Below are 55,985 nucleotides of genomic sequence, written 5' to 3' on the forward strand. Positions count from 1 at the left end.
CCGCATCGGCGGTATCCACCGCCACCGTCACCTCGGCGCCGCTGGCGCGATGCGCGGCGACCATGGCCGCGTAGTCCATTTCATAGACATGGTCGCCCGCAAGCACGACGACATGGCGCGCGCCGCTCGCCTCGATCTCGGCCAGGTTCGCGGTCACGGCGGCAGCGGTGCCGGTATAACCTTCGCGCGTGCCGGTGACGGCGCAGCCTTCGCGGATGTCGAGCTTGGCGAAGGACGGCGACCAGCGCGAGGTCAGGTGCTGGGCCAGCGTCTCGGGGCGATACTGCGTGGCGACGATCATCTGCGTCAGACCCGAGCGCAGGGCGTTGGCCATGGTGAAATCGACGATCCGGCGGTTGCCGGCGAAGGGCAGGGCAGGCTTGCATTCCCGGGCGGTCAGTTCGTGCAGACGGGAGCCCTGACCTCCCGCCAGCAGGACGGTGAACGTATCCGAGAGGTCGGGGGTGTCGGCAGCGGGCATTGGGGACCTCTTGTCTTGGGTATTCCGAAGTTTGTCGTGGTTAATCACGGTGCATCGGAAACATGGCGGAAGCCCTGCGGTTCCGGGATGTTGCACAGAATTTTTCTCGAGCCGGTTGCGCTGGGTCCGGGCCCTGTCGTCGCGGAAATGACCGATCCTCGGGAACCCGGGCCCTCGCCCCGCCGTTGTGTTGCCGAGTGGGAAGACAGCCCGCCAATTTTGCTTTCAAGGAGTATCCTTATGAAATCCCTTATGCTTTCGACTGCCATTCTCGCGGCTTCGGCTTTTGTTGCCTCCGCTCAAGACACTGCCGCCCCCGCCACGACCGCTCCGGCGGAAGCCACCACCGCCGCGCCGACCGACACCGTGCTGTTCCGCTCGGACGCCGACCCGATGGAGATCCGTGCTTCGGATTTCATCGGCATGCGTCTTTATTCGTCGGAAGCCGAAGTCGATGCCGACGCCTATCAGGGCGTGCAGGAGGGCTGGGAAGACATCGGCGAAGTCAATGACGTGATCCTGACCCGCGAAGGCGCGGCCGAGGCCGTTCTCGTCGACATCGGCGGCTTCCTCGGCATGGGCGAGCGTCAGGTCGCCGTGGACATGAGCGCGATCCGCTTCGTTGCCGACGACGCGACCGCCGAGGACATGGACGACTTCTTCCTCGTAATGAACGCCTCGCAGACCGATCTGGAAGCCGCTCCGGAATATGCCAACCCGGCCGCCATGCCGGCGGAAGGCACCGCGACCGCGCCGGCCGGCACTGTCGCGACCCCGACCGAAGGCGCGATGGCGACCGACGGTGCGATGGCCACCGATGGCGCGATGGCGACCGATGGTGCCATGACCACCGACTCGATGACCCGCGAGGGCTACGTTGCCTATGACACCGCGACCCTGACGGCGGAAAACCTGCAGGACGCCACGGTCTACGACTCGACCGACGCTTCGATCGGCAACGTGAGCGAGCTGGTGTTGTCGGCTGAGGGTCAGATCACCAATGCGATCGTCGATGTGGGCGGCTTCCTCGGGATCGGCGCCAAGCCGGTGTCGCTGACGCTCGACCAGATGCAGATCCTGCAGGAAGACGGTGGCGACGACCTGCGTGTCTACGTCCCGATGACCAAGGAGCAGCTCGAAGGTCTGCCGACCTACGAAGGCTGAACACGTCTCTGAGAGAACAGGCGGACCCGCAGCAATTGCGGGTCCGTTTTTGCGTTTTGTCGGGAACCCCACACAGGTCGGGGCGTTGGCGCGCAGTGAATGCGAAGGATATGCGACGGATGGAGGCGGATGTGACGAGGGCTTCGGCGGCAGGCGGTCTTGCCTCGCACCCGACCAAGGCTGCGGCAGCTTCCGCTCCCGGCCTCTCCGCCGAGGGTGCGCCGCGCGGTCAGCGCCGTCCGCCACCCCAGGCCCGCACCAGAGCAGCGGCGGCATCCGCGAGATGACGCCGATGGTCCATCGCCAGCCTCTCGGTCTGCGCGCCGATCCGGGACAGGTCCTGCAGCAGCGCATGGACATGCCGCTGCGAGGCCGCCTCGGTCTGCATCGACGGGCGCAGCACGAATTGCGAGCCGAGATAGTGCGAAGGCCCCGGACCCGACCCTATCGGATGCAGGAAAAGCAGGTTGGAAAATTCGCCGCCGTCCTGCCGGAAGTTGCGCAGCACCACCTGCACCTCCTTGCCGCTGGCCATCGCCTCGCGGATCTCTGCCCGTTGTTCGGCGTTGTCGCCGGCATGCTGCAGAAACCGGCAGTTCCGTCCGACGACGTCGCTCTCGGCGTAGCCAGTCATTTCGAGAAATTTAGGATTGGTGAGAACCAGCGGCTGATCGGGCTGTACAATGTCGGACAGGGTTAGGGCAATGCCGGACCGATCGAAAACGCCACGGATCTTCTCAAACTGACGATGATCCATTCTTTCCTTCATCTCTGATCTTGCTGTTTTATGGCACATAGGGTCCAAGCGGCCCATCTTCCAGACGAAAGTAGACCCTATGCCGAAATCCGCCCCATCCGCATTGCAGGCCGAAGAGCGTGCCCTGATCCTGCTCGGGGTCGGCGCGTCGGCTGGCGGGCTGGAGGCGTTTCAGGGGTTGCTGGGCACGCTGCGTGCCACCGACGATTTCGCGCTGATCCTTGTCCAGCACCTCGATCCCGAGCATGAAAGCCTGTTGCCCGAGCTTCTGTCGAAGCGCACGCGGCTGCCGGTGCAGGCGATCACCGACGGGATGGAGGTGAAGGCAGGCAACGTCTATCTGATCCCGCCGGCCTATGAGCTGACCATCGAGGGCGCGCGGCTGCGGCTGGTGCCTTTCGAGAGCCCGCGCGGCCTGCGCCGCCCGATCGACAGCTTCTTCGAGGCGCTGGCGCGCGAGCATGGCGCCAATGCGGCCGGGGTGATCCTGTCGGGCACCGGCAGCGACGGCAGCAACGGGGTCCGGGCGATCAAGGAGGCGGGCGGGCTCGTCTTCGCACAGGAGCCCAAGGACGCGAAATACGACGGCATGCCGCGGGCTGCCATCGCCACGGGGGCGGTGGACATGGTGCTGCCCGCGACCGAGATGATCACGGTGCTGCGCGATTTCCACGACCGCGCCATGGGCATCGCCCCGGCCATCGAGAGCGATGCCGAGTTCATCGAGAAGGTGATGCGCCATGTCCGCTACCGGACGGGGCATGACTTTGCCGGCTACAAGAACGGCACGCTCCTGCGGCGGATCACGCTGCGCATGTCGGTGCTGGGTCTCACCCATCCCGGCGACTACTTGCGCGAGCTGGTGCAGAACCGCACCGAGGCCGACCGGCTGTTCCGCGATCTGCTGATCAACGTCACCAGCTTCTTCCGCGATCCGCAGGCCTTCGAGGCGCTGCGCCAGCAAGCCATTCCCCTTATGCTGGAGGGCAAGACCCGCAACGACGAGATCCGCGTCTGGGTGCCGGGCTGCTCCACCGGGCAGGAGGCCTATACGGTGGCGATGATCATCGCCCACGAGATGCACCGGATGGACGTGCGCCCGCGGCTTTCCGTCTTCGGCACTGACATCGACGAGGAAGCGCTGGCCGTGGCGCGGCGCGGGCATTACCCGAACTCCATAGCCACCGAAGTGCCGCAGGAATATCTGGAACGCTACTTCACCCCGACGCGCAACGGCTTCGAAATCCGCGGCGACCTGCGCGACACGGTGCGGTTCTCGACGCAGAGTCTGGTGAAGGATCCGCCCTTCTCCAAGCTCGACCTCGTCACCTGCCGCAACCTGCTGATCTATTTCGACCACGGCCTGCAGGAGCTGGCGCATCGTGTGTTCCAATATGCGCTGCGGCCCGGTGGCTATCTGATGATGGGGCCGTCCGAGTCGGCCCGCACCGATGGCGAGCCCCTGATCGACGTGGCGCCGGAACACCGGATCTACCGGCGCAACTCCGCCCCGGCCCGGCCGCTGGACCTGCCGCGCAGCTTCCGCGCCCTGAGCAACGCCGTCACGGCGCCGATGCCCGACAACCGCGAGGATGACGTCTTCGGCCTGCCCGCCGCGGTGGCCGAGGCGATGGTAACCCGGCACATCCCGCCCTATCTGATCCTCGACGCCCACGACCAGGTGACCCGCGTCGGCGCGGGGGCCGAGCAGTTCGTGAAGCTGTCCTCCGGGGCCACCACGCTCGGCGTGCGCGGCCTGATCCTGCCGGCGCTGGAACCGGCGCTGAAGCGGCTGCTGACAGGCGTCGCGCTGAACAAGGGCCAGTTCCGTCAGGCGCAGGTCGACGCTGTGGCAGACGGCTTGCCCGAGAACCTTCTTCTGGGTGCCGAGGTGCTACCGGACGGCTCGCGGCTCGTGACCTTCTCGACTCCCGGCGTGCCGGTCGAGCCGGCGGCGCGGATCGTGCTTGACGAGAGCTATGTCAGCCAACTCGAGGACGAGCTGGAAGACGCGCGCCGGATGGTGCGGACCACGGTGGAGGAACTCGAGACCTCGAATGAGGAGCTGAAGAGCTCCAACGAGGAAATGATGTCGATGAACGAGGAGCTTCAGTCGGCGAACGAGGAGCTTTCGACCACCAACGAGGAATTGCAGACCAAGCTGGCGGAGCTGGCCGAGGTGAACTCGGACCTCGCCAACTTCATGGAATCGACGCAGATCGCCACGATCTTTCTCGACCGCGACCTGCGCCTGCGCACCTTCACCCCCGAGGCGATGTCCTGGTTCCGCTTCGTCGATCAGGACCGAGGCCGCCCGATCACCGACATCGGCGCCCGGCTTGAGATGGCGACCATCGCCGAGGCGAGCCGCCGCGTCGCCCATACCGGGGCGGCGGAAGAGGTGAACATGGTCTCGAGCGACGGCGCCGCAGAGGTGATCGTGCGCTTCGCGCCCTACCGCTCGGAACAGGGCGATCTGGGGGGCGTGGTCTTCTCGGTCTTCGACGTGACCACGGTGACCCGCTATGCCCGCGCCGCCGAGACCGCCAGTTCCGAGGCCAAGGCCAATGCCGAGGAGGTCGAGGAGCTGTATCTGAGCAGCCCGGGCGCGATGGGGCTGGTGGATCGCAACTTCCGCTTCCTGCGCGCCAACCCCAAGCTCGCCCAGATCAGCGGCTTCGATTCCACCGAGATCATCGGGCGCAACATCGCCGAGGTGCTGCCCGACCTCTCCACCGTCGTGCTTGGCTCGATCCGCAAGGTCTTCGAGACCGGCGAGCCGGTGCTGCGCTCGGTGTTGCGCGGCGCCTCGGGCACCGATCCCGAGACCCAGCGGGTCTGGGAGGTGGATTGGTATCCGCTGCACCGTGACGGCACGGTGCGGGCCGTCGGCTTCAACGTGACTGAGGTCACGCGGCTGCTGGAGTTGCAGGCCGATCTCCGGCGCATCATGCGCGAGCTGCAGCACCGGGTGAAGAACATGCTCTCCAACGTCATCGCGCTGGTGAACCGCGCGCGGCGCGAGGAGGGCGACCCGCAGGTGGTGCTGGACACGCTGGCGCAGCGCATCGGCGCGCTGGCCAATACTCACAACCTGCTGACCGCCGAGAACTGGGCGACGACCTCGCTGCGCGACATCCTCGGGCTGGAGCTCATCAACGTCTACGGCCCCGAGCGGGTGGCGTTGCGCGGCCCCGAGATGCGGCTGAATGCGCGGGCGACGCTGAGCCTCGGCATGGTTATTCACGAACTGGCCACCAACGCGTCCAAATACGGCGCCTTCTCCCGGCCCGAGGGCCGGGTGTCGGTGCGCTGGTCTCGGGTGGATGACGGCGAGGGCGAGCAGTTCGTCCTGCGCTGGGATGAAAGCGGCGGGCCGCCGGTGTCGGCGCCATCAAGACAGGGGTTCGGCTCCAAGCTGATGCTGTCGATGGTGCACGGGACGCTCGGCGGCGAGATCACGCCGGACTGGGAACCGGGGGGGCTACGTCTGGTTGTCTCCCTACCGTGGAATGCAGCAACCGAAGTGGATTATGACAGTGACCTGGACCCCCTCCGACATGCGGATCCTCTACCTTGAGGACGAAGCCATCATCGCGATGGAGACCGTCGAGGTTCTGAAGGACATGGGGTTCACCGACATCGACATGGCCTATTCCCTGCCGATGGCGGAGAAGTTCGTGGCCGAGACGCTGCCGGCCATCGCCCTGCTCGATGTGAACCTGAGCCATGGTCGCACCTCTTTCGAGCTGGGGCAGAAGCTGCTGAACGAAGGCGTTCCGGTGGTCTTCGCCACCGGCTATGCCAGCGCCACGCTGCCCGCCGATCCGCGCGCCACGGTGATCGAGAAGCCGGTCACGCCGGTGATGCTGGAGCGGGCGCTGGAAGCCGCGGCGGGACAGCCGGTGGAGCGGTCGGAACTCTGAGGGCAGTGGGGCGTTCCTCTCCTGTGCCCGAGGCAGTCCAGCCCCGGACCGTCGAGGAGAACGACATGCCCTTTGCCATCCTTGCCGTCGCCGTCACCGCGTCCCTGGTCACCGTCATGCTGTCGGCGCGCCGCCCGACCCCCGTGCGGGTGACCGCCGGACGCCGCTGATGGACCGGCTCAGCATCATTCTTACGATGATCACCGGCGCCATGATCACCGGGACGCTGGTCGTGGTGTTCTTCACCATGGGCTATTACGGCTGGGGTCCGGTGATCATCGCAGTGGTTGTCGGTCTGGTCGGCGCCTGGCCCTCGGCCTGGGGCGTCTCGCGCCGGATCAAGCGCAAGGACCCCTCGTGGGACGAGACCCGCGCCGAGCAGGTGCCTTCGGTCATTCCGCGCCCCGGCTCGCCCGAGGTCTGAGCCCTAGAGGCTCTCGATTGCCGTCCTCAGATCGGCGCGGAACCGCTCGCGCTCGGCCTGCTTCGCCTCATCGGGCAGGCGCAGGATGTAGGACGGATGCACGGTGACAAAGACCCGCGTCCCGTCCGGTGCCGTCTCGAACTGCCCGCGCCGCTTCAAGAGATCCGAGCCGGACCCCGTCACCGACAAGCAGGCCGTGGCCCCCATGGCGACGATCAGCTTCGGCTTGACCCGCTCGCGCTCAAGATCCAGCCACCAGCGGCAGGCGGTGACCTCGCCGCCGTTCGGTTTCTGGTGAATGCGCCGCTTGCCGCGCAGCGTGAACTTGAAGTGCTTCACCGCATTGGTGATGTAGGTCCGCGCGCGGTCGAGCCCGGCCTTCTCGGCTTCCTCGTCGAAAAGCTGCCCGGCAGGCCCGACGAAGGGCCGCCCCATCAGATCCTCCCGGTCACCCGGCTGCTCGCCGACGATCATCAGCGCCGCATCGGGCGGGCCCTCGCCGAAGACGACCTGCGTCGCGGGGCCATGGAGCGGGCAGCGGGTGCAGGCCTCGGCCTGCTGGTGCAGCTCCTCCAACGAGCCCGCCGCCGCCTGTTCCGGCTGTGGCAGCATCCGCGCCACCGCCTCGCGCCGTTTCGGCGGCTCGGTGGGCATCCTGGCCTGCATCTCGGCGGCCCTTCCCTGCGCGCCCCGGATCAGCCCGGGGATCAGATCGGCCTCGGGTAGGTTCTTCCAGTATTTCTTCGGCATCTCGGATTGCATCGCCTTCACCATCAGCCGGGCCGGGTTGAAGATGTTGGTGTAATAGGTCCGCCACAGCGCCTCGGTCGCATCCTCGGGCGGGCGGCTCTCGGCTTCGGTCTCGGTGAAGCTGAGCGCGCCGTCGATGAAATGCGCGGTGACCTCGGGCGTGGCGATCACCCAGTCCATGTCGCCAAAGCGCTTGGCGAAGAAGGGCGTGCCCGCCTCGACGATGTGATGCTCCGGCTCGAACCAGGCGCCGAAGGCGCGGCGGCCCTCCTGCGGCGGCAGTTCGCGGAAGCGGACGAAGGCGTGCATCTTGTGGATGTCGCGCCGCACCGATTTCTCCTGCTCGAGGATCTTGCGCATCGCCGGGTCGGCCCGGTCGCCCCAGCGCAGCCGCCCCTCGGAAAGCGCCAGCAGCACCGCATAGCCGCGCGCGAAGCGTTCGGGGTCCGAGTGGCAGAGCGCGGTCTGCAGCCCCGAGACCGCCTCGCGCGGCAGGTGGATCTCGCGGGTGGGGCCGTCCAGCGGGGCAGGGGGGGCGGCGAAAAGATCGGCCTCGCCGTCGCCCACCCGCCATGTCACCGTCTCGGCGGGCACGCGATGCTGGGCCAGTTCGCGCGCCTCCTTCCGCCAGGCGGCGACCGTGCCGAGCCGGGGCAGCACGACCGCGCGCATCAGAACAGGCTCAACTGCTCGGGCGGCTTGACGAAACGCGACCGCAGCGCCGCGTCATCGGTCAGCCCGCGTGGCGACCAGCCGGGGGCGGAGATGAAGGCCTTCGCATGTTTCATCACCGCCCCCATCGTCACCAGATGCTCGTAGCGCACCGCGCCGTGGCGACGGGCGTCGAGGATGCGGGAGACGGTCTTGGTGCCGAAGCCCGGCACCCGCAACAGCATCTCGCGGCTGGCCCGGTTCACATCGACCGGGAAGGATTCGCGGTGCTGCAGCGCCCAGGCCGTCTTGGGATCGACCTCCAGATCGAGCATTCCGTCGCCGGCGATCTCGCCCACCTCGAAGCCGTAGAAGCGCAGCAGCCAGTCGGCCTGATAGAGCCGATGCTCGCGCAGGAGCGGCGGGCGGATCAGCGGCAGCATCTTGGAGGCGTCGGGGATCGGCGAGAAGGCGGAGTAATAGACCCGGCTCAACCCGTAATTGCCGTAAAGGTTGCTGGCATTGCCGAGGATCGCCGCATCGTCCGCCCCGTCGGCGCCGACGATCATCTGGGTCGACTGGCCCGCCGGGGCGAATTTCGCCTTGCGCCTGCCGGTATGCGTCACCTCGCGCGAGGCCTCGCGCTGCACCCGCACATCGGCCATCGCCTTGCGGATGCCGCGCGCCGATTTCTCCGGCGCAAGCTGGGTCATCCCGGCCTCGGTCGGCAGCTCCACGTTGATCGACAGGCGGTCGGCGTAGAGCCCTGCCTGCTCGATCAGTTCGGGGGCGGCGTCGGGGATGGTCTTGAGGTGGATGTAGCCGCGGAAATTCTCGCGCTCGCGCAGGGTCTTTGCGATGCGCACCATGTCGGCCATCGTGTCATCCGGCGAGCGGATGATGCCGGAGGAGAGGAACAGCCCCTCGATGTAGTTGCGGCGATAGAACTCCACGGTCAGACTGACGACCTCATCGACCGAGAAGCGCGCGCGCTCGACCTGCGAGGAGACGCGGTTGATGCAATAGGCGCAGTCGTAGATGCAGAAATTGGTCATCAGGATCTTGAGCAGGCTGATGCAGCGCCCGTCCGGGGCATAGGCGTGGCAGATCCCGGTGCCGCCGGAGGAGCCGAGCCCCTTGCCGTCGCGGGAATCCCGGCGTTGCCCGCCACTCGACGCGCAGGAGGCGTCGTATTTGGCTGCATCGGAGAGGATCGCCAGCTTCTGGGAAAGGTCTCGCTTCATAAGTTCTTAATATGTTACGATTTTCGCCGTTTCAAGCACAGACAGTGAACATCGGCGTGATGCCGCGGCTCAGGCGGCTTCGGGCAAGATCGTTTCACCGATCAGCCGCATCAGATCGCCGAAATAGCCCTCGCTGCGGGCGGGCTGCGTCGGGTCGGAGGTGATGACCACCGTCATCTCGCGCCCCGGCACGAGGCAGATGATCTGCCCGCCATAGCCGCGCGCCAGCGCGATGCTCTCGCCGCCCGCCTCGCCAACGAACCAGCCGTAACCGTAGCCCAGCCCCGAGAAGGGCGAGCGGGTCAGCGGCTGCAGCGAGCGGCGCACCCAGTCAGCGCTGAGCACCCGCGTGCCGTCGATCGTGCCGCCCTGCCGGTACATCTCGCCAAAGCGCAGCATGGCGAGGGGCGACAGCGCCATCTCGTTGCCGCCGAGGTAGAAGCCCTGAGGGTCGCGGGTCCAGGGCGGGATCTCGACGTTCAGCGGGTTGCCGATCCAGTCGCGGGCGAGTTCCAGCAGCGTGGCGTCGGCAGCCTCCGCCAGCGCCGCGCCGAGGATGTGGAAGCTGCCGGTGGAATAGAGCATCCGCCCGCCCGGTTCGGCGACGAAGGGACGGGTCAGCGCGTAATCGACCCAGTTCCCGCTGGAGACCCAGGCGCCATAATTGCCGCCCGAGGTCCGCTCAAGCCCGGCCTGCATGGTCACGAGGTTCTCCAGCGTCAGCGCGCCCACACGCGGGTCGGCATCGTCCGGGATCAGGCCGGGGGCGACATCGGCCAGCGTGGCCTGCAGCCCCGGCACCACCTGCCGGTCGATGGCGGCGCCGGTCAGGGCCGCGACGATGGTCTTGGAAACGGATTTCACATTCACCGCCCGCTCCACCGCCGGGCCGCGCAGCGCCTCCGACAGCTGGATCTCGCCGCCGCGGGCGATGACGATGGCATGGAGCTGCGACAGGCTCTCTGCGGCGCGCAGTGTGGCGGCAAACCGGGTCTGGGCTTTCAGCGGAAAGGGCAGGGCAAGCGGCAGGGCGAGCGCCGGAACCCCGGCGAGAAAGGCGCGTCTGGCAAGCGGCACGGTGAACTCCTTGTCGAATTGAGAAGGAACTGCGGCTCGGGGCCGAGGGTTCAACGCGAACCCGGATCACGTTTGCGAAATCTGCCCCCGATGCTGCAGAGCAGCTTGAAAGGTAAGCATGCTTATATTATGTCTCACCCATGACCGACGCACCCAAACCTCTCGGCCTGCTGATGCATGATGCCGCCCGCGCGATCCGCAAGCGTTTCGAACAGCGCACCTGTGATCTTGGCCTGTCCTCGGCGCAGTGGCGCCTGCTCGCGCATCTGTCGCGCGAGGGTCGCGCCACACAGGCCCGGCTTGCCGATCTGCTGGAGATCGAGCCGATCAGCGTCTCGCGGCTCCTCGACCGGATGGAGCAGGGCGGCTGGGTGCGGCGCGAGCCCGATCCCTCCGACCGCCGGGTGCGGATCATCGTGCCGACCGAGCAGACCAACGCCGTCTACGCCAAGATCAAGGCGACGGCGGACGAGGTCTATGCCGAGGCCCTCGCCGGCGTCTCGCCGGAGCATTGCAAGATTCTGACGGATACGCTGCACGCGATCCTCTCCAACCTCTCCTCCGACGCCGAATCCGCGGCGTATTGTCCGAAAGCTGTGAAATGAACGCCTCTTCCTCCCAGCCGCTCACCGCAACGCCGGTGACGCCCGCCGCCCCTGCCGACGCCAAGCCGGAGAAGCCCGCCCGCCGCCCCCTGCGCTGGCTCTTGATGCTGGCCTTGCCGCTGGCGATGGTCGTCGGCGGGACGGCCTACTGGCTGACCGGCGGGCGCTACGAGACGACCGAGAACGCCAATCTGCGGCAGGCTGTCGTCTCGGTCGCCTCCGACCTTGGCGGGCGGGTGGTCTCGGTGAACATCGGCGACAATCAAGTGGTCAAGGCGGGCGATCTTCTGTTCAGCATCGATCCGGAGCCCTACCGGCTGGCGCTGGCGCAGGCCGATGCGGCCGTGGCGGGGGCGCGCCTGCAGGTCGAGCAGCTGCGTGTCGCCTATGCGCAGGCGCAGGCCAGTGCCCTGCTGGCCGCCGACGACGCCACCTATCAGGCCTCCGAGCTGGAGCGGCAGCGGGCGCTGTCGACCAAGGGCGTGTCCTCGGGCACCGCGCTGGACGATGCGCAGCACGAGGCGCAGCGTGCCCGCGAGCTGAGAAGCGTGGCCGAACAGCAGGTGGCCAGTGCCTTGGCCGCGCTCGGCAACGACCCTGAGATCGCGACCGACAGCCATCCCACCGTCATGGCCGCCGTCGCCGCGCGCGATGAGGCCGCCTACAAACTGGGGCTCACCGAGGTGCGCGCCCCCGCCGATGGCGTGGTCTATCAGGCCGCCAGCTTCAAGCCGGGCCAGATGGTCGGCGCCGGAACGCGGCTGTTTGCGCTGGTCGAGACCGGCGATCTCTGGATCGACGCCAACTTCAAGGAAACCCAGCTCGCGGGCATCCGCGTCGGCCAGAGCGCCGAGGTGGTCTTCGACCTCTATCCCGACCAGCCGATCGAGGCGGTGGTCGAGGCCGTGGGCGCGGGCACCGGCGCCGAGTTCTCGCTTCTGCCGGCGCAGAACGCCACAGGCAACTGGGTGAAGGTGACCCAGCGTGTGCCCGTCCGGCTGCGGCTGACCGAGCCGCCGATGGACGGCCTCGCCTCGGGGCTCAGCGCCGAGGTGTCGGTCGATACCGGGCGCAGCCGCAGCCTCGGCTTTGCCTCGCACGCCGCCGACCTCGACTGAGAAGGCCCAAGCCATGACCGCCGAAACCCAACCCGAGGTGAAGCACCGCGGGCTGATCACGCTTTCGATCATGCTCGCCACCATCATGCAGGTGCTCGACACCACCATCGCCAACGTGGCCTTGCCCTCGATGACCGGCGACCTCGGCGCGTCGCAGGACACGATCAACTGGGTCCTGACCTCCTATATCGTCGCGGCGGCGATCATGACGCCGGTGACCGGCTGGCTGGCCGACCGGATCGGCAAGCGCGAGCTGTTCCTCGTCTCGATCATCGGCTTCGTCATCTCCTCCATGGCCTGCGGTCTGGCGTGGAGCCTGCCCTCCATGGTGGCCTTCCGGCTGCTGCAGGGCGTGTTCGGCGCGGCCATCGTGCCGCTGTCGCAGACCTTCCTCCTCGACATCAACCCGCGCGAGAAGGCGGGGCAGGCGATGGCGCTCTGGGGCGCCGGGATCATGGTCGGTCCGATCATCGGCCCGACGCTGGGCGGCTGGCTGACCGAAAGCTACAACTGGCGCTGGGTGTTCTTCATCAACCTGCCGGTGGGGATCATCGCGCTTCTGGGCTGCACTGCGTGGCTGCCGCGCGCCGCGCGCCGCATCCGCCGCTTCGACTTCTTCGGCTTCGCCATGCTGTCGCTCGGCATCGGCTCGCTGCAGCTGATGCTGGACCGCGGCGCCGAGGTGGACTGGTTCTCGGCCTTCGAGATCTGGGTCTACCTGTTCCTGACCCTCACCGGCTTCTGGGTCTTCGTCATCCACATCCTCGGGGCCGACAAGCCCTTCCTCGAGCCGCGCATGTTCGCAGATCGCAACTTCGCGACCGGGCTCGTGTTCATCTTCGTCATCGGCATCATCCTTCTGGCCAGCCTCGCGCTGCTGCCGCCGATGCTGTCGCGGATCTACGGCTACCCCGTCATCACCACCGGCCTCGTCATGGCGCCGCGCGGGGTCGGCACGATGATCTCGATGCTGATCGTCGGTCAGCTGGTGCGCCGCGTCGATGCCCGGCTGCTGGTGACGCTCGGCCTGTCGCTGACGGCGGTCTCGCTCTACCTGATGACCGGCTTCACGCCGCAGATGGACAGCAGCCTGATCATCTGGTCCGGCGTCATCCAGGGGCTCGGGCTCGGCCTCGTCTTCGTGCCGCTTTCCACCGTGGCTTTTGCCACCATCGACACGCAGCTGCGCGCCGATGCAACCAGCCTCTTCAGCCTCGTGCGCAACATCGGCTCCTCCATCGGCATCTCGATGGTGACGGTGATGCTGACGCGGAACACGCAGGTGAACCATTCCGAGCTGAGCAGCTTCATCTCGCCCTACAACCCGATCGTGGGGCAGGTCTCGCCCGAGGCGCTGCAGGGCTCGCCCGCGGCGCTGAGCCAGCTCGACGGCATGGTGAACATCCAGGCGCTGATGATCAGCTATGTGGACGATTTCCACCTGATGATGCTGATCACCCTCGCCGCCATCCCGCTGGCGCTTTTGCTGCGCAAGCCCGGCGGCGGGTCGGCCCCGGTCGCGGTCCACGCCGACTGAGCCCGGACGGGCGTCGCCGCGGCGGCGCCCGGCACCTCGACCGGGTGACCCAGCGTCTTGCTCCCGTTACACAACCCAACCGCGACTGCGACAACCCGCGGTTGCCGAAAACGCCCGCGTAGCCTTGAGTTCGCGTCAACTGCCCGATAAGATGGCAGAAAACATATGCTTGCGAGTGTCAGGATTGTTTGCCGTTTTCTGGCGTTACGTAAGATATCGAGAAAAATGCCCTTCAAGAGAAACCTGGAAACGATCCTCGGCGCGCTTTCGCAAGCGCCGATCGTCTATGGCTATGTCGCCCCCGATCTCAGCGTCGAGTTCCACAATGACCTCGGTGCGGAATGGTTCGGCGACAAGACCGGCAATTTCGTCGGCGAAAAGCTGACCGACATCGTCGCGCCGGAAATCCTTGCCACCACCATGCCGCGGCTGAAACTGGCGCTTTCGGGCACGCCGGTCTCCTATCACCGCGATTTCACCTTTTACGGAAAACCCGGATCTTCCGTCGCCAATTACATCCCGCAATTCGATGAGCTTGGCAAGGTCAGCGGTATCCATATCTTCATCTGGGACACGACCGAAGAAACCCGGTCGAAGGCCGAGGCTGCCATCGCCAACGAAATGTTTGCCAAGGCCTTCAATTCGACGGCTGTCGGCATGGCTATCGTCAACCTCTCCGGAAAATTCATCGAGGTGAATGACGCCCTCTGCCGCATGCTCGGTTATTCGGCTACGGAACTGAAGCATTTTTCCTTCCACGATATAACCCACCCCGAGGATCTGGCCGAGGGTGTGGAGAGGCTGCGGGGCGTGGTCGAGGGGCGCGACGAGTCCTACACCATCGAGAAGCGTTACATCCGCAAGGATGGTGCCATTGCCCATGGCATCCTGTCGGTCTCCGCCGTCAGGGGGCCGGATGGCGCAATCTCGCATTATGTTTCACAGATCCAGGATATTTCCGAGCGGCACAGCGTCGAGGAGAAACTGCATCGCGAACATGAATTGTCGCGCGTGACACTGGAATCCATCGGCGATGCGGTGATCACCTTCGACAACGTCGGTCTCGTGACCTTCCTCAATCCGGCAGCGGAGCGTCTGACCGGCTGGGCCTTGGCCGAGGCCAGAGGGCGCCATGCCAATACCGTCTTCGATGTGGTCGATGCGCAGGGGCGCCCGGTTGAAAGTCCGGTGCTGCGGGCTTTGGAAACCGGGGCGGTGGTTCTGCTCGAAACGAGCTGCTCGCTGAAAACCCGCACGGGCGAGCTGATCGCGGTGGAGGATTCCGCCGCACCGATCCGCGATGCCAATGGTGACGTGATCGGCGCGGTGCTGGTTTTCCATGATGTCTCGGTGCAGCGGGCCATGGCGACCCGGCTGGAGTATCTCGCATATTTCGACGCGATGACCGGGCTCGCCAATCGCGTGCTGTTCCGCGACCGGGTCGGCGTGGCCATCGCCAGCGCCAAATCGCGCGGCGAGCATATGGCCGTGCTGTTCTGCGATCTCGACCGTTTCAAGTCCGTCAATGACTTGCACGGTCACCACGCAGGCGACGAGGTGCTGCGCGAGGTCTCCAACCGTCTGACTGCCGCCCTGACCGCCGACTCGACGATCTGCCGCTGGGCGGGCGACGAATTCGCGATCCTCATTCCGCACATCGAAAGCGCCAATGCCGCCTCGGAACTGGCGGACGAAATCGTGCAGGCTTGTTCCGAGCCGATCTGGATTCCCTCGACCAATGGTTCCGTCAATATCGGCGCCAGCGTCGGCATCAGCATCTTCCCCGAAGATGGCGTCGAATTGTCGGAGCTGATCGGCGCTGCCGATGCGGCGCTTTACGAGGCGAAACGGGCGGGGCGCAACGGCTATCGCTTCCATCAGAGCGCCTTCAACCAGCAGGCAAAGGATCGGGCGCGGCGGGAAAGCCGGCTGCGGTCGGCCATTCGCGACAAGGCCTTCATCCTGCATTACCAGCCGCGCATTTCCTATACCGACGGCCGGATGCGCGGTGTCGAGGCGCTGGTGCGGATGGTGACGGATGAAGGATTGGTCTTTCCGGATCAATTCATCGACCTTGCCGAAAACAATGGGTTGATGGACGATCTGACGCTGATCGTGTTCCGCATGGCTTGCCGTCAGGCGGTGGAATGGCGGGCCTCACCGCATATGGCCGATGCGGTCATCTCGATCAATCTCTCGCCCTCGAGCCTGAAACGCGCGAATATCTCCTCCGAACTCGGTCTCATCCTGCGCTGCCATGGGCTCGACGCCGCCCAATTCGAGCTGGAGATCACCGAAGGCGTGTTGATTGAATCCAGCGATACCATCCGCCAGCAGATCCTGTTGCTGCATGACATGGGCTTCTCCATCTCGCTCGACGATTTCGGCACCGGTTTCTCCAACCTCGGCTATTTGCGCAGTCTCCCAATCCATAAACTCAAGATCGACCGCAGCTTCATTTCCGCGCCCTCCTTCGACGCCGAGATCGTCAAGGCGATCATCGGGCTGGGCAAGGCGATGGGCAAGATCGTCGTGGCGGAGGGCGTGGAGACCGCGCATCAGGAAATCGCGCTGCTCGATCTGGACTGCGACGAGGGGCAGGGATACTTTTACGGCTGCCCGGTTCCTCCGGAAGAGCTGGAAGACCGGCAATACAGCCTGCCGATCACCCGGCCGCCGCTGCGTGTCGCCTCTGCCATCATTGGTTAATTAAGGCAGAGTGGTGCAGCAAATCGGTTGGCCCGTCATTGCGCGCCGGTCGCATAAAGATGCAGCACCCGCTCCTCGCCGATTCCCCCCAGCGCGGTGAAGTCGCCCCGCTGGAAATCGCTGAGTCGCAGATGCGGGAAGGCGAAGTACTTCGGCGGAACGCGGCCCTGAGTCGCAGCGAAGATCACCCGGTCCATCCCGGCAAAGCGGAAAGCGGCGAGGCACATCTCGCAGGGCTGCAGGGTGGAGATCAGCACGCAGCCCGCAAGATCGGTGCGCCCCAGCGCTGCGGCGGCGCGGGTGATGGCCACCATCTCGGCATGCTGGGTCGGATCGCATTGCAGATGGACCTCGTTCTCGCCGGTGGCGACGATCCTGCCGTCCAGCAGCACGGCGGCGGCGATGCCCGACTTGCCGCTCTGCTCCGCCGCCTTCAGCGCACGGTCGATCGCGTCATCAAGCGCGGCCTGCTCGGCGGGAGAGAGGCTAGGGGTGTCCGGTCTGGTCATCGGGGCGCATCCTGTCGGGCTCGGTCCATCGGCCCGAGAGAATAGCCCTGCGCCGCGCCGCGTCGAGGCGCGGCGCAGGGAAAGCCGCTCAGAGGATGAAATCGCGGAAGCTCAGGCTGTCGGTATCGGCGACGAGGATCTCGAAATCGGCCCTGGTGTCGCCGTTCACGTCACCGCGCAGCAGCAGGTCGCCGCCCTTGTCGACCGTCCAGACCGCATGGGCCTTCGCCGTCGTGCCGGAGAAGCCGAAGGCCTGATCGCCGCCCTTGGCGCTGTTGGCGTCGATGGCGGCGAGGTGGATGTCGTCCACTCCGGTCAGGAAATCGTGGATCGTGTCATGCGCCTTGCCGACCTTGCTGTCGCCGGCCTGCTGGAAGACGAACACATCCCGCGTGTGCATGTCGCCGCCCCGAAGCGCATCACGCCCTGCACCGCCGATCAGCCGGTCGGCACCCGTCCCGCCGTCGAGGCTGTCATTGCCCGCGCCGCCCGAAAGCACATCCGCTCCCGCGCCGCCCGCCAACTCATCCCTGCCGCCTTGGCCAAGGAGCCGGTCGTTCTGGTTCTCGCCAAAGATCCGGTCGGCGCCGCTGCCGCCCCAGACCCGGTCCTTGCCGTCGCCGCCGAGGATGCGGTCGCCGCCGCCATTGCTCTCGATCCGGTCGGCGCCGGCGTAGCCGTCGAGGATGTCGCGGTCGGCGGAACCCTGAAGGCGATCTGCGCCCGAGAAGACGTAGCGGTAGAGGGCGGTTGCATCGCCGCCGTCGATCAGGTTGACCGTGGTATAGGCGTCGCGGTTGATGCCGGTGATTTCGGCCAGTTCGATCCCGTTTTCCTCGACGGTGTAGGCGCGCATCTGCCCGTAGACATAGCCTTGGCTGTCAAAGGTGAACGACCCGTGGTAGGTCGCCGTCACATCGCCCGCGACAATCACGATCCGGGAGGAAGTGACTTCCTCGAGAGCCCCATAGAGAAAGTCCGGGTTCTCCATGTCGATGGGAATGTTGGTCCATAGTGATGCCATGCGGTCTGCCCCCCTACCTGCGCGATTCTCGTCCCGAGAAATTTACGTGCAAGTCATGGCATGGCTTCACAGGACTGTGAGCAGCAAATCGACCGGGAGCGGCGAATTTGTCCCCGGCCCAGCCAGCCTCACCCCGCCGCCGTCACCCGGCGCAGGAAGCTGCGGGTGCGATCGTCCTTCGGGTTGTCGAAAAGCTGCGCCGGCGGGCCCTGTTCCACGATGCGCCCGCCCTCCATGAAGATCACCCGGTCGGCGATCTCGCGGGCGAACTGCATCTCATGCGTCACGATCAGCATGGTCTGCCGCCGCTCCGCCACCCTCCGCATCAGGTCCAGCACCTCGCCCACCCATTCCGGGTCGAGCGCCGAGGTCGGCTCGTCGAACAGCATCAGCGCCGCGTCCAGCGCCATCGCCCGGCCGATGCCGACGCGCTGCTGCTGGCCGCCCGAGAGCGCCGCGGGATAGCTGTCGGCCTTGTCGGAGAGCCCGGTCTCGGCGAGGATCGCATCGGCCCGCGCCTCGGCCTCGGCGCGGGGTTTGCGCTGCACGGTGATCAGCGCCTCGGTGATGTTCTGCCGCGCGGTCTTGTTGGCGAAGAGCGCATAGTTCTGGAAGACGAAGGCGGTGCAGCGGCGCAGCGCAAGGATCTGCGCGGGCTTCGCCGTCGCCGCATCCACCGTCAGATCGCCGATGCGGATCACGCCCGCGTCGGGCCGGTCGAGGTAGTTCAGGCAGCGCAGCAGCGTCGACTTGCCGGTGCCGGAGGGGCCGATGATGGCCACCCGCTCGCCCGCCGCGATGTCGAGGTCGATGCCGTCGAGCACGGTGTTGCTGCCGAAGCGCTTGGTCAGTCCGCGGATGCTGATCATCGGGCGAAGGCCTTGTTCAGGCGGCTTTCCAGCCGCTTCTGCAGGAAGGACAGGGTCTCGACGATGATCCAATAGATCACCGCGACCACGAGGAAGGCCTCGAAATAGAGGAAGCTGCCGGCGGCCTCCTTCTGCGTCGCGCCCATCATCTCGGTGACGCCGAGGGTGAAGGCGAGCGAGGTGCTCTTGATCATGTCGATGAAGTAGTTGACCAGCGTTGGCGCCGCCACCCGCGCCGCCTGCGGCAACACGATGCGCCGCATCGATTGCCCGCGGGTCATGCCCACCGCCTGCGAGGCCTCCCATTGGCTGCGGTCCACCCCGAGGATCGCCGCGCGGATGCTCTCGGCCATATAGGCCGAGAAATGCAGCGTCAGCCCGATGATCGCCGCGGTGACACCGTTGATCCCGGTAAGGAAGGGCATCACCTGCGGCAGGCCGTAGTAGAACAGGAACAGCTGCACCAAGAGCGGCGTGCCGCGGAAGAAGCTGATGAAGAGCTGTACCAGCTGGTCCAGCACCGGTACGCGGATCACCCGCTCCACCGCCATCAGGCAGGCGAGGATCAGCGCGCAGAGCATGGCGGCCAGCGCCATGCCCAGTGTCAGCGGCACGTAGCCGAGGATGACGGGCACCAGACCCAGCATGTAGTCGAGGTCGAGCGCCCGCATCGGATCAGCTCGCCGGGGCGGTCACGTCGAGACCGAGCCATTTCTCCGAGATCGCCTTCAGCGTGCCGTCGGCCTTCAGCTCGGTCAGCGCGGCGTCGAGCTTGTCGCGCAGCGCCTGACCTTCGGCATCGTTGCGGAAGGGCAGGGCGTTGCGGATCTCGCTGAAGGGCTCGCCGGCCAGCGCCAGCGGCAGCGGGCTTTCCTTGATGACCTGCGCCGAGGAGACGCGGTCCATCACGAAGGCGTCGACCCGGCCGAGCGCCGTGTCCTGCTCGATGTTGCTCTCATAGGTGCGGATGTCGATCTCGTCCGCGAAGGGCAGTTCGCGCAGCAGCTGTTCGAAGTTGGAGCCGAGGTTCACCGCCACGCTGCGGCCCTTCAGGCTGTCGACGCCGGTAATCTCGGTCTCGTTGCCATTCTTCACCACGACCTGCGCGCCGTCATAGACATAGGGCTGGCTGAAGGCGAACTTCGCCTCGCGCTCGGGGGTGATGGTGATCTGGTTGGCGACGGTGTCGATCCGTCCGGCCTCCAGCGCGCCGATCAGGCCCGAGAAGGACATGGTGGAGAATTCCACCGTGTCGCCGGTCTTTTCGGCAAGGGCGTTCATCAGATCGACCTCGAAGCCCTGCAGCTGGTCCTGACGGACGAAGGTGAAGGGGAAATAGCCGCCGGACATGCCGACGCGGATCGTCTCGGCGGCGGCGGGGAGGGCGACGGCCCCGGCCAGCACGGCCGCGAGCGAAAGGGATCTGAACATCTGATACTCCTGTTTCCAGACTGCATGACATGCCCGCAGCGGCTTCGGTCTTCAAGCCGGATGCTCAAACAAGAACGGACAGTCTCTGCAGGCGGCGCTGCGCCGCACAGACGTCCGGCTCCGGGGGTGAAGCAGGACCGCCGTGCCATGGTTCCCACGCATCGCGGAACAACGGTCCGGAAATCCTTCGTGAGGGGGCCTCCGGCATGACGATGTCCCGCCCGGGAACCTCCGTCCCGCGCCGCGGTTGGGAGGCAGGCTCCCCTCCATGGCCGGATTTTCCGACGACGAGCCGCAGGAGCCAGCCATGACCCGCGAACGCCTGACGACCTATTGGGAGAGTGCCAGCACCAGCTTCTGGTTCGTGCCCTCGGTGATGATCCTCGTCGCCGCCGGTCTCGCCTGGGTGGCAGGCGGGCTCGATCAGCGGGTGGCCGACGACAGCACGCTGCCCTTCCTCTACCGCGGCGCACCGGGGACGGCGCGCGATCTGCTGGCGACGCTGCTCACCTCGATGATGACCATGACCAGCCTGATCTTCTCGATCACCATGGTCGTGCTCAGCCTCGCCTCGAGCCAGTTCGGCCCGCGGCTGATCCGCATCTTCATGGCCAGCAAGCAGACGCAGTTTGTTCTAGGCTGCTTCGTGATGACGATCATCTACTGCCTCCTGATGTCGGCCATGCTCGGCCCCCTCAGCGGCGAGGCGGTCCGCCCCCTGCCCAGCGTCACCCTGGCCCTCGCGCTGGTCGCCCTCAGTGTCTGCCTGCTCGGCCTCTTCCAGCACTCGCTTGCCCGCTCGATCATGTCCGAGACCGTGGTGCATCCGGTGGGCGGAGAGCTGGACCGGCTGATCCACAGCTTCACCCCCCTGCGCGCCCCGCCGGATGAAAAGCCCGACCGCCTGCTGCCAGAGGCCTTCGCCGAAGCTGCCTTCCGCTTCGGCCCCGGCAAGGCAGGCTACATCCGCGCCATCGCCTTCGACCGGCTGATCGAGGTGGCGCAGGACGCCGACTGCTTCGTCGGGCTCGACTTCCGCGCCGGCGACTTCGTGGTGGAGGACGGAAAGGGCATCGGCATCCTGTCGTCCCGGCCGGTAACCGAGGCGCTATGCCGCGCGGTCCGCGAGGCGGTTGTCATCGGCGCGCACCGGACCCCCGTGCAGGATGTGGAATTCTCGATCCGGCATCTGGTGGAGGTGGCGCTGCGGGCGATGTCGCCCTCCCTGAACGATCCCTATACGGCCATCGCCGTCATCGACCAGCTCTCGGCCTCGCTCTCGCTGCTTCTGAACCGCGAGCTTCCGCCGGGCGTGTTCCGCGACGCCGGGGGCCGCGTGCGGGTGATCTGCCCCCGCCCGACCCATGCCAGCGTGATCGGCGCGGCCTTCGACCAGATCCGGCAGAACGGGGCGCAGAAACCCTTCATCGTCATCCATCTGCTCGAGGCCGTCGAGCGCATCGCCCCGCATGTGCGGTTGGCGGCGCATCTCGACGTGCTGGAGCGGCAGGTGGCGCTGATCCTCGACGAGGTGCCGCAGGAAAGCACCCGTGCGGCCGACCGGCAGGTGATCGCGCGTCGCGCCGAGGCTGCGCGCACGGCGCTGCAGGAGCGTCGGCAGCAGCCGCTGATGGAGGGGGAGGGGCCCGTGACGGGCGGCGCATGAAAAAATGCGCTGCCACGGAGCGTCCGTGGCAGCGCAAGTTTGTCAAGGGAGTGCTGCCCGAACCTCCGGCAGACGGAAGGGTTCCCGTGAAAGCGACGGCGCCGCGGAACAAGCCGCGGGCCAGCAGGTTCTCGCTGCAGGTGGTACGAGGGAGTGTGGTGCATGGGACCGAAGGACAAGGGGCTTTTCGTGCTTCTCCTCTTCGCGCTCAGCGCCACATCGGCGGCCCTCGTCGTGACCCTCTGGCCCTGACCTTCGATCGCCCGGAACATCGTGCCCGCTGGCAGGTTCGCCCCGCGTGATCGGCCCGCCGCCCGGCGGCGGTGCAGGCCCCGACACGACGCGATCCCGACACAAGGCGAGGAGCCGACATGACCCGCGACATCCAGATCATCCGCGGCAGGGCCTGACCATGGTCCAGCTGCGCCTTCCGCCGAACAGCCGCATCGTCAAGGGCAAGGTCTGGCCCAAGCCCGAGGGCACCCGGCTGCGCACCTTCCGCATCTATCGCTGGAGCCCGGATGACGACGAGAACCCGCGCGTCGATGTCTATCACGTCGATCTCGACCGCTGCGGGCCGATGGTCCTCGACGCGCTCATCAAGATCAAGAACGAGATCGACCCGACGCTCGCCTTCCGCCGCTCCTGCCGCGAGGGGATCTGCGGCTCCTGCTCGATGAACATCGACGGGATCAATACGCTGGCCTGCATCTACGGCCTCGACCAGATCGAGGGCGACGTGAAGATCTACCCCTTGCCGCACATGCCGGTGATCCGAGACCTCGTGCCGGACCTGTCGCAGTTCTACGGCCAGCACGCCCTCGTCCAGCCTTGGCTGCAGACCAAGACCACCGAGCCCGCCGAGGAGTGGCGGCAATCCATCGAGGACCGCGAAAAGCTCGACGGGCTCTACGAGTGCATCCTCTGCGCCTGCTGCTCCACCGCCTGCCCGAGCTACTGGTGGAACAGCGACCGCTTCCTCGGCCCCGCCGCGCTGATCCACGCGCATCGCTGGCTGTCGGATTCACGCGACGAGGCGACGGGCGAGCGGCTCGACATCCTCGAAGACCCGTTCCGGCTCTACCGCTGTCACACGATCATGAACTGCGCCAAGACCTGCCCCAAGGGGCTCAACCCCGCCAAGGCCATCGCAGAAATCAAGCAGATGATGGTGGAACGCGTGATCTAGGGCAGGGGCCTCGCCTTCGCGCGGAGCCCGCCCCGACGCCGTTCCCCGCGCCAGAAGGAAAGCCCATGAGCCTGCCCGCCCCACCCTCGCGGACCACCCGATGAGCGGCGCCCCCGGCACGCCGGACTCCGCGCCACTCGACTGCGTCATCGTCGGCGGTGGACCCGCGGGGCTCACCGCGGCGATCTACCTCGCCCGCTTCCGGCGGCGGGTGGCGCTGATCGATGCCGGCAACAGCCGCGCCGCGCTGATCCCGCGCTCGCACAACCATCCGGGCTATCCCTCGGGCATCGAGGGCCCCTCGCTTCTGGCGCAGATGCGCGAGCAGGCCGGGCGCTTCGGCGTGATTCCGGTCGCGGAAGAGCTGACCGGGGCCGACCGCCTGCCGGACGGTCGCCTGCGCCTGCGGGCCGGTGCGGCGGTGCTCGAGACCACCTCGCTCCTGCTCGCGACCGGGGTCAGCGATCATGTGCCGCCGGTCGCCGACCCGCTGCACCATGTCCGCGAGGGGTTGATCCGGCAATGTCCGGTCTGCGGTTGCGATCATCGGCGCGGGCGCCTGCGCGGCGGGCGAGGCGCTGTTCCTGCGCCATTACACCGCCGATCTGGTGCTCCTGACGCTGGGCCAGCCGCTGGATCTGAGCGAGGCCGTGCTGCGCCGTCTCGGCGAGGCCGGCATCGACATCGTCGAGGCGCCGCTCGAGGCGATGACCTTCCGCGACGAGGCGGTGCAGGTGCAGCTTGCCGGGCAGCCCGAACGCGATTTCGCCGCCGTCTACTCCGGCCTTGGCAACGCGCCACGCAGCACCCTCGCCAAGGCGCTGGGCGTCGATCTGGCCAGCGACGGGCGCATCGTCACCGACGCGCATCAGCTGACCTCGGTCCCGGGCATCTATGCGGCGGGCGACGTGGTGACCGGGCTGAACCAGATCGCCGTCGCCATGGCACAGGGCGAGATCGCCGCGACCGCGATCCACAACGCCCTGCGCCAGAGCGAGGGCCGCTGCCTGCCCGCCTAGAGGTGGTGTGAGCCTTCCCGCGCAACGACAGTCTGCGGGCGGTCGGGCATGCAAAAAGGGGCTCGGATCGAGCCCCTTTTCGTCATCCGGCAGACGAGTTACTGGACGATCTGAACGATGCGGCGGTCGGCAGGGTTCACGATGACCGGCACGCCGTTGACATAGGCGTAGGAATATTCGGTTTCCGGAACTTCCTGCAGCACGACCACATCGGGAACGCCCGCACCGACCACGAGATCGCCTTCGAGATAGACCGGTTCCACCGGGTTGGTGGTGACATAGGTGGTGACCGTCTCACCCGGATCGAGAGCTGCGCCGCCGGTCACACCGACCGCCGCGCCGATCAGCGCGCCGACCGGGCCCCCGATCGCAGCACCGGCGAGAGCACCCGCGCCACCGCCGGCGAGGGCCGAGTTGCCGGTCGTGTCCGTGGTCTGGGTAACGGTCGTGGTCTGGGCCGAAACGGCGCTGGCAATAAGAATGGCGGTTGCCGTCGCAGCGGCAGTCATGTTGAAACGCATGAAAAATCTCCGAGTTCTAAATAAACCTGCATATCGCGCAGTGCCTTGAAAACGCGGAAAGACGGCGCGGGTTCCCTCGGGGAAAAGCGGAAGGTGGGCCCGACCCGCGCGGCGCTTGTCCCCACCGATGCGGGTGTGGCGCCGACGTGGTGAGCCGGGCCCATAACCTGCGGGCCATCTCAGCATGACGATGGTCTGATTTCTGTAGAGTTGGTGGGCGACCCTGGAATCGAACCAGGCACGAGTCGCCTCGGCGGAGTTACAGTCCGCTGCCGCACCTTGCAGCACGTCGCCCACTGGGCGGCTGATTAGCCGAGGGCCAAGGGAGGGTCAAGGCGGAATCGTCGCGCAACTGTCACGCGGCCTTTCCGCTTGCGCCGCCCCGGCGGCGGCCTCATTCTGCCGCGCGAAACGGGAGACCCTGATGACGACGCGCACGACCAAACCGAGCTGGGTGATCGACAAGGAGCGGCAGAAGCGCAGCTCCGCCAACGAGACGGTCTGGCTCTTCGGCCTGCATGCCGTGCGCGACGCGTTGGTCAATCCGGCCCGGCAGAAGCTGCGGCTGGTGCTGACCAAGAACGCCGCCGACAAGCTGGGCGAGGCCATCGCCGAGGCAGGGCTGGAGCCCGAGATCGTCGATCCGCGCAAGTTCGACGTGCCGATCGACGAGGGCTCGGTGCACCAGGGTGCCGCGCTGGAGGTGAAGCCGCTGAACTGGGGCTCGCTGCAGGATATCGCCGCCTCCGGCCCCGGCGCGCCGCTGGTGGTGCTGCTCGACCGGGTCACCGATCCGCACAACGTCGGCGCGGTGCTGCGCTCGGCCGAGGTCTTCGGCGCCCGCGCGGTGATCGCGCCGCAGCGCCATTCCGCACCGGAAACCGGCGCTTTGGCCAAGACCGCGTCCGGCGCGCTGGAACGCCAGCCCTATCTGCGGGTGGTGAACCTCGCCGACGCGATGGAAGACCTCAAGGCCATGGGCTATGTGCTGCTGGGCCTCGACGGCGAGGCAGAGGTGACGCTGGGCGAGGCGCTGGCCGAGGCGGGCTCGCGACCCATCGGGCTGGTGATGGGCGCCGAGGGGCCGGGGCTGCGCGACAAGACGCGCGACACCTGCGACCGGCTGGTGCGCATTCCGGCCTCGGGCGAATTCGGCTCGCTCAATGTCTCGAACGCGGCGGCTGTGGCACTCTATGCCACCACGACTCGCTGATCTTCACAGAATCGCGACCGAGGCTTTTCTTTGTCCCTGTGGCCCCCATGTTACAGGAAGAGCGGGGCCGGAACCCCCGTTCTACCTTCACTGTCCCTCGTTCCGCCACTGGCGCCCGACCTTCATGGTTCGGGCGCTTTTTTCTGCCCGGAGGCTCCCATGACCGATGCCGAGATCAGCCAGATCCTGACCGAGACCCGCACCATCGCCGTGGTCGGCTGGTCGCCCAACCCGTCCCGCCCGAGCCACCGCGTCGCGGCCTATCTCAAGGACCGCGGCTACCGGGTGATCCCGGTGAACCCGGGCCATGCGGGAGAGACGGCCCTGGGCGAGACGGTCGCGCCGGATCTCGCGGCACTGGCGGGGGAGGGGGTGGAGATGGTCGACGTCTTCCGCCGCTCCGAAGCGGTGCCCGAGGTGGTGGAGGCGGCGCTTGCGGCGCTGCCGGGGCTGAAGGTGGTTTGGATGCAGCTCGGTGTCACCAGCGATGCGGCGGCGGCGATGGCCGAAGCCAAGGACATTCAGGTGGTGCAGGATCGCTGCCCGGCGATCGAGATCCCGCGGCTGGGTCTCTGAGACCCAAAATCCTTCAGAAGGATTTTGGGAAAAGTTTTCTGAAAACTTTTCCCGCCCCTCACCCCCGGGCGGCTTTCTCGGCAATCCCCGAGGTGCCCTCGCGCCGCTCCAGCTCCATGAGCACCTCGGCCAGCGTCACGTCGCGCGCGGCGAGCATGACGAGCAGGTGATAGAGCACGTCCGCCGCTTCCGCGGTCAGCTTCGCCCGGTCGCCCTTCACCGCCTCGATGATCGCCTCGACGGCCTCTTCCCCGAACTTCTCGGCGCATTTCTCCGGCCCCTTGGCCAGAAGCTTCGCCGTCCACGAGCTTTCCGGGTCGGCGCCCCGGCGCGCCTCGACCGTGGCCGCCAGCCGCTCCAGCGCGCTCATGGCAGCCTCACGGCGATGCCGGCCGCGGCCATGTGTGCTTTGGCCTCGGCGATGGTGAATTCGCCGAAATGGAAGATCGAGGCCGCAAGCACCGCCGAGGCGCCGCCTTCGGTGACGCCTTCGACCAGATGGTCGAGCGTGCCGACGCCGCCCGAGGCGATCACCGGGATCGACACCGCGTCGGAGATGGCGCGGGTGAGCGGCAGGTTGAAACCGGCGCGGGTGCCGTCGCGGTCCATCGAGGTCAGCAGGATCTCGCCCGCGCCCTTCGACGCCACCAGCCGGGCGAAGTCCACCGCGTCGATGCCGGTCGGCTTGCGCCCGCCATGGGTGAAGATCTCCCATTTGCCGGGGCTCACGGTCTTGGCGTCGATGGCGACGACGATGCACTGGCTGCCGAAGCGGTCGGCGGCCTCGGCCACCACATCGGGGTTGGCGACGGCGGCCGAGTTGAACGAGACCTTGTCGGCTCCCGCCAGAAGCAGCGCCCGCACGTCCTCGGGCGTGCGCACCCCGCCGCCCACCGTCAGCGGCATGAAGCAGTGCTCGGCGGTGCGGGTGACGAGATCGTACATCGTGCCGCGATTCTCATGCGTGGCATGGATGTCGAGAAAGCAGAGCTCGTCCGCCCCTGCCGCGTCATAGGCGCGGGCCGCCTCCACCGGGTCGCCCGCGTCGCGCAGGTCGACGAAATTGACGCCCTTGACCACCCGGCCATCGGCCACGTCGAGACAGGGGATGATGCGGGTCTTCAGCATGGCCGGGCTCCTTTGCCCCGTGGTAGCGCGCGGGGTCGGGGGAGGGAAGGGGGCTGCCGCCCCCTCGCCGCTGCGCGGCTCACCCCTGCGGATATTTGAGGACAGAAAATTCAGGCTTTCAGGGCGGCGAGCGCCTCGGCCAGATCGATCGCCCCGTCGTAGAGCGCCCGGCCCGAGATCGCGCCGGCGATCACGCCGGTATCGCGCAGCGCGGTGAGGTCGGCCATCGAGGAGACCCCGCCGGAGGCGATCACCGGGATCGAGACCGCACGGGCCAGCGCCTCGGTCGCCTCGATGTTGGGCCCGCCCATCGCGCCGTCGCGGTCGATGTCGGTGTAGATGATCGCGGCCACCCCGGCGTCCTCGAAGGAGCGGGCGAGATCGGTGACCATCACCTCGGTCTCCTCGGCCCAGCCGCGGGTGGCGACGCGGCCCTTGCGCGCGTCGATCCCCACCGCGACCTGCCCGGGAAAGGCCCGCGCCGCCTGCCGCACCAGGTCGGGCTCCTCCACCGCCACGGTTCCGAGGATCACCCGGGCGAGGCCCTTTTCCAGCCAGCCCTCGATGGTCCAGAGATCACGGATGCCGCCGCCGAGCTGCACCGGCACCGTGACCCGGGAAAGGATCGCCTCGACCGCTTCGGCATTCACCGGCTGGCCGGCAAAAGCGCCGTTCAGATCGACCAGATGCAGCCATTCGCAGCCCGCCGCTTGGAACTTCGCCGCCTGTGCCGCCGGATCGTCTCCGAACACCGTCGCCGCCTCCATCTCGCCGCGCAGCAGGCGGACGCATTGGCCGTCCTTCAGGTCGATGGCGGGATACAGGATCATGGCGCTCTCCTCGCTGGGGTCGGGCGGTGTTTCGCATGCAGCGGGGGGCTTGCCAAGAGCCGGCCTGCCCGGCCCCCCCCCCTGGTCTACGCATCCGTGACGGAACCCCCGGGCGGGCGGCCCGGTTGACAGCTGGCAACTTCAGGAGATCACCGATGACCCATGTCACCGCCGAGGATGGCACGAAACTCTACGTCCGCGACTGGGGACAGGGGCGACCCGTCGTCCTAATTCATGGCTGGCCGCTCAGCGGCGACAGCTGGGAATGCCAGTCGGTGCGGCTGGCCGAGGCGGGCTTCCGCGTCATCGCCTATGACCGGCGCGGCTTCGGGCGGTCGGACCAGCCCTTCACCGGCTACGACTACGACACGATGGCCGACGATCTGGCCGCGATCATCACCGCGCTCGGGCTCGACGACGCGGCGCTGGTCGGATTCTCGATGGGCGGCGGCGAGGTCGCGCGCTACATGTCGCGGCACGGCGGCAAGGGCATCACCCGCGCCGCGCTGATCTCCTCGGTGGTGCCGATGGTGCAGCAGGGCGACCGCGAGGTGGGCGCGCCGCTGAAGGTGCTCGAGGGCATCAAGGACGGCCTGCGCAAGGACCGGCCGGAGTTCCTCGGCAGCTTCTTCAAGACCTTCTACGGCAACGGCCTTCTGAGCGGGGTCAGCGAGGGGGTGCTGCACTGGTCCCTGATGATGGCGATGCAGGCCTCGCCCAAGGCGACGCTCGACTGCGTCGATGCCTTCGGCAAGACCGATTTCCGCCCCGACTGCGCGGCCTTCGGCGTGCCGACGCTGGTGATCCATGGCACGAAGGACGAGACCGTGCCGATCGAGGCCACCGCGCGTGAGGCGGCGCGGCTGATCCCCAATGCCAGGCTCGTCGAATACGAGGGTGCGCCGCACGGGCTCACGGCCACCCATGCCGACCGGCTGTTCGAGGACCTGCGCGACTTTCTGCGCTAGGGCTTCCAGCGGAGGAAGTTGGCGATCAGCCTCAGGCCGGTCGCCTGACTTTTCTCCGGGTGGAACTGGGTGCCCACCATCGTGTCGCGCCCGATGATCGCGGTGATCTCGCTGCCATAGTCGGCATGGGCCAGACGCTCGGCGGGATCGGCGACGCGGAAGTGGTAGGAGTGGACGAAATAGGCGTGATCGCCGGTTTCGATCCCCTCCAGCACCGGATGGGCGTGGTCGATCACCAGATCGTTCCAGCCCATATGCGGCACCTTCAGCAGGGGATCGGCGGGGGCGATGCGCTCCACCTCGCCGCCGATCCAGCCGAAGCCCGCCGTTTCTTCATATTCCAGCCCGCGTGTCGCCATCATCTGCATGCCGACGCAGATGCCGAGGAAGGGCCGCGCCCGGGTGGTCACGGCCTCCTCGATCGCCTCCGACAGCCCGCCATAGGCGCCGAGCGCCCGGCGGCAGGCCGGAAAGGCGCCATCGCCCGGCAGCACGATCCGGTCGGCGCGGGCGACATCCTCGGGCCTGTCCGACACCAGCACCGTGCCGCCGCCGACCTCCGCCGCCATGCGCTGGAAGGCCTTCTCGGCGGAGTGCAGGTTGCCGCTGTCGTAGTCGACGAGAACCGTCAGCATCAGAGCATGCCCTTGGTCGAGGGGATGGCGTCGGCGCGGCGCGGATCGGGCTCCACCGCTTCGCGCAGGGCGCGGGCGACGGCCTTGAAGGCGGCCTCGGCGATGTGGTGGCTGTTGATCCCGTGGATCATGTCGACATGCAGGGTGATGCCGCCATGGGTCGAGAGCGCCTGGAAGAACTCGCGCACCAGCTCGGTGTCGAAGCTGCCGATCTTGGCGCTGGGGAAGGTCACGTTCCACACGAGGTAGGGCCGCCCCGAGAGGTCGAGCGCGCAGCGCACCTGCGCATCGTCCATCGCCAGATGGCAGGCGCCGTAGCGGCGGATGCCGCGCTTGTCGCCAAGCGCCTTGGTCAGCGCCTGACCCAGCGCGATGCCGCTGTCCTCGACCGTGTGGTGGTCGTCGACATGCAGATCGCCCTTGGCGCGCAGCGTCATGTCGATCAGCGAATGGCGCGAGAGCTGGTCCATCATGTGATCGAAGAAACCGACGCCGGTCTGAATGTCATAAGCGCCGGTGCCATCCAGATCGACGCTCAGCGTCACGTCGGTCTCGGCGGTCTTGCGGGTGATGTCGGCCTTGCGCATCGCGGGCTCCTCGTGATCCGCGCGACTTATAGGACGGTGGGCAGGCAGAGGGAAGGGTCAGGCCGCCCGGCGATGCGGGCCGAAGGCGGCGGCCAGCGCCAGACAGAGGCCGGAGAGCGTGGCGATCATCCCCGCCGCCGAAAGCGAGTTGGGCAGGCCGAACCACATCGGCCCGTAACCCGCCAGCACATATCCCCCCACCGCCGACAGGAGGGCGAGGCCGAGGCTCAGCGCCACCTGCAGCGGCAGCCGGTCGGTCAGCAGCCGCGCCGCGGCGGGCGGGCAGATCAGCATGGCGATGGTGAGGATCGAGCCCACCGCGGTGAAGGCCGCAACGCAGGCCATCGCCGCCGCCGCCACCAGCCCCAGCGAGATCGCCTGCACCGGCAGACCCAGCGTCCGGGCGAAGCCCTCGTCGAAGGTGGCGAGCACGAGGGGCCGCCAGAAGATGAAACCGGCGATGGCGATCAGCGCGAAGACCGCAGCCATCCGCCCCAGCTCCGGCGGCAAGCCCGCCAGCGCCACCGGATCGACCAGCGACTCCCAGCCCGTCGCATCGAGCCAGATCAGGCTCTCGAGATTGCCGTAGAGCGCGTGCTCCACATCCAGATGCACCGCCCCCGCACCGGAGCCTTCCAGCAGCAGCACACCCAGCGCGAACATCGTGGTGAAGGTGACGCCCATCGCCGCGCCCGGCTCCACCCCGGCCAGCCGGCGGATGCCCTCGATCATCAGCACCGAGACCATCGCCGCCGCCCCGGCGCCCAGCATCATCGCCCAGGTCGAGGCGCTGCCGGTGAAGAGGAAGGCGACCACGATCCCCGGCAGCACGACATGGCTGATCGCATCGCCGAGCATCGCCTGCCGTCGCAGCATCAGGAAGTTGCCGGGCAGGGCGCAGGCCATGGCGGCGAAGCAGCCGATCAGGATCGGCGTCAGCGAGAGGATGACGAAATCGGCTTCCATCACGCGGCCCTCATCCTGCGGCGCAAGGCCCGCGTCTGCAGCAGCCGCACGACCAGCCCGCGGCGCGGCGCGAAGAGCGCCGAGAGGACGAAGCCCGCGAAGGCCAGCACCACGATCACCGGCCCGGTCGGCACCCCCGGCACCGCCGCCGAGACCGCGGCGCCGAGATAGCCCGACGCCCCGCCGATAGCGCCCGCGACCAGCGCCATCACCCCCACCCGGTCGGTCCACATCCGCGCCGCCACCGCAGGCGTGATCAGCAGCGCCACGATCAGGATCAGCCCGACCACGCGCAGCCCGATCAGCACCACGCCCAGCGTCAGCACCATCAGCGCCAGATCGTAGAGCCGGGGCCGGAGCCCCATCACCGTGGCATAGCCCGGATCGAAGGCCACCATGGTCAGCGGCCGCCGCATCAGCCCGACCAGCGCCAGCGCCACCGCGCCGCCGCCCGCGATCAGCAGCGCATCGGCCCGCAGCATTCCGGCGGTGGAGCCGAGCAGGAAGCTTTCCAGCCCCGCCTGATGCCCGGTGTTCAGCCCTTGGATCAGCGTCAGGATCACGATGCCGAGGCCATAGAACACCGACAGCACCGCGCCGATCGCCGCATCCTCCGGCAGGCGGGTGTGGCGCGTCAGCAGTTGCAGCGCCCCGAGCCCGAGCAGCGCCGAGAGCCCTGCGCCGAGCAGCAGCCCCGCGAGCAGCCGCCCGTCGCCCCCCAGCGCCACCATCGCCAGAAAGGCGAGGCCGACGCCCGGCAGCGTGGCATGGGCGATGGCATCCGAGACCAGCGCGCGCTTCCTGAGGAAGAGGAAAGCCCCCACCACCCCGGCGGCAAAGCCCAGCGTCAACGCAGCCAGCGTCACCAGCGTGGCGTTCGGCCCGGCCCGCAGCAGAAGCGCCTCGAGCATCATTGCGCCGCGAGCCCCGGATCCATCGGCAGCGTGCCGCCATAGGTCCGGCCCAGCGCCTCACGGGTGAAGGCGGTGGCCACGGGGCCCTCGGCGATGGCGGTGCGGTTCAACAGCAGCACCCGGTCGAAATAGGCGGGCACGGTGGAGAGGTCGTGATGCACCGCGACCACCGTCGCCCCGTCATCGCGCAGGCCCTGCAGGACCGAGACGATGGCGCTTTCGGTGGCCGCATCGACCCCGGCGAAAGGCTCGTCGAGCAGGAACAACTCCGCCCCCTGCGCCAGCGCCCGGGCGAGGAACACCCGCTGCTGCTGCCCGCCCGACAGCGCGCCGATCTGGCGCAGCGCATAATCCTGCATGCCCACCCGCTCCAGGCACTGCATCGCCTTCGCCCGATGCGCGGCAGTGCGTCGGCCCAGCAGGCCGAGGCTGCGGTAGAGGCCCATCTGCACCACATCGACCGCGCGCACCGGGAAGTCCCAATCGACCGAGGCGCGCTGCGGCACATAGGCGATGCGCGCCCGCGCCGCGGCGAGCGGCTGGCCGAAGAAGCGCACCTCGCCCGCCGCCACCGGCACGAGGCCGAGCGCCGCCTTCAGGAGCGTCGATTTCCCCGCCCCGTTCGGCCCGATGATCGCGGTCATCCGCCCGGGAGCGAAATGTGCCTCCACCTGCTCCAGCACCGGCAGGACGCCGTAATGCACGGAAAGCCCGCGCAGGCTCAGCGCATCGTGGCGGAGGGGGCCCGACATGATCATGCCTGCACCATCAGCTTGCCCAGCCGCCCGCGCTCCGGCACCCGGCCACCCAAGGCCCCGGCGATCAGCGTCACGTTGTGGTCGATCATCCCGAGATAGGTGCCCTCGTAGCTGCCGTCCGCGCCCATCGCGTCGGAATAGAGCTGCCCGCCGATCCGCACCTCGTGCCCCTTCGCCGCCGCCCCCTCGATCAGCGCCCGCATCGAGCGATCCGAGACCGAGCTTTCGACGAAGACCGCCTGCACCCGGCGCTCCACCAGCATGTCGACAAGCTGGCCGATCCGCGCGAGCCCCGCCTCGCTTTCGGTGGAGAGCCCCTGGATGCCCTGCACCTCGAAGCCGTAGGCCGCGCCGAAATAGCCGAAGGCGTCATGCGCGGTGACCAGCACCCGCGCCTCGGGCGGCACGGTGGCCAGCACCTCCTGCGCATAGGCCTGCAGCGCCGCGATCTCGGCCTGGAAGCTTTCGGCCCGTGTCGCGTGATCGCCGGCGCGCTCGGGCGCCACGTCGCTCAGCGCGCGGGCGATCTCGGCCACCGCCAGCGACCAGAGCTCGGGCGCCATCCAGACATGCGGATCGAAGCGGTCGGGGTAATCCGGATTGCCGCGCAGCAGCGCCTTCGGCAGCGCCTCGGCAACCGCGACCACCTTGCGCTGACGCGAGAGGTCCAGAAGGAAATCCTCCATCTGCGCCTCGAGATAGAGCCCGTGCCAGAGCACCAGATCGGCCCGGGCCATGGCGACGATGTCGCTGCGGGTCTGGCGGTAGCCGTGCGGGTCCATCCCCGGGCCCATCAGCGCCCGCACCGTGCCGCCGCCGACGATCCGCGCGGCGTCGGCGATCATCCCGGTGGTTGCGACGACGGTCGGCCCCTCCGCCGCCCGCAGGGAGCCGGGCAGGGCTGCGGCAGACATCAGGGCAAGCGCGGCGCGTCGTGTCAGCAGCATCGGAACCTCATTCAGAACAATCACACGGGTTGAAGGTATGAGAATTATTCGCAATGTCAATGATAGTGAGAACCATTCGCAAAATGAGAGTATGGCGCATGGAGGCCGGGGAGGGGGCGTCGGAAGGGAAGGGAGGGGCTGAAACGCAAAATGGCCGCCCGAGGCGACCATTTGCAACCCACCGTCGTTAAACGGTTTATTTGGAGCGGGCGATGAGATTCGAACTCACGACCCTAACCTTGGCAAGGTTATGCTCTACCCCTGAGCTACGCCCGCGTCCTTGGGTGAGCGGTGATCTATAAACTCGCGCGGGCGGCTGCAAGAGGGAATTTGCAGCCGCCCGCAAAAATCCGTCACAAGAGGCCAAGCACCGCCGAAAGCGCCAGCGAGACGAAGGTCAGCGCCATGCCGGCCATGCGCACGCCCTTGCCGGCAAGCCCGGTCAAGGCCAGCGCATGCGCCCCGCGCCCCACCGTCAGGCAGAGACCCGAGACATGCAGCCCCCAGGAGGCCGCACCCGCCAGTTCGGCCACCACCAAGAGCAGCAGGCCGAAGGGCGCGTAATGGGCGAAGCTGCCATGGGCGCGGATGCGCTTCTGCAGATCGGCCAATGCCGGACGCGGCCCGAAGACCTGCAGCGTCAGGATCACGAACATCACCGCCAGCAGCGCCGCGTAGATCGGCGTGACGACCAGCGTCACGCCTCGAACTCCACCAGAAGATCCTTGGCTTCGATCTGGGCGCCGGGGGCCACATGCAGCGCCTTCACCGTGGCGGCGCGGTCGGCGTGGATGCCGGTCTCCATCTTCATCGCCTCGATTGTCAGCAGGAGATCCCCCGCCTGCACCTTCTGGCCCACCGTCACCCCGACCGAGGCGACCGAGCCCGGCATCGGCGCGCCGATATGGCAGGCATTGCCCTCCTGCGCCTTGGGCTTGGCGGCGGTCTTGGCCTTCACCGCGCGGTTGGCGACGCGGATGACGCGCGGCTGGCCGTTCAGCTCGAAGAACACCTTCACGTCGCCGTCGTCGCCGGTCTCGCCCACCGCCTGCAGCCGCAGTTCCAGCGTCTTGCCCGGATCGATCTCGGCGGTGATCTCCTCGCCCGATTGCATGCCGTAGAAGAAGGTCCGCGTCGGCAGGGTGCGCACCGGGCCGTAGAGCTTGTGGCGCGCGCGGTAGTCGGTGAAGACCTTGGGATACATGAGATAGCCGTTCAGATCCTCGTCATCCACCGCCGCTTCCTGCGGGTCCTCGTCGTCATGGGCGAGCTCGGTCGCAAGCTTGGCCCGCGCCGCCTCGATATCCACCGGGGGCAGATGCGCGCCGGGCCGGTCGGTCGAGGGCGCCTCGCCCTTGAGAACCTTCTTCAGGATCGGCTCCGGCCAGCCGCCATGCGGTTGACCGAGATTGCCCTTCAGCATGTCGACCACCGACTCGGGGAAGCTCACATCCACCGCCGGATCCTCGACCTGCGCCCGCGTCAGCCCCTGCGCGACCATCATCAGCGCCATGTCGCCCACCACCTTCGACGAGGGCGTGACCTTCACGATGTCGCCGAACATCCGGTTGGCGTCGGCATAGGCCTGTGCCACCTCGGCCCAGCGTTCCTCCAGCCCGAGACTGCGCGCCTGCGCCTTGAGGTTGGTGAACTGCCCGCCGGGCATCTCGTGCAGGTAGACTTCCGAGGCGGGCGAGGCGGTGCCGGATTCGAAGGCGCAGTAATGCGCGCGCACCTGCTCCCAGTAGTTCGACAACTCGCGGATCGCGGCGATGTCGAGCCCGGTGTCGCGGTCGGTGTGCTTCAGCGCCTCGACGACGGAGCCGAGACAGGGCTGCGAGGTGCCGCCCGAGAAGGCGTCCATCGCCGCATCCACCGCGTCCACCCCGGCGTCGCAGGCGGCCAGCACCGTGGCCCCGGCGATGCCGCTGGTGTCATGGGTGTGGAAGTGGATCGGCAGGCCGACCTCTTCCTTGAGCGCCTTGATCAGGATGCGGGCCGAGGCGGGCTTCAACAGCCCCGCCATGTCCTTCAGCCCCAGCACATGCGCCCCGGCTTCCCGCAGCTCCTTGCCCATGCTGACATAGTAGTTCAGGTCGTATTTCGCGCGATCCGGGTCCAAAAGGTCGCCGGTGTAGCAGATCGTGCCCTCGCAGACCTTGTTCGCCTTGATCACCGCATCCATGGCGACGCGCATGTTCTCCACCCAGTTCAGCGAATCGAAGACGCGGAACACATCGACCCCGGTCTCGGCCGCCTGCTTGACGAAGGCCTGCACCACATTGTCCGGGTAATTGGTGTAGCCCACCCCGTTCGAGGCGCGCAGCAGCATCTGGGTCATCACGTTCGGCAGCCGCTCGCGGATGTCGCGCAGCCGCTGCCACGGGCATTCCTGCAGGAAGCGGTAGGCCACGTCGAAGGTGGCGCCGCCCCAGCACTCGACCGAGAACAGCCCCGGCAGGTTGGCTGCATAGGCGGGCGTCGCGCGGATCATGTCGATCGAGCGCATCCGGGTCGCCAGGAGCGACTGGTGGCCGTCGCGCATCGTGGTGTCGGTGATCAGCACGCGCTTCTGCGCCGCCATCCAGTCGGCCACCGCCTGCGGGCCCTTCTCGTCCAGCAGGTTGCGGGTGCCGGGGGCGGGGGCGGCCTTGGCCAGCGGCGGCTTCGCCTCGCGCAGGTCGTCAGCGGGGCGGGGGCGGCCCGCCGTTTCGGGGTGACCGTTCACGGTGATATCCGCGATATAGGTCAGGATCTTGGTCGCCCGGTCGCGCCGCGCGCGGAAGTTGAACAGCTCCGGCGTCGTGTCGATGAACTTGGTGGTGTAGGTGTCGTCGAGGAAGGTCGGATGCTTCAGCAGGTTCTCGACGAAGGCGATGTTGGTCGAGACGCCGCGGATGCGGAACTCGCGCAGCGCCCGGTCCATCCGGGCGATCGCCTTCTCCGGCGTCTGCGCCCAGGCGGTGACCTTCACCAGCAGCGAGTCGTAATAGCGGGTGATGACCCCGCCGGCATAGGCCGTGCCGCCGTCGAGCCGGATGCCCATGCCGGTGGCCGAGCGGTAGGCGGTCAGGCGACCGTAATCGGGGATGAAGTTGTTCTGCGGGTCTTCCGTGGTCACCCGGCACTGCAGCGCATGGCCGGAGAGCGTGATGTCCTCCTGCCGCGCGGCGCCGGTCGCCTCGGCGAGCGTCGCGCCTTCGGCGATGCGGATCTGCGCCTGCACGATGTCGATGCCCGTCACTTCCTCGGTAACGGTATGCTCGACCTGCACGCGGGGGTTCACCTCGATGAAGTAGAACTGGTCGCTGTCCATATCCATCAGGAACTCGACCGTTCCCGCGCATTCATAGCCGACATGGGCGCAGATCCGGCGGCCCAGATCGCAGACCTCGGCGCGCTGCGCCTCGGTCAGATAGGGGGCAGGGGCGCGCTCCACGACCTTCTGGTTGCGGCGCTGCACGGTGCAGTCGCGCTCGTAGAGGTGATAGATGTTGCCATGCTTGTCGCCGAGGATCTGCACCTCGACATGCCGGGCGCGCAGGATCATCTTTTCCAGATAGCCCTCGCCATTGCCGAAGGCCGCTTCCGCCTCGCGCCGCCCCTCGCGCACCTTGTCGGCCAGCTCGGCCTCGGAGTTGATCGGCCGCATCCCGCGCCCGCCACCGCCCCAGGAGGCCTTCAGCATCAGGGGATAGCCGACTTCCGCCGCCTGCCGCGCCACCTCGGCCATGTCCTCGCCCAGCACTTCGGTCGCCGGGATCACCGGCACCCCGGCCTCCATCGCCACGCGCCGCGCCGAGGCCTTGTCGCCAAGCGCCCGCATCGTCTCGGCCTTCGGCCCGATGAAGGCGATCCCCGCCGCGACGCAAGCCTCGACGAAATCCGGGTTCTCCGACAAGAGGCCATAGCCCGGATGGATCGCATCCGCCCCGGCCATCTTCGCCACCCGGATGATCTCGGGGATCGAGAGATAGGCCCCCACCGGTGAAAGCCCCTCGCCGATGCGATAGGCTTCGTCCGCCTTGAAGCGGTGCAGGCTCAGCTTGTCCTCTTCGGCATAGACGGCGACCGTCTTCTTGCCCATCTCGTTGGCTGCGCGCATGACGCGGATGGCGATCTCGCCCCGGTTGGCGATCAGGATCTTGCGGAACTCGGTCATTTTCTTCCCCCCGGAGCCGTTGCAGCCCCGCACTTTAGGGGTGCTGCGTTGCAGCGCAAGAGATCACGCATCGGTGTGCCAAAAGATTCCGATGCGAATCCGGCCCCGCCGATTTGCGGTTGCACGCCTGCCGGGAAACCGCCAGAACAATAACGGAACACGGCTTTCCCTTCCGGCGCGATCCAGCTAGGATGGACGGATGAACGGTTTTGACGAAAACGATGCCTTCGAGGCTGCGGTGCCGCTGAGCCAGCGCGCCATGGCCGCGCGGCCGCAGCCCTATCTCGACGATCTGAACCCGGCGCAGCGCGCCGCCGTTCTGGCGCTCGACGGCCCCGTGCTGATGCTGGCCGGCGCCGGCACCGGCAAGACCAAGGCGCTGACCGCCCGGATCGTGCATCTGCTGAACACCGGCAAGGCCCGCCCGAACGAGATCCTCGCGGTGACCTTCACCAACAAGGCCGCGCGCGAGATGAAGGATCGCGTGGCGCGGATGCTGGGCCAGGTGGAGGGCATGCCCTGGATGGGCACCTTCCACTCGATCAGCGTCAAGATCCTGCGCCGCCATGCCGAACTGGTGGGGCTGAAGTCGAACTTCACCATCCTCGACACCGACGACCAATTGCGTCTGCTGAAGCAGCTCATCGTCGCCGCCAACATCGACGAGAAGCGCTGGCCCGCGCGGATGCTGGCCGGGCTGATCGACACCTGGAAGAACCGCGCCTGGACGCCGCAGAAGGTGCCCGCCTCCGAGGCTTCGGCCTACAACAACCGCGGCACCGAGCTTTACGACCAGTATCAGGCCCGGCTTCGTGCGCTGAACGCCACCGATTTCGGCGATCTCCTGCTGCATGTGGTGACGATCTTCCAGACCCATCCCGACGTGCTGGCGCAATACCAGCGCTGGCTGAAATACATCCTCGTCGACGAGTATCAGGATACCAACGTCGCCCAGTATCTCTGGCTGCGTCTGCTGGCCCAGTCGCACCGCAACATCTGCTGCGTTGGCGACGACGACCAGTCGATCTACGGCTGGCGCGGGGCCGAGGTCGGCAACATCCTGCGCTTCGAAAAGGATTTCCCCGGTGCCGAGGTGGTCCGACTGGAGCAGAACTACCGCTCCACCCCGCATATCCTCGCCGCCGCCTCGGGGGTCATCGCCAGCAATGCGGGGCGCCTGGGCAAGACGCTCTGGACCGACCGCGACGAGGGCGAGGAGGTCCGGCTGATCGGCCATTGGGACGGCGAGGAAGAGGCGCGCTGGATCGGTGACGAGGTGGAATCGCTCCAGCGCGGCACCCGCGGGCTGGAGCCGCACGGGCTCGACGACATGGCGATTCTCGTGCGGGCCTCGCACCAGATGCGCGCCTTCGAAGACCGCTTCCTGACCATCGGCCTGCCTTACCGCGTCATCGGCGGCCCGCGCTTCTACGAGCGGCTCGAAATCCGCGACGCCATGGCCTATTTCCGCCTCGCCGTCTCGCCCGACGACGATCTGGCCTTCGAGCGGGTGGTGAATACCCCCAAGCGCGGCTTGGGCGACAAGGCGCAGCAGGAGATCCAGCGCGAGGCGCGCGCCCATGGCGTGACGCTTCTCGAAGGCGCGCGCGGACTTCTGGCGCGGGCCGGGCTCGGCGGCAAGGGCGCGGGTCAGCTGCGCGGCTTCATCGAAGGCGTGGACCGCTGGCACGCGCTGACCCTCACGCCGCACAACCATATCGCGCTGGCCGAGCAGATCCTCGAGGAATCCGGCTACACCGACATGTGGCAGAATGACAAGACGCCCGAGGCGCCGGGTCGGCTGGAGAACCTCAAGGAACTGGTGAAGGCGCTGGAGCAGTTCGAGAACCTGCAGGGCTTCCTCGAACACGTCGCGCTCATCATGGACAACGAGACCGAGGAGGCGGCGCAGAAGGTCAGCATCATGACGCTGCATGCCGCCAAGGGGCTCGAGTTTCCCATCGTCTTCCTCCCGGGCTGGGAAGACGGGCTCTTCCCCTCGCAACGCTCGATGGACGAAAGCGGGCTGAAGGGCGTCGAGGAGGAGCGGCGGCTGGCCTATGTCGGCATCACCCGCGCCGAGGAACTCTGCACCATCTCCTTCGCCGCCAACCGCCGGGTCTATGGCCAGTGGCAATCGGCGCTGCCCTCGCGCTTCATCGACGAGCTGCCCGAGGCGCATGTCGACGTGCTGACGCCGCCCGGTCTCTATGGCGGCGGTTATGGCGCGGCGGGCATGGCCTCCACCAGCATGGATGCGCGGGTGGCCAATGCCAATGTCTACAACTCGCCGGGCTGGAAGCGCCTGCAGGACCGCGCCAGCACGCGGCCCGTCAGCCAGCCGCGCGAGCAGCGCAACGTCACCATCGACCTCGATGCCGTGTCGAGCTTCACGCTGGGCGACCGGGTGTTCCACCAGAAGTTCGGCTATGGCGCGGTGGTGGCGATCGAGGGCGACAAGCTCGACGTCGATTTCGACAAGGCGGGACTGAAGAAGATCGTCGCCCGCTTCGTCGTCGCCGCCAGCCAGGCCGACGACGTGCCGTTCTGATCTAGGCGCGGCGCAGACGTCGCCGCGCCGCCACGGCCTCCAGCGCGAAGACCAGAAGCCCTGCCGCCAGCCCCCAGAAGGCCGCGCCGATGCCGAAGACCGCGACGCCCGAGGCGGTGACGGTCAGCGTCACCACCGCGGCAAAACGCTGCTCGGGCACGGCGAAAGCCCCGCTCGCCGCCCCCATCAGCGGCGAGAGCAGCGCCAGCCCGACGATCCCGGTGATCAGCGCGGCAGGCAGCGCCCCGATCACCGCGAGGATCACCGGCCCGAACGCGCCGAGCGCCACCCAGACCGCCGCATAGATCAGCCCCACCTTCCAGCGCTGCGCGCGGTCGGGATGCACCTCGTCGCCGAGACAGATCGCGGCGGTGATCGCCGCCATGCTGATCGTATGCGCCCCGAACAGCGCCGACAGCGCTGAAAGCCCGCCGGTCACCGTCAGCGCCGGACGCACCGGCGGCACATAGCCCGCGGCGCGGAGCACGGCGAAGCCGGGCAGGTTCTGCGAGGCCATGGTCACGAGATAGAGCGGCACGCCGAGGCCAAGGAGCACGCTCACCCGGAACTCCGGCGCGATCAACGTGAGGCTCGGCAGGCCGAGGGCGAGCGGCGGCAGGCTTGCCCCGCCAGCGAAGGCAAGGAGGCCGCCGGTGGCCAGCGCCGCCAGCACCGCCATCGCCGGGTTCCACAGCCGCACCAGCGCGAAGACCGCGATCACCGGCAGCAGCAGCGCGGGCAGCGCCTCGGCCGCGCCGGGCAGCCGGAGGCAGAAGGGCAGCAGCACCCCGGCCAGCATCGCCGCGGCGATCCCGTCGGGGATCAGCGCCACCAGCCGGCCCAGGGGCTTCACCGCCCCGGTTAGCGCGATCAGCCCGCCCGCCAGCAGGAACGCCCCCACCGCCTCGGCCATGCCGATGCCCTCGGTCGCCGCCACCAGCGCCGCCCCCGGCGTCGACCAGGCCAGCACCACGGGCACCCGGCTCTGCCAGCTGAGAAAGGCGCTGCCGATCGCCTTGGCCAGACAGATCGCCAGGATCCAGGACGCCGTCTGCGCCGGCGTCGCCCCGACCGCCGCCGCTGCCGCCAGCAGCAGCGCGATCGTGCTGCCATAGCCGACCAGCGCCGCGACCAGCGCTGCCGAAACCATCGATGCCCGCATGAGAACCCCCGCGTTTGCGCCGACTATGCCGCTCGGCCCGTCAGGTGCAAGCCCGCCCAACGGAAAACGGCGGCGCGCTGGGAGGAGCGCACCGCCGCCGAGGGAAGAGCGCGGCGACCTCAGGGAGGAGGAGGAGGTCGCCGCTGGTCCGCGATGCCTCGGGAGGAGGTGAAGCATCGAAGGTCTTGTGGGTGGGGGCATGAACCCGAACCCGGAAGGGGAGTGCGGCGACCCCGGGAGGAGGATAGGGCCGCCGCTGGTCCGCGATGCCTCGGGAGGAGGTGAAGCACCGAAGGTCTTGGGGGTTGGAGGCGTGAGCCCGAACCCGGAAGGAGAGCGCGGCGACCTCAGGGAGGAGGAGGAGGTCGCCGCTGGTCCGCGATGCCTCGGGAGGAGGTGAAGCATCGAAGGTCTGTTGGGCTGGAGGCCTGAGCCCGAACCCGGAAGGAGAGCGCGGCGACCTCAGGGAGGAGGAGGAGGTCGCCGCTGGTCTGCGATGCCTCGGGAGGAGGTGAAGCATCGAAGGTCTGTTGGGTTGGAGGCGTGAGAGCCCGAACCCGGAAGGAGAGCGCGGCGACCTCAGGGAGGAGGAGGAGGTCGCCGCTGGTCTGCGGCGCCTCGGGAGGAGGTGAAGCGCCGGAGCTTGGGGGCAGGGGACCGAAGTCCGATGCCGTCTATCTGGTGCAGCGACCCCAGGTAGGAGGAGGGGGCCGCTGCGGTTACGATCGGCCCAGGGAGGAGGAGGGGCCTTTCGAACATCGTGTCGAAGCCGGGGCTTCGGAAGAAAGTGCGGCGATACCAGGGAGGAGGATTGGTATCGCCGCTTTGCTACAGGCCCCGGGAGGAGGTGGAGCCTCGCAAGAAACTCATTTGCCGTAGGCGGCTTCCGTCGCGATGCGGGTGACCATCGAGCGGTGGATGCCGAGGTCGGCCAGTTCGCGCTGCGTCAGGGCGTTCAGTTCCCGGACGGTCTGGTTGAAGACGCGACGCTGGGCCAGGGCCTCCTTCACCGCTTTGACGAGCATCCCCAGACGGTCGCCGAGACCGTTGTGTGCCGCGTGGGTGGTGTTTGCATAAGCCATGTCATCAGCCTCAAGTTCGTTTATCCTGCATGTCCGGTCCGGGTCGCCTTGACGCTGGCCGTCGTGCTGTTAGGGCAAACATGGGCCAATTGCTGCGTCTGCACAATGTCTCACGTCGGCAATGCTGCCATGCGGCAAGCGCATGGCTCAACTGACGCGATTCCCCAGCGTAAACAGGCGCTTCGTCTGTTAAATAGGCAAAACGAAAACGCCCGCTTGCCCTTTTCGACAGGCAAGCCAACCTAGGGCCGCCAAATCAGGCGAAGGAGATGCAATGTCGGTCGATCGTGAAACTGTCCTAGCGGTACTGGACCGCCTTTCCCTGCCCGATGGCAGCACGCTCCTGTCCCGCGATTTGATTCGGGCGCTGGTAATCGAACAGGGCGATGTTCGCTTTGTCATCGAAGCCGACTCACCCGATCAGGCGCGCGCGCTCGAACCCATTCGCCTCCAGGCCGAGACCGCGCTGCGCGCCTTGCCTGGGGTGACGGGGGTGCATGTGGTGACCACGGCCCATGGCCCCGCCGCCAAGGCGCCCAGCCTGAAGATCGGCCAGCATCCCGCGCCGCAGCAGGGCGGGCCGCAGCGGATCAGCGGCATCGACCGGATCATCGCCGTGGGCTCCGGCAAGGGCGGCGTCGGCAAGTCCACCGTGTCGTCCAACCTTGCCGTGGCACTGGCCCGGCAGGGGCGGCGGGTCGGGCTGCTCGACGCCGACATCTACGGTCCGTCGCAGCCGCGGATGATGGGCGTGTCGAAACGCCCGGCCTCGCCCGACGGCAAGACCATCATCCCCCTCAAGGCCCATGGCGTCACCATGATGTCGATCGGCCTCATGCTGAAGGAGGACGAGGCCGTGATCTGGCGCGGGCCGATGATCATGGGTGCCTTGCAGCAGCTCATCACCCAGGTGGAGTGGGGCACGCTCGACGTGCTGATCATCGACCTGCCGCCGGGAACGGGCGACATCCAGCTCTCGCTCTGCCAGCGCACCCATCTGACAGGGGCCATCGTCGTCTCCACCCCGCAGGACGTGGCGCTCCTCGATGCGCGCAAGGCGCTCGACATGTTCGTCAAGCTCAAGACCCCGGTGCTGGGGCTGATCGAGAACATGTCCTCTTATATATGCCCCAACTGCGGCCATGAGGCGCATATCTTCGGCCATGGCGGCGTCGCGGCCGAGGCGGCCCGGCTGGACCTGCCGTTCCTCGGGGAGCTGCCGCTCGATCTCGCCGTCCGCGTCGCGGGCGACAGCGGCACCCCGGTCGCTGCGGGCGAGGGGCCGCTGGCCGAGGCCTATGCCGCGCTGGCCGCCCGGCTGGTGAAGGGCGGCATGGCCTGATCCGACGATCCCGCGCCCTCCGGCATGGGACGGCATGGGATCACGCTCGAATCACGGAAACGAGAATCGGCGCGAAGGGGCGTCGGAGCCGCGTGCTCCGGCGCCCCTTCCGCGATTTTGCTGACCTGACGGGCACAACCGGGAGGAGGGATGGGTCTGGACGGGAAATCTTGGGAGGCGTGGCAAATCTGCATCTGGGGCTACATCTAGCGTCGATGCACGCCAGCTGTCGCATCCCTAGGTGCGGCTCCTGCCGACACCTCGTCCGACCGCGCCGGATTCCCGCCGATCACACCGCCGTTTCCCATGCCATCCCAAAATTACCCTTGCCGTCCCATGCTGTCCCGTGGCATCTCTGTCTCACGGCGACGATGAAGACGGGCACGACGAACTGGGGCGACAAAGACCCCGAACAGGCGAAGAAAAGCAGGCTCATACAGGCAACCGCCTTCATCTAATCAGAGATCCGGCGCGCGTGCGAGCAGACATCCCCCCAGGTGTGTGCGTGCAGTTGGACACCCCAGCGATGGGACAGACCCGGCGGATCGAGCAGTGGCAGCCGCTCGATCCGCCGATTTCATTTCAAGCCCCCGGCAACGACCGGGGCTTCCCGCAGCCCGGGCAGATCCGGGACGGGGACGAGGGCAGGTAAGGAGCCGAAAGGCCGTGTCGGAGGCATTCAGAGGCGAATTCAACCAGAAGGTTGATGCCAAGGCGCGGGTGTCGATCCCTGCGCCGTTTCGCCGTGTTCTGGAAGCCGGAGACCCCTCCTTCACCAGCGGCTCCCGGCCCAAGTTCTTCATCGTCTACGGCGGCGCGAATCGCGACTATCTCGAGTGCTACACCATTGCCGAGATGAGCCGCGTCGAAGCCAAGATCGCCCGCATCCCGATGGGCTCGCCGCAGCGGCGCTATCTCGAGCGCAACATGATCACCCTGTCGCTTCTGGTCGAGATCGACGACGACGGGCGTATCGTGCTGCCGCAGAAGGGCCGCGACAAGATCGGCATCTCGCCCGAGGAGCTGAAGGAAGGCCAGGAGGCGGTCTTTGCCGGCACCCTTAACAAGTTCCAGATCTGGAAGGGCGCGACCTACGAGGCCGAGCTCGAGAAGCAGGCGCTGGCCGAAGAGGCCGTGCTGGCCGAAGGGGCCGACATGCTGTCGCTCCTGCCCGACGATCTGGAGGTCTGAGCCGTGGCCGCCCGGGAGCCCGAGGCCGAGCGCGCACCGCACATCCCGGTGCTCCTGCGCCCGCTGCTGGCGGCTGTCGCCCCGGTCGACGGCGTCTGGCTCGACGGCACCTTCGGCGCCGGCGGTTACGCGCGCGGCCTGCTCGAAGCGGGCGCCGCCACCGTGATCGGCATCGACCGCGATCCCCTCGCGCTGAGCATGGCGGCCGAATGGGCTGGCGACTACGGCGACCGGCTGCGGCTGGTGGCGGGCACCTTCTCGCATCTCGACACGCTGGCAGGCGAGCCGCTCGACGGCGTGGTGCTCGATCTCGGCGTTTCCTCGATGCAGCTCGATCAGGCCGAGCGCGGCTTTTCCTTCGCCAAGGACGGCCCGCTCGACATGCGCATGAGCCAGGAGGGCGAGAGCGCCGCCGATCTGGTGAACACCGCTGCCGAGGAGCAGCTGGCCGACATCCTCTATCACTACGGCGAGGAGCGCGCCTCGCGCCGCATCGCCAAGGCCATTGTCACCGCCCGGGCGCAGGGGCCGATCACCCGCACCCTGCACCTGGCCGAAATCGTGGCCAAATGCCTGCCGCGCCCCAAGCCCGGCCAGATCCACCCGGCGACCCGCAGCTTTCAGGCGATCCGCATCGCGGTGAACACCGAATTCTCCGAACTGGTCGAGGGGCTGGAGGCCGCCGAACGCGCGCTGAAGCCGGGCGGCAAGCTGGCCGTGGTCACCTTCCACAGCCTCGAGGACCGCATCGTCAAGCGCTTCTTCCAGCTCCATTCCGGCGGCGAGGCCAATGCCAACCGCTACGCCCCCGCCGCCCAGACCGAGCGGCCGCGCTTCACCTTGCCCAGCAAGCGGGCGCTGGCGCCGGATGACGAGGAACTCAGCCTCAACCCGCGCTCGCGCTCGGCCAAGCTGCGCGTCGGCATCCGCACCGATGCCCCCGCCGGTCCCGCCGATCCCGAAGCCCTGGGTGTGCCGCTTATCCCGAAGAAAGGACGCCGCTGAATGCGCCCCGTGTTCTATGTGCTCAGCTTCCTTGCGGTCATGGGCCTCGCCTTCTGGGCCTACCGCGAAAACTACGCCACGCAGCAGGCGCTCAAGGATGTCTCCGGTCTGAACCGCGAGATCGCCGCCCTGCGCGAGGGCCTCTCGGTGCAGCGCGCCGAATGGGCCTATCTCAACCGTCCCGACCGGCTGCGCGAGCTGGCGGCGATCAACTTCGACCGTCTGGGCCTGCTGCCGCTGCAGTCCGACCAGTTCGGAGCCGCGGATCAGGTCGCCTATCCGCCCGAGCCGCTGTTCAATTTCACCCAGCCAGTCAACGTGATGGGCCAGCAAGAGGAACCGCTATGATCCGCACGCCGCTGCGCCCGCTCGCCCGCATCCTCACCGCCCGCGCCAAGGGCGAGAACCCCGATTCGATCGAGCGCGAAAACCTGCGTCTGCGCCATGAAGAGCAGCGCGACAAGGCGCGGGGCAGGGCGGAAGGCCGGCTGATGGTGCTGGGCCTCGCCTTCTTCGTCGCCTTCACGGTGATCGGCGGGCGCATGGGGCTCATGGCCTCCTCGCAGCCGACCGAGCCGCGCGCCGCCGCGACCGGGGCCGAGATCCTGAACCAGCGCGCCGACATCACCGACCGCAACGGCCGCATCCTCGCGACCAACCTGCTGACCCACTCGCTCTACGCCCATCCCAAGGACATGGTGGACAAGCCGCGCGTGGCCAAGGAACTGGCGGCGATCTTCCCCGAGCTCGACGCCGAGGCGCTGGAGCGGCGCTTCACCGACGGGCGCAGCTTCCTCTGGCTGCGGCGCAAGCTGAGCCCCGAGCAGATGCAGGCCGTGCATGACATCGGCGATCCGGGCCTTCTGTTCGGCCCGCGCGAGATGCGGCTCTACCCCAACGGCCGGCTGGCCGCGCATGTGTTGGGCGGCACCAGCTTCGGTGCCGAGGGCGTGCATTCCGCCGAGGTGATCGGCACTGCCGGCGTCGAGAAGGCGATGGACGCGCGGTTGCGCGACCCGGCACAGGGCCGCGAGCCGCTGGCGCTGTCGCTCGACATGACCATTCAGGCCACCACCACCGAGGTGCTGGAAGCCGGGATGAAGATGATGAACGCCAAGGGCGCCGCCGCGGTGCTGATGGACGTGCACACCGGCGAGGTGATCAGCCTCGTCTCGCTGCCCGACTTCGACCCGAACGACCGCCCGCAGCCGCTCGTCGGCAAGAAGGACGATCCCGCCGACAGCCCGCTCTTCAACCGCGCGGTGCAGGGCGTCTACGAGCTCGGCTCCACCTTCAAGATCTTCGCCGCCGCGCAGGCGATGGAGCTGGGGCTGATGGGCCCCGAGACCATGGTCGACGCCAACGCGCCGATGCGCTGGGGCAAGTTCCGCATCAAGGAATTCGAGGGTCACAACTACGGCCCCTTCCTCTCGGTCACCGACGTGATCGTGAAATCCTCCAACGTCGGCGTGGCGCATATCGCGCTGCAGATCGGCGCGCTGCGCCAGCAGGCCTTCCTGAAGTCGCTGGGCTTCTTCGATCCGACCCCGGTCGAGCTGATCGAGGCTCCCGGCGCCAAGCCGCTGATCCCGCCGCGCTGGGCCGACATCACCACCATCACCACCTCCTACGGCCACGGTCTTTCCGCCAGCCCCCTGCACCTCGCCGCCGCCTATTCCGCCATCGCCAACGGCGGCATCGCCGTGAAGCCGACGCTGCTCCGCCAGGACGGCCCGCGCCCGGCCGAACGGGTGATGCGCAAGGAGGTGGCCCTGAGCGCCGTCTCCATGCTGCGGCAGGTGGTGACGCGCGGCACCGCGAGCTACGGCGACGTGCCGGGCTACGAGGTGGCGGGCAAGACCGGCACCGCCGACAAGCCCAAGCCCACGGGCGGCTACTGGGATGACAAGGTGATCAACACCTTCGCCTCCACCTTCCCGGCCTCCGACCCGAAATACGTGCTCATCCTCACCCTCGACGAACCCGTCGAGACCACCGGCCCCAAGCCGCGCCGCACCGCCGGCTGGACCGCGGTGCCGGTCGCCGCCGAGGTGGTCCGTCGCGTCGCGCCGCTGCTCGGCCTCCGGCCCGAGGTTGAAGCCACCCCGATGGATGAGCTAGTAGCGGTCCGCAACTGACGGGACAGGACGATGGCGGATCAGGCAGGAACTCTCGCGGCGCTCGGCCTGACACCGACCGGCGCCATGCGCGCGCAGACCCGGATCACCGGGCTGGCGGTCGACAGCCGTCAGGTGAAGGATGGCTACCTCTTCGCGGCACTTCCGGGCGCGCAGGTGCATGGCGCGACCTTCATCCAATACGCGCTGCGCCAGGGTGCCGCGGCGATTCTCACCGATGCGGCGGGGGCGGCGCTGGCGCGTGACGTGCTTGGCGCAAGCGACGCAGCACTCGTCGTCGCCGAAGACCCGCGGCAGGCGCTCGCCTATGCCGCGGCGCTCTGGTTCGGCCGTCAGCCCGGCACGATGGTCGCCGTCACCGGCACCAACGGCAAGACTTCGGTCGCCACCTTCACCCGGCAGATCTGGCAGGCCTTGGGCCATGCCGCGATCAATCTCGGCACCACCGGAGTCGAGGGCGCCTGGACCGCGCCCTCCAGCCACACCACGCCCGAGCCGATCACCCTGCACCGCCTCCTGTCCGATGCCGCCGCCGCCGGTGTCACCCATGCCGCGATGGAGGCCTCCTCCCACGGGCTCGAGCAGCGCCGTCTCGACGGGGTGAACCTCGCCGCGGCGGGCTTCACCAATTTCACCCAGGACCATCTCGACTACCACGCCAGTTTCGAGGCCTATTTCGCCGCCAAGGCCGGTCTCTTCTCCCGCGTGCTCTCCGAGGATGGCACCGCCGTCATCAACCTCAACGACCCGCGTGGCGAGGAGCTGGCCGGCATCGCCCAGGCGCGCGGCCAGCGGGTGATCGGCGTCGGCCACGGCGAGGATGCCGAGCTGCGGCTCCTGTCGCAACGCTTCGACGCCACGGGGCAGGACCTGCGCTTCCAGTGGTATGGCAAGGTCCACATGGTCCGGCTGAACCTGATCGGCGGCTTTCAGGCCGAGAATGTCGCGCTGGCGGCGGGTCTCGCCATCGGCGCGGGCGACGATCCCGACCGGGTCTTCGCCACCCTGCCGCAGCTGACGGGCGTGCGCGGCCGCATGCAGCTCGCCGCCACGCGCCAGAACGGCGCCTCGGTCTTCGTCGATTACGCCCATACCCCCGACGCGCTGGCCACCGCGCTTAAGGCGCTGCGCCCGCATGTCATGGGCCGCATCGTCGTCGTCTTCGGCGCGGGCGGCGACCGCGACCGCGGCAAGCGCCCGCTGATGGGCCGCGCTGCGCTGGAAAACGCCGACGTGCTCTATGTCACCGACGACAACCCCCGCTCGGAAGACCCCGCCAGCATCCGCGCCGCCATCCTCGAGGCCTGCCCCGAGGCGCATGAGGTCGGTGACCGCGCCGAAGCCATCCTGCGCGGCGTCGATGCACTGACCCCGGGCGACGCCCTGCTGATCGCCGGCAAGGGCCACGAGACCGGGCAGGTGATCGGCGGCGACATCTACCCCTTCGACGATGTCGAACAGGCCAGCGTCGCCGCGGCGGCTCTGGACGGCCTGATATGACCGCGCGCCCTCTCCCCTGCCGGGTCCGGGGGGCTTGGCCCCGCGGCCTGTCCGCCCGCCAAACGAAAGCCCTCTGATGCCCGCCCTCTGGACCTCCGAAGACGCCGCCGCGGCCACCGGCGGCCGCTCGACCACCGCCTGGCAGGCCCGGGGCGTGTCGATCGACACCCGCACCGTCGCCCCCGGCGATCTCTTCGTCGCGCTGAAGGATGTGCGCGACGGCCATGACTTCGTGGCGCAGGCGCTGGCGAAGGGCGCCGCCGCCGCCCTTGTCTCGCGCATCCCCGAAGGTCTGGCCGAGGATGCGCCGCTCCTGATCGTTCCCGACGTGCTGCAGGCGCTCGAGGCCTTGGGCCGCGCCGGGCGCGCCCGGACCCGCGCCCGGGTCATCGGCGTCACCGGATCGGTCGGCAAGACCTCCACCAAGGAAATGCTGCGCGCCACGCTGCAGGGGCAGGGCAGCGTCCATGCCGCCGAGGCGAGCTACAACAACCACTGGGGCGTGCCGCTCACTTTGGCCCGGATGCCCGCCGACACCGATTTCGCGGTGATCGAGATCGGCATGAACCACCCGGGCGAAATCGCCCCCCTGGCCCGGCTCGCCCGCCCGCATATCGCGCTCATCACCACCGTCGCCGCCGCCCATCTCGAAGCTTTCGAGGACACCACCGGCATCGCCCACGAGAAGGCGGCGATCATGGACGGGCTGGAGCCGGGCGGCATCGCCATCCTGCCCGCCGATCTCGACGTGACCCCGGTGCTCGTCTCGCGCGCCGAACAGTCCAACGTGCGCACCGTGCTCTTCGGCACCTCCTCCGCCGCGCCCTACCGGCTGGTCGGCGTGCAGCTCACCCCCGACGCCACCATCGTCCGCGCCACCCGCGCGGGCGAGCCGCTCCTTTACAAGGTGCTGACGCCGGGCCGGCATTTCGCCGCTAATGCGCTGGCGGTGCTCGCCACGGCGGATGCGCTCGGGCTCGACCCGATCATCGCCGCCTGCGACATCGGCCAGTGGTCGCCGCCCCCCGGGCGCGGCACCCGCGAGCGCATCCTGATCGACGCGGTGGAGGACTACGCCTTCGAGCTGATCGACGACGCCTTCAACGCCAATCCCGCCTCGATGGACGCGAGCCTCGAACTCCTCGCCGCGATGCAGCCGACCGACAATGTCGGCCGGATCGCCTCCGGCCGCCGCATCGCCATCCTCGGCGACATGCTGGAGCTCGGCCCGACCGAGACCGCGCTGCACCGCGCCATCGCCGATCATCCGGCGCTCTCCTCCATCGCGGTGATCCACTGTGTCGGCCCGCGCATGCGCACCCTCTGGGAGGCGCTGCCCAAGCGCCAGCGCGGCGACTGGGCCGAGACCGCCACCGAACTGCTGGGCCGCGCCCATCTCTATGTCGATGCAGGCGATATCGTGCTGGTGAAGGGCTCCAAGGGCATAAAGGTCAGCCTGCTGGTTGACGCCCTGCGCAAACTGGGCAAAGCCAGCCCGTCAACGATCCGAGGGGACCAGTAGATGTTGTACCTCCTGACAAATTTCTCCGACGGGGGCGATGTCTTCAACCTCTTCCGCTACCTGACCTTCCGGGCAGGCGGCGCTTTCTTCACCGCGCTGGTCTTCGGCTTCCTCTTCGGCCGCCCGCTGATCGACTTCCTGCGCCGCAAGCAGGGCAAGGGCCAGCCGATCCGCGACGACGGCCCGGCCACCCATTTCGCCAAGGCGGGCACGCCCACGATGGGCGGGCTCCTCATCCTCTCGGCGCTCCTCGTCTCGACCCTGCTCTGGGCGCGGCTAGACAACGGCTATGTCTGGATCGTGACGCTCGTCACCTTCGCCTTCGGCCTGATCGGCTTTGCCGACGACTATGCCAAGGTCACGAAGCAGAACACCAAGGGCGTCTCCAGCCGGGTGCGGATGCTCCTCGGCCTCGCCATCGCGGCGCTGGCGACCTATGCCACCACCTATTTCCACCCGCCGGAGCTGACCGACCAGCTCGCCCTGCCTTTCCTGAAGGACGTCCTCCTGAACCTCGGCTTCTTCTTCGTGCCCTTCGGCATGATCGTCATCGTCGGCGCCGCCAATGCGGTGAACCTGACCGACGGTCTGGACGGGCTGGCGATCATGCCGGTGATGATCGCCGGCGGCACGCTCGGGGTGATCGCCTATGTCGTCGGCAACGCCAATTACACGGAATACCTCGGCGTGCATTTCGTCCCCGGCACCGGCGAGCTTCTGGTCTTCACCGCGGCGCTCGTCGGCGGCGGCCTCGGCTTCCTCTGGTACAACGCCCCCCCCGCCGCCGTCTTCATGGGCGACACCGGCAGCCTCGCGCTCGGCGGCGCGCTCGGCGCCATCGCCGTCTGCACAAAGCACGAGATCGTGCTGGCCATCGTCGGCGGCCTCTTCGTGGTCGAGGCGATGTCGGTCATCATCCAGGTGCTCTATTTCAAGCGCACCGGCCGCCGCGTCTTCCTGATGGCGCCGATCCACCACCATTTCGAGAAGAAGGGCTGGGCCGAGCCGCAGATCGTCATCCGCTTCTGGATCATCTCGCTGATCCTCGCCCTGATCGGCCTCGCCACGCTGAAACTGCGCTGAGCGCGCGCAGGGCGGTCCCGCCAAGGGAACCGCCCGCACCGCCGCCGGGTTTCCTCTCCAACGGGCAGACAGCCGCGAAGGAGACGATCATGGCCGATCCGAAGACCCCCACCGCCAAGACCCACGAGACCGCCGAACAGGGCGACCCGCGCGACCCCTATGCCACCGGCGACGCCGCACGCCCCGGCTCGGCCACCATGGTCGATGACGAGCGCGCCGACGGCCCGGCCAGCAACGATGTCGAGGACACCGGCCGCACCGATCTCTCCGGCTTCGACGTCGAACTGCCGCCCGACGCCCGCGCCCCCGGCACCCACAACCCCGGCCTCTCCGACGAGAACGCCGCCGACGGCTGGCGCGAATATGACAGCGACACCGAATGGGCCGGCGACAGCCCCTATCCCGACGTGCCGGAAGACGACGACGCCGAGACCGAGCCCTCCTCGGCCCGGGTGGAGGAGGGCGCCGACCTGATGCGGACCGCCACAACCCTGCTCGAGGAGGATGCGACCCTCGACATCGAGGATCTCTCGATCGAGCTGCGCGGCCAGACCCTGATCCTGCGCGGCAGCGCCGCGACCGAAGACGACCGCGAACGCGCCGAAGCCATCGTCAGCGCGCTCCCCGGCATCGCCAACGTCGACAACGAACTCGAAGTCGTCTCCGCCTGACACCCGGCATCCGACGGGCGCGGCTCCCCCCATTTTCTGTCGGAAAATATCCTCGGGGGTGAGCCGCGCAGCGGCGAGGGGGCAGACAGCCCCCTCCCTTCCTTTCACCTCCCTCCCTTCCTACCCCTCCCTCCCTTGCACCCGCCGCCCGCCCGCCGCATTGTCACGCCCGACCAGATCGAAAGGGCGCGCAGCATGATTCCGGTGCAGGGCTACAGGGGCCGCAAGGTGGCCGTTCTCGGGCTGGGCCGCTCCGGCCTCGCCACCGCCCGGGCGCTTGCAGCGGGTGGCGCCGAACCGCTGGTCTGGGACGACAGCCCCGAGGCGCGGGCCAAGGCCGAGGCCGAAGGCTTCGCCCCGCATGACCTCAGCCGCGCCGGCGCCTTCGAGGGCATCGCCGCGCTGATCGTCAGCCCCGGCATCCCGCATCTCTACCCGGCGCCGAACCCGGTCATCGCCCGCGCCCTCGCCGAGGGCGTGCCGGTCGACAATGACATCGGCCTCTTCTTCCGCTCCTTCGCCACCCGCGACTGGGAGGCCTTCGAGCAGTCCCCCCGGGTGATCTGCGTCACCGGCTCCAACGGCAAGAGCACAACCACGGCGCTGATCCACCATATCCTGATGGAGGCCGGGCGCCCGACGCAGATGGCGGGCAACATCGGCCGCGGCGTGCTCGATCTCGACCCGGCGCAGGAGGCCGAGGTGGTGGTGCTGGAGCTCTCCAGCTACCAGACCGATCTCGCCCGCGCGCTCACGCCGGATGTCGCGGTCTTCACCAATCTCTCGCCCGACCATCTCGACCGGCACGGCGGCATGGGCGGCTATTTCGCGGCCAAGCGCCGGCTCTTCGCCGAGGGCGGCCCCGACCGCGCGGTGATCGGCGTCGACGAGATGGAGGGCCGCTACCTCGCCACCCAGGTGGCCGAGGGGCCGGAGGACGACCGGGTGATCCGCATCTCCTCGGGCCAGAAGCTCGAGGGCTTCGGCTGGTCGGTCTTCGCCCGGCGCGGCTTTCTCGCCGAATGGCGCAAGGGCCGTCATGTCGCCTCGATCGACCTGCGCGGCATCGCGGGCCTGCCCGGCGCGCATAATCACCAGAACGCCTGCGCCGCCTATGCCGCCGTCCGCACGCTCGGCCTCGCGCCGAAGCTGATCGAACAGGCGCTAGCCAGCTACCCCGGCCTGCCGCACCGCAGCCAGACCGTGGGCGAGCGGGACGGGGTGCGTTTCGTGAACGATTCGAAGGCCACCAATGTCGACAGCGCCGCCAAGGCACTGCAGGCCTTTCCGAAGATCCGCTGGATCGCCGGGGGCCTCGGCAAGGACGGCGGCATCGCCGCGCTGCAGCCCTTCCTCGGCTCGGTGGTGAAAGCCTATCTCATCGGCCATTCCGCCCGCGACTTCGCCCTGCAGATCGGCGCCACGCCGCACGAGATCTGCGAGACGATGGAGCGCGCCGTCACCCGCGCCGCCGCCGAGGCCGAACCCGGCGAGGTCGTCCTCCTCGCCCCCGCGGCGGCGAGTTTCGACCAATACCCGAACTTCGAGAAACGCGGCGAGGATTTCACCGCGCGGGTGCAGGCGCTCGGCTGATCCCCCGGGGCCGGAGCGCGATCCTTCTGCGAAGGATCGGGCGTCTCCCGGGACACCGGCGCGCCATCGGCGGGAAGCCGCTCAACCCGCCACGGCCGAGCGCAACGCTCCAACCGGGGCGCCCGCGAAAATCCTTCGCAGAAGGATTTTCCGCCCCCCGGCCGCCGCCGTCCCGGCCCGCCTTTCCACTGGCCAGACCGGGGGAGTTTCGCTAGACTTCTTCCCAGACCCGGACAACCGGGCGGATCGAGGCAGTGCAGGCGGTTTTCCCATGACAGAGATGGTCTATGGCTCCATGCCCATTCGGGTGACGGAGCCGGTTCTTCCCCGTTGGTGGCGCACCATCGACAAATGGTCGCTCACGTCGATCCTCGTGCTCTTCGGGGTCGGCCTGCTCCTCGGGCTCGCCGCCTCGGTGCCGCTGGCGACGCGCAACGGGCTCGAGCCCTTCTACTATGTTCAGCGTCAGGCCTTCTTCGGCGGGATGGCGATCATCGCCATGCTGGCCACCTCGATGATGACGCCCGACATGGTGCGCCGGCTCGGGGTCATCGGCTTTGTCGCCGCCTTCGCGGCCCTGGTGATGCTGCCTTTCTTCGGCACCGATTTCGGCAAGGGCGCCGTGCGCTGGTTCAGCCTCGGCTTTGCCTCCTTCCAGCCGTCCGAGTTCCTCAAGCCCGGCTTCGTCATCCTCGCCGCCTGGCTGATGGCCGCAAGCCAGGAGCTGAACGGCCCGCCGGGCAAGACCTTCTCGCTGGTCGTGGCCACCATCATCGTGCTCTTCCTCGCC

At 68.0% G+C, this 55,985-nt stretch carries 49 protein-coding genes, 2 tRNA genes and 2 pseudogenes (2 of these 53 only partly in view); 27 read left to right on the forward strand and 26 right to left on the reverse strand.

Going from position 1 to position 55,985, the window contains the following annotated elements; genetic code table 11:
- Window positions 1-481, reverse strand: partial view of a sugar phosphate nucleotidyltransferase gene (locus tag AC3A5Z_RS18790; protein WP_487520840.1) — the beginning only. It extends 764 nt beyond the left edge of the window; only the first 481 of its 1,245 coding nucleotides appear in the window; the start codon lies at window positions 479-481; its stop codon lies off the left edge, out of view.
- 240 nt (window positions 482-721) lie between these two features.
- Here AC3A5Z_RS18790 and AC3A5Z_RS18795 point away from each other — a divergent pair, with 240 nt between their 5' ends.
- Window positions 722-1,645 carry a PRC-barrel domain-containing protein gene (locus AC3A5Z_RS18795; RefSeq protein ID WP_487520841.1) on the forward strand — a complete coding sequence of 308 codons (924 nt, stop codon included), beginning with the start codon at window positions 722-724 and terminating at the stop codon, window positions 1,643-1,645.
- 229 nt (window positions 1,646-1,874) lie between these two features.
- On the opposite strand, the gene AC3A5Z_RS18800 is transcribed toward AC3A5Z_RS18795, so the two are convergent.
- Window positions 1,875-2,414 (reverse strand): PAS domain-containing protein, encoded by a 540-nt coding sequence (locus AC3A5Z_RS18800; protein ID WP_487520842.1) that lies wholly within the window; start codon window positions 2,412-2,414, stop codon window positions 1,875-1,877.
- 67 nt (window positions 2,415-2,481) lie between these two features.
- Here AC3A5Z_RS18800 and AC3A5Z_RS18805 point away from each other — a divergent pair, with 67 nt between their 5' ends.
- From AC3A5Z_RS18805 to AC3A5Z_RS18815, 3 genes are all read left to right on the forward strand, one after another.
- Window positions 2,482-5,982 (forward strand): chemotaxis protein CheB, encoded by a 3,501-nt coding sequence (locus AC3A5Z_RS18805; protein WP_487520843.1) that lies wholly within the window; start codon window positions 2,482-2,484, stop codon window positions 5,980-5,982.
- Window positions 5,936-6,328 carry a response regulator gene (locus AC3A5Z_RS18810; RefSeq protein WP_487520844.1) on the forward strand — a complete coding sequence of 131 codons (393 nt, stop codon included), beginning with the start codon at window positions 5,936-5,938 and terminating at the stop codon, window positions 6,326-6,328. Before AC3A5Z_RS18805 ends, AC3A5Z_RS18810 begins: the two co-directional genes overlap by 47 nt.
- A gap of 169 nt (window positions 6,329-6,497) precedes the next feature.
- A complete protein-coding gene (locus AC3A5Z_RS18815; protein ID WP_487520845.1) occupies window positions 6,498-6,752 on the forward strand; it encodes a hypothetical protein in 255 nt (84 codons plus the stop codon).
- Window positions 6,753-6,755: 3 nt separating this feature from the next.
- On the opposite strand, the gene AC3A5Z_RS18820 is transcribed toward AC3A5Z_RS18815, so the two are convergent.
- The 3 genes from AC3A5Z_RS18820 to AC3A5Z_RS18830 all read right to left on the reverse strand — a co-directional run bounded on the left by AC3A5Z_RS18820 (window position 6,756) and on the right by AC3A5Z_RS18830 (window position 10,474).
- Window positions 6,756-8,174, reverse strand: coding sequence for a UdgX family uracil-DNA binding protein (locus AC3A5Z_RS18820; protein ID WP_487520846.1), 1,419 nt, complete (start codon window positions 8,172-8,174; stop codon window positions 6,756-6,758).
- A complete protein-coding gene (locus AC3A5Z_RS18825; RefSeq protein ID WP_487520847.1) occupies window positions 8,174-9,397 on the reverse strand; it encodes a putative DNA modification/repair radical SAM protein in 1,224 nt (407 codons plus the stop codon). Before AC3A5Z_RS18825 ends, AC3A5Z_RS18820 begins: the two co-directional genes overlap by 1 nt.
- Window positions 9,398-9,466: 69 nt before the next feature.
- Complete coding sequence (locus tag AC3A5Z_RS18830; protein WP_487520848.1) at window positions 9,467-10,474, reverse strand: serine hydrolase domain-containing protein; 1,008 nt, start codon at window positions 10,472-10,474, stop codon at window positions 9,467-9,469.
- Window positions 10,475-10,614: 140 nt separating this feature from the next.
- On the opposite strand from AC3A5Z_RS18830, the gene AC3A5Z_RS18835 reads away from it, so the two are divergent.
- From AC3A5Z_RS18835 to AC3A5Z_RS18850, 4 genes are all read left to right on the forward strand, one after another.
- Window positions 10,615-11,079 (forward strand): MarR family winged helix-turn-helix transcriptional regulator, encoded by a 465-nt coding sequence (locus AC3A5Z_RS18835; protein ID WP_487520849.1) that lies wholly within the window; start codon window positions 10,615-10,617, stop codon window positions 11,077-11,079.
- Window positions 11,076-12,197, forward strand: coding sequence for an HlyD family secretion protein (locus tag AC3A5Z_RS18840; protein ID WP_487520850.1), 1,122 nt, complete (start codon window positions 11,076-11,078; stop codon window positions 12,195-12,197). The genes AC3A5Z_RS18835 and AC3A5Z_RS18840 overlap by 4 nt, the downstream gene beginning before the upstream one ends.
- 13 nt (window positions 12,198-12,210) lie before the next feature.
- Window positions 12,211-13,734, forward strand: a complete 1,524-nt coding sequence (locus tag AC3A5Z_RS18845; RefSeq protein ID WP_487520851.1) for a DHA2 family efflux MFS transporter permease subunit — start codon at window positions 12,211-12,213, stop codon at window positions 13,732-13,734.
- Between the two features lie 225 nt (window positions 13,735-13,959).
- Entirely contained in the window at window positions 13,960-16,443 is a 2,484-nt protein-coding gene (locus tag AC3A5Z_RS18850; RefSeq protein WP_487520852.1) for a sensor domain-containing protein, read from the forward strand.
- Between the two features lie 35 nt (window positions 16,444-16,478).
- On the opposite strand, the gene AC3A5Z_RS18855 is transcribed toward AC3A5Z_RS18850, so the two are convergent.
- From AC3A5Z_RS18855 to AC3A5Z_RS18875, 5 genes are all read right to left on the reverse strand, one after another.
- Entirely contained in the window at window positions 16,479-16,952 is a 474-nt protein-coding gene (locus tag AC3A5Z_RS18855) for a nucleoside deaminase (protein ID WP_487520853.1), read from the reverse strand.
- A gap of 88 nt (window positions 16,953-17,040) precedes the next feature.
- On the reverse strand, window positions 17,041-17,976 hold the full coding sequence (locus AC3A5Z_RS18860; RefSeq protein ID WP_487520854.1) for a calcium-binding protein: 936 nt from the start codon (window positions 17,974-17,976) through the stop codon (window positions 17,041-17,043).
- Window positions 17,977-18,104: 128 nt separating this feature from the next.
- Complete coding sequence (locus AC3A5Z_RS18865) at window positions 18,105-18,845, reverse strand: amino acid ABC transporter ATP-binding protein (protein WP_487520855.1); 741 nt, start codon at window positions 18,843-18,845, stop codon at window positions 18,105-18,107.
- On the reverse strand, window positions 18,842-19,516 hold the full coding sequence (locus AC3A5Z_RS18870) for an amino acid ABC transporter permease (protein WP_487520856.1): 675 nt from the start codon (window positions 19,514-19,516) through the stop codon (window positions 18,842-18,844). The genes AC3A5Z_RS18865 and AC3A5Z_RS18870 overlap by 4 nt, the downstream gene beginning before the upstream one ends.
- 4 nt (window positions 19,517-19,520) lie before the next feature.
- A complete protein-coding gene (locus AC3A5Z_RS18875; RefSeq protein ID WP_487520857.1) occupies window positions 19,521-20,276 on the reverse strand; it encodes an amino acid ABC transporter substrate-binding protein in 756 nt (251 codons plus the stop codon).
- A gap of 307 nt (window positions 20,277-20,583) precedes the next feature.
- On the opposite strand from AC3A5Z_RS18875, the gene AC3A5Z_RS18880 reads away from it, so the two are divergent.
- From AC3A5Z_RS18880 to AC3A5Z_RS18895, 4 genes and pseudogenes are all read left to right on the forward strand, one after another.
- Entirely contained in the window at window positions 20,584-21,942 is a 1,359-nt protein-coding gene (locus tag AC3A5Z_RS18880; protein ID WP_487520858.1) for a DUF2254 domain-containing protein, read from the forward strand.
- Between the two features lie 412 nt (window positions 21,943-22,354).
- Window positions 22,355-23,131 carry a succinate dehydrogenase iron-sulfur subunit gene (locus tag AC3A5Z_RS18885; protein WP_487520859.1) on the forward strand — a complete coding sequence of 259 codons (777 nt, stop codon included), beginning with the start codon at window positions 22,355-22,357 and terminating at the stop codon, window positions 23,129-23,131.
- 100 nt (window positions 23,132-23,231) lie between these two features.
- A pseudogene (locus AC3A5Z_RS18890) lies at window positions 23,232-23,609 on the forward strand (NAD(P)/FAD-dependent oxidoreductase); the annotation flags it as partial.
- Between the two features lie 58 nt (window positions 23,610-23,667).
- Window positions 23,668-24,150 (forward strand): annotated as a pseudogene (locus tag AC3A5Z_RS18895) (NAD(P)/FAD-dependent oxidoreductase); the annotation flags it as partial.
- A gap of 98 nt (window positions 24,151-24,248) precedes the next feature.
- Here AC3A5Z_RS18895 and AC3A5Z_RS18900 read toward each other — a convergent pair.
- Window positions 24,249-24,671, reverse strand: a complete 423-nt coding sequence (locus tag AC3A5Z_RS18900; RefSeq protein ID WP_487520860.1) for a DUF1236 domain-containing protein — start codon at window positions 24,669-24,671, stop codon at window positions 24,249-24,251.
- Window positions 24,672-24,882: 211 nt separating this feature from the next.
- A tRNA-Tyr gene (locus tag AC3A5Z_RS18905) sits at window positions 24,883-24,966 on the reverse strand.
- A gap of 129 nt (window positions 24,967-25,095) precedes the next feature.
- On the opposite strand from AC3A5Z_RS18905, the gene rlmB reads away from it, so the two are divergent.
- Both rlmB and AC3A5Z_RS18915 read left to right on the forward strand, forming a co-directional pair.
- A complete protein-coding gene (gene rlmB / locus AC3A5Z_RS18910; protein ID WP_487520861.1) occupies window positions 25,096-25,884 on the forward strand; it encodes a 23S rRNA (guanosine(2251)-2'-O)-methyltransferase RlmB in 789 nt (262 codons plus the stop codon).
- A gap of 159 nt (window positions 25,885-26,043) precedes the next feature.
- Window positions 26,044-26,460, forward strand: coding sequence for a CoA-binding protein (locus AC3A5Z_RS18915; RefSeq protein ID WP_487520862.1), 417 nt, complete (start codon window positions 26,044-26,046; stop codon window positions 26,458-26,460).
- Between the two features lie 58 nt (window positions 26,461-26,518).
- On the opposite strand, the gene AC3A5Z_RS18920 is transcribed toward AC3A5Z_RS18915, so the two are convergent.
- The 3 genes from AC3A5Z_RS18920 to hisA all read right to left on the reverse strand — a co-directional run bounded on the left by AC3A5Z_RS18920 (window position 26,519) and on the right by hisA (window position 28,418).
- The gene (locus AC3A5Z_RS18920) at window positions 26,519-26,830 is read right to left on the reverse strand and encodes a phosphoribosyl-ATP diphosphatase (protein ID WP_136793146.1); all 312 of its coding nucleotides are present in this window, start codon (window positions 26,828-26,830) and stop codon (window positions 26,519-26,521) included.
- Window positions 26,827-27,588, reverse strand: coding sequence for an imidazole glycerol phosphate synthase subunit HisF (hisF, locus tag AC3A5Z_RS18925; protein WP_487520863.1), 762 nt, complete (start codon window positions 27,586-27,588; stop codon window positions 26,827-26,829). The genes AC3A5Z_RS18920 and hisF overlap by 4 nt, the downstream gene beginning before the upstream one ends.
- Before the next feature lie 110 nt (window positions 27,589-27,698).
- The gene (hisA, locus tag AC3A5Z_RS18930) at window positions 27,699-28,418 is read right to left on the reverse strand and encodes a 1-(5-phosphoribosyl)-5-[(5-phosphoribosylamino)methylideneamino]imidazole-4-carboxamide isomerase (protein ID WP_107665087.1); all 720 of its coding nucleotides are present in this window, start codon (window positions 28,416-28,418) and stop codon (window positions 27,699-27,701) included.
- Window positions 28,419-28,573: 155 nt separating this feature from the next.
- Here hisA and AC3A5Z_RS18935 point away from each other — a divergent pair, with 155 nt between their 5' ends.
- Window positions 28,574-29,386 carry an alpha/beta fold hydrolase gene (locus AC3A5Z_RS18935; protein WP_487520864.1) on the forward strand — a complete coding sequence of 271 codons (813 nt, stop codon included), beginning with the start codon at window positions 28,574-28,576 and terminating at the stop codon, window positions 29,384-29,386.
- Here the strand turns inward: AC3A5Z_RS18935 and hisH are convergent.
- From hisH to AC3A5Z_RS18980, 9 genes are all read right to left on the reverse strand, one after another.
- Window positions 29,383-30,021, reverse strand: coding sequence for an imidazole glycerol phosphate synthase subunit HisH (gene hisH / locus AC3A5Z_RS18940; protein ID WP_487520865.1), 639 nt, complete (start codon window positions 30,019-30,021; stop codon window positions 29,383-29,385). The two genes, AC3A5Z_RS18935 and hisH, sit on opposite strands and share 4 nt — an antisense overlap.
- Window positions 30,021-30,608 (reverse strand): imidazoleglycerol-phosphate dehydratase HisB, encoded by a 588-nt coding sequence (gene hisB, locus AC3A5Z_RS18945; RefSeq protein WP_487520866.1) that lies wholly within the window; start codon window positions 30,606-30,608, stop codon window positions 30,021-30,023. Before hisB ends, hisH begins: the two co-directional genes overlap by 1 nt.
- A gap of 57 nt (window positions 30,609-30,665) precedes the next feature.
- A complete protein-coding gene (locus AC3A5Z_RS18950) occupies window positions 30,666-31,574 on the reverse strand; it encodes a metal ABC transporter permease (protein WP_487520969.1) in 909 nt (302 codons plus the stop codon).
- Window positions 31,574-32,485 (reverse strand): metal ABC transporter permease, encoded by a 912-nt coding sequence (locus tag AC3A5Z_RS18955; RefSeq protein WP_487520867.1) that lies wholly within the window; start codon window positions 32,483-32,485, stop codon window positions 31,574-31,576. The genes AC3A5Z_RS18950 and AC3A5Z_RS18955 overlap by 1 nt, the downstream gene beginning before the upstream one ends.
- Window positions 32,485-33,240 (reverse strand): metal ABC transporter ATP-binding protein, encoded by a 756-nt coding sequence (locus AC3A5Z_RS18960; protein WP_487520868.1) that lies wholly within the window; start codon window positions 33,238-33,240, stop codon window positions 32,485-32,487. The genes AC3A5Z_RS18955 and AC3A5Z_RS18960 overlap by 1 nt, the downstream gene beginning before the upstream one ends.
- Before the next feature lie 2 nt (window positions 33,241-33,242).
- Window positions 33,243-34,193: a metal ABC transporter solute-binding protein, Zn/Mn family gene (locus tag AC3A5Z_RS18965; RefSeq protein ID WP_487520869.1), complete on the reverse strand. Its 951-nt coding sequence runs from the start codon at window positions 34,191-34,193 to the stop codon at window positions 33,243-33,245.
- Between the two features lie 201 nt (window positions 34,194-34,394).
- Window positions 34,395-34,469, reverse strand: a tRNA-Gly gene (locus tag AC3A5Z_RS18970).
- A gap of 77 nt (window positions 34,470-34,546) precedes the next feature.
- Entirely contained in the window at window positions 34,547-34,894 is a 348-nt protein-coding gene (locus AC3A5Z_RS18975; protein ID WP_487520870.1) for an MAPEG family protein, read from the reverse strand.
- Window positions 34,891-38,355 (reverse strand): pyruvate carboxylase, encoded by a 3,465-nt coding sequence (locus AC3A5Z_RS18980; RefSeq protein WP_487520871.1) that lies wholly within the window; start codon window positions 38,353-38,355, stop codon window positions 34,891-34,893. The genes AC3A5Z_RS18975 and AC3A5Z_RS18980 overlap by 4 nt, the downstream gene beginning before the upstream one ends.
- A 199-nt stretch (window positions 38,356-38,554) precedes the next feature.
- Here AC3A5Z_RS18980 and AC3A5Z_RS18985 point away from each other — a divergent pair, with 199 nt between their 5' ends.
- Window positions 38,555-40,906, forward strand: coding sequence for an ATP-dependent helicase (locus AC3A5Z_RS18985; RefSeq protein WP_487520872.1), 2,352 nt, complete (start codon window positions 38,555-38,557; stop codon window positions 40,904-40,906).
- A gap of 1 nt (window position 40,907) precedes the next feature.
- Here AC3A5Z_RS18985 and AC3A5Z_RS18990 read toward each other — a convergent pair whose 3' ends face one another.
- Both AC3A5Z_RS18990 and AC3A5Z_RS18995 read right to left on the reverse strand, forming a co-directional pair.
- Window positions 40,908-42,068 carry a benzoate/H(+) symporter BenE family transporter gene (locus AC3A5Z_RS18990; RefSeq protein ID WP_487520873.1) on the reverse strand — a complete coding sequence of 387 codons (1,161 nt, stop codon included), beginning with the start codon at window positions 42,066-42,068 and terminating at the stop codon, window positions 40,908-40,910.
- 866 nt (window positions 42,069-42,934) lie between these two features.
- On the reverse strand, window positions 42,935-43,150 hold the full coding sequence (locus AC3A5Z_RS18995) for a DUF1127 domain-containing protein (RefSeq protein WP_487520874.1): 216 nt from the start codon (window positions 43,148-43,150) through the stop codon (window positions 42,935-42,937).
- 274 nt (window positions 43,151-43,424) lie between these two features.
- Between AC3A5Z_RS18995 and AC3A5Z_RS19000 the strand changes: the two genes are divergently transcribed.
- From AC3A5Z_RS19000 to AC3A5Z_RS19050, 11 genes are all read left to right on the forward strand, one after another.
- Window positions 43,425-44,492, forward strand: coding sequence for an Mrp/NBP35 family ATP-binding protein (locus AC3A5Z_RS19000; protein ID WP_487520875.1), 1,068 nt, complete (start codon window positions 43,425-43,427; stop codon window positions 44,490-44,492).
- 666 nt (window positions 44,493-45,158) lie between these two features.
- Complete coding sequence (mraZ, locus tag AC3A5Z_RS19005) at window positions 45,159-45,683, forward strand: division/cell wall cluster transcriptional repressor MraZ (RefSeq protein ID WP_487520876.1); 525 nt, start codon at window positions 45,159-45,161, stop codon at window positions 45,681-45,683.
- Between the two features lie 3 nt (window positions 45,684-45,686).
- Window positions 45,687-46,688 carry a 16S rRNA (cytosine(1402)-N(4))-methyltransferase RsmH gene (gene rsmH / locus AC3A5Z_RS19010; RefSeq protein ID WP_487520877.1) on the forward strand — a complete coding sequence of 334 codons (1,002 nt, stop codon included), beginning with the start codon at window positions 45,687-45,689 and terminating at the stop codon, window positions 46,686-46,688.
- The gene (gene ftsL, locus AC3A5Z_RS19015; RefSeq protein WP_487520878.1) at window positions 46,689-47,036 is read left to right on the forward strand and encodes a cell division protein FtsL; all 348 of its coding nucleotides are present in this window, start codon (window positions 46,689-46,691) and stop codon (window positions 47,034-47,036) included.
- Entirely contained in the window at window positions 47,033-48,826 is a 1,794-nt protein-coding gene (locus tag AC3A5Z_RS19020) for a peptidoglycan D,D-transpeptidase FtsI family protein (RefSeq protein ID WP_487520879.1), read from the forward strand. The genes ftsL and AC3A5Z_RS19020 overlap by 4 nt, the downstream gene beginning before the upstream one ends.
- A 12-nt stretch (window positions 48,827-48,838) precedes the next feature.
- Window positions 48,839-50,326, forward strand: coding sequence for a UDP-N-acetylmuramoyl-L-alanyl-D-glutamate--2,6-diaminopimelate ligase (locus AC3A5Z_RS19025; RefSeq protein ID WP_487520880.1), 1,488 nt, complete (start codon window positions 48,839-48,841; stop codon window positions 50,324-50,326).
- Between the two features lie 76 nt (window positions 50,327-50,402).
- Window positions 50,403-51,848, forward strand: coding sequence for a UDP-N-acetylmuramoyl-tripeptide--D-alanyl-D-alanine ligase (locus tag AC3A5Z_RS19030; RefSeq protein WP_487520881.1), 1,446 nt, complete (start codon window positions 50,403-50,405; stop codon window positions 51,846-51,848).
- Window positions 51,849-52,931 carry a phospho-N-acetylmuramoyl-pentapeptide-transferase gene (gene mraY / locus AC3A5Z_RS19035; protein WP_487520882.1) on the forward strand — a complete coding sequence of 361 codons (1,083 nt, stop codon included), beginning with the start codon at window positions 51,849-51,851 and terminating at the stop codon, window positions 52,929-52,931. It begins immediately after the preceding gene.
- Window positions 52,932-53,020: 89 nt separating this feature from the next.
- Window positions 53,021-53,602, forward strand: coding sequence for a BON domain-containing protein (locus AC3A5Z_RS19040; RefSeq protein ID WP_487520883.1), 582 nt, complete (start codon window positions 53,021-53,023; stop codon window positions 53,600-53,602).
- A gap of 195 nt (window positions 53,603-53,797) precedes the next feature.
- Entirely contained in the window at window positions 53,798-55,195 is a 1,398-nt protein-coding gene (murD, locus tag AC3A5Z_RS19045) for a UDP-N-acetylmuramoyl-L-alanine--D-glutamate ligase (RefSeq protein ID WP_487520884.1), read from the forward strand.
- A gap of 271 nt (window positions 55,196-55,466) precedes the next feature.
- A protein-coding gene (locus AC3A5Z_RS19050; protein ID WP_487520885.1) for a peptidoglycan glycosyltransferase FtsW crosses the window boundary here: on the forward strand, window positions 55,467-55,985 show its beginning. The gene runs 648 nt beyond the window's last position; the window shows 519 of its 1,167 coding nt (coding positions 1-519); the start codon lies at window positions 55,467-55,469; its stop codon lies beyond the right edge, outside the window.

This window comes from Cereibacter sp. Soil_C_27 (genome assembly GCF_057657095.1).

Excerpts from the sequence above, each read along its gene's own strand:
- AC3A5Z_RS18960 (WP_487520868.1), bottom strand. The coding sequence starts at position 33,240 with ATGTCGGGCCCCCTCCGCCACGATGCGCTGAGCCTGCGCGGGCTTTCC.
- rlmB (WP_487520861.1), top strand. The coding sequence starts at position 25,096 with ATGACGACGCGCACGACCAAACCGAGCTGGGTGATCGACAAGGAGCGG.
- AC3A5Z_RS18980 (WP_487520871.1), bottom strand. The coding sequence starts at position 38,355 with ATGACCGAGTTCCGCAAGATCCTGATCGCCAACCGGGGCGAGATCGCC.
- AC3A5Z_RS19025 (WP_487520880.1), top strand. The coding sequence starts at position 48,839 with ATGGCGGATCAGGCAGGAACTCTCGCGGCGCTCGGCCTGACACCGACC.
- AC3A5Z_RS18990 (WP_487520873.1), bottom strand. The coding sequence starts at position 42,068 with ATGCGGGCATCGATGGTTTCGGCAGCGCTGGTCGCGGCGCTGGTCGGC.
- mraY (WP_487520882.1), top strand. The coding sequence starts at position 51,849 with ATGTTGTACCTCCTGACAAATTTCTCCGACGGGGGCGATGTCTTCAAC.
- AC3A5Z_RS18875 (WP_487520857.1), bottom strand. The coding sequence starts at position 20,276 with ATGTTCAGATCCCTTTCGCTCGCGGCCGTGCTGGCCGGGGCCGTCGCC.
- AC3A5Z_RS18820 (WP_487520846.1), bottom strand. The coding sequence starts at position 8,174 with ATGCGCGCGGTCGTGCTGCCCCGGCTCGGCACGGTCGCCGCCTGGCGG.
- AC3A5Z_RS18900 (WP_487520860.1), bottom strand. The coding sequence starts at position 24,671 with ATGCGTTTCAACATGACTGCCGCTGCGACGGCAACCGCCATTCTTATT.
- hisF (WP_487520863.1), bottom strand. The coding sequence starts at position 27,588 with ATGCTGAAGACCCGCATCATCCCCTGTCTCGACGTGGCCGATGGCCGG.
- AC3A5Z_RS18885 (WP_487520859.1), top strand. The coding sequence starts at position 22,355 with ATGGTCCAGCTGCGCCTTCCGCCGAACAGCCGCATCGTCAAGGGCAAG.
- AC3A5Z_RS18985 (WP_487520872.1), top strand. The coding sequence starts at position 38,555 with ATGAACGGTTTTGACGAAAACGATGCCTTCGAGGCTGCGGTGCCGCTG.
- AC3A5Z_RS19020 (WP_487520879.1), top strand. The coding sequence starts at position 47,033 with ATGATCCGCACGCCGCTGCGCCCGCTCGCCCGCATCCTCACCGCCCGC.
- AC3A5Z_RS18880 (WP_487520858.1), top strand. The coding sequence starts at position 20,584 with ATGACCCGCGAACGCCTGACGACCTATTGGGAGAGTGCCAGCACCAGC.
- AC3A5Z_RS18920 (WP_136793146.1), bottom strand. The coding sequence starts at position 26,830 with ATGAGCGCGCTGGAGCGGCTGGCGGCCACGGTCGAGGCGCGCCGGGGC.
- AC3A5Z_RS18860 (WP_487520854.1), bottom strand. The coding sequence starts at position 17,976 with ATGGCATCACTATGGACCAACATTCCCATCGACATGGAGAACCCGGAC.
- AC3A5Z_RS18800 (WP_487520842.1), bottom strand. The coding sequence starts at position 2,414 with ATGAAGGAAAGAATGGATCATCGTCAGTTTGAGAAGATCCGTGGCGTT.
- AC3A5Z_RS18995 (WP_487520874.1), bottom strand. The coding sequence starts at position 43,150 with ATGGCTTATGCAAACACCACCCACGCGGCACACAACGGTCTCGGCGAC.
- ftsL (WP_487520878.1), top strand. The coding sequence starts at position 46,689 with ATGCGCCCCGTGTTCTATGTGCTCAGCTTCCTTGCGGTCATGGGCCTC.
- AC3A5Z_RS19030 (WP_487520881.1), top strand. The coding sequence starts at position 50,403 with ATGCCCGCCCTCTGGACCTCCGAAGACGCCGCCGCGGCCACCGGCGGC.
- AC3A5Z_RS18805 (WP_487520843.1), top strand. The coding sequence starts at position 2,482 with ATGCCGAAATCCGCCCCATCCGCATTGCAGGCCGAAGAGCGTGCCCTG.
- murD (WP_487520884.1), top strand. The coding sequence starts at position 53,798 with ATGATTCCGGTGCAGGGCTACAGGGGCCGCAAGGTGGCCGTTCTCGGG.
- hisA (WP_107665087.1), bottom strand. The coding sequence starts at position 28,418 with ATGATCCTGTATCCCGCCATCGACCTGAAGGACGGCCAATGCGTCCGC.
- AC3A5Z_RS19000 (WP_487520875.1), top strand. The coding sequence starts at position 43,425 with ATGTCGGTCGATCGTGAAACTGTCCTAGCGGTACTGGACCGCCTTTCC.
- AC3A5Z_RS18870 (WP_487520856.1), bottom strand. The coding sequence starts at position 19,516 with ATGCGGGCGCTCGACCTCGACTACATGCTGGGTCTGGTGCCCGTCATC.
- AC3A5Z_RS18840 (WP_487520850.1), top strand. The coding sequence starts at position 11,076 with ATGAACGCCTCTTCCTCCCAGCCGCTCACCGCAACGCCGGTGACGCCC.
- AC3A5Z_RS18850 (WP_487520852.1), top strand. The coding sequence starts at position 13,960 with ATGCCCTTCAAGAGAAACCTGGAAACGATCCTCGGCGCGCTTTCGCAA.
- AC3A5Z_RS18865 (WP_487520855.1), bottom strand. The coding sequence starts at position 18,845 with ATGATCAGCATCCGCGGACTGACCAAGCGCTTCGGCAGCAACACCGTG.
- AC3A5Z_RS18935 (WP_487520864.1), top strand. The coding sequence starts at position 28,574 with ATGACCCATGTCACCGCCGAGGATGGCACGAAACTCTACGTCCGCGAC.
- AC3A5Z_RS18915 (WP_487520862.1), top strand. The coding sequence starts at position 26,044 with ATGACCGATGCCGAGATCAGCCAGATCCTGACCGAGACCCGCACCATC.
- AC3A5Z_RS19040 (WP_487520883.1), top strand. The coding sequence starts at position 53,021 with ATGGCCGATCCGAAGACCCCCACCGCCAAGACCCACGAGACCGCCGAA.
- AC3A5Z_RS18950 (WP_487520969.1), bottom strand. The coding sequence starts at position 31,574 with ATGGAAGCCGATTTCGTCATCCTCTCGCTGACGCCGATCCTGATCGGC.
- hisH (WP_487520865.1), bottom strand. The coding sequence starts at position 30,021 with ATGCTGACGGTTCTCGTCGACTACGACAGCGGCAACCTGCACTCCGCC.
- AC3A5Z_RS18965 (WP_487520869.1), bottom strand. The coding sequence starts at position 34,193 with ATGCTGCTGACACGACGCGCCGCGCTTGCCCTGATGTCTGCCGCAGCC.
- AC3A5Z_RS18855 (WP_487520853.1), bottom strand. The coding sequence starts at position 16,952 with ATGACCAGACCGGACACCCCTAGCCTCTCTCCCGCCGAGCAGGCCGCG.
- AC3A5Z_RS18835 (WP_487520849.1), top strand. The coding sequence starts at position 10,615 with ATGACCGACGCACCCAAACCTCTCGGCCTGCTGATGCATGATGCCGCC.
- AC3A5Z_RS18955 (WP_487520867.1), bottom strand. The coding sequence starts at position 32,485 with ATGCTCGAGGCGCTTCTGCTGCGGGCCGGGCCGAACGCCACGCTGGTG.
- AC3A5Z_RS18810 (WP_487520844.1), top strand. The coding sequence starts at position 5,936 with ATGACAGTGACCTGGACCCCCTCCGACATGCGGATCCTCTACCTTGAG.
- AC3A5Z_RS18795 (WP_487520841.1), top strand. The coding sequence starts at position 722 with ATGAAATCCCTTATGCTTTCGACTGCCATTCTCGCGGCTTCGGCTTTT.
- hisB (WP_487520866.1), bottom strand. The coding sequence starts at position 30,608 with ATGCGCAAGGCCGACATCACCCGCAAGACCGCCGAGACCGACGTGACG.
- AC3A5Z_RS18845 (WP_487520851.1), top strand. The coding sequence starts at position 12,211 with ATGACCGCCGAAACCCAACCCGAGGTGAAGCACCGCGGGCTGATCACG.
- AC3A5Z_RS18825 (WP_487520847.1), bottom strand. The coding sequence starts at position 9,397 with ATGAAGCGAGACCTTTCCCAGAAGCTGGCGATCCTCTCCGATGCAGCC.
- AC3A5Z_RS18815 (WP_487520845.1), top strand. The coding sequence starts at position 6,498 with ATGGACCGGCTCAGCATCATTCTTACGATGATCACCGGCGCCATGATC.